The organism is Allosphingosinicella sp. (assembly GCF_036403745.1).
Taxonomy (GTDB): Bacteria; Pseudomonadota; Alphaproteobacteria; order Sphingomonadales; family Sphingomonadaceae; genus Allosphingosinicella.
In genome coordinates, this window is sequence record NZ_DASWQI010000050.1 from 1 (window position 1) to 55,904 (window position 55,904).

At 68.9% G+C, this 55,904-nt stretch carries 53 protein-coding genes (1 of these 53 running past the window's edge); 32 read left to right on the forward strand and 21 right to left on the reverse strand.

All coding sequences use genetic code 11. The features are described 5' to 3' along the window. Positions 1 to 753 (forward strand): PQQ-dependent sugar dehydrogenase (locus VGC56_RS09360; RefSeq protein ID WP_464124630.1); only part of this gene is annotated, 753 nt, incomplete at its 5' end. A gap of 109 nt (positions 754 to 862) precedes the next feature. Here the strand turns inward: VGC56_RS09360 and VGC56_RS09365 are convergent. Next, entirely contained in the window at positions 863 to 1,345 is a 483-nt protein-coding gene (locus VGC56_RS09365) for a hypothetical protein (protein ID WP_464124631.1), read from the reverse strand. A 388-nt stretch (positions 1,346 to 1,733) separates the two neighbouring features. Between VGC56_RS09365 and VGC56_RS09370 the strand changes: the two genes are divergently transcribed. Beyond that, a complete protein-coding gene (locus tag VGC56_RS09370) occupies positions 1,734 to 2,621 on the forward strand; it encodes a sensor histidine kinase (protein ID WP_464124632.1) in 888 nt (295 codons plus the stop codon). A 149-nt stretch (positions 2,622 to 2,770) separates the two neighbouring features. Here the strand turns inward: VGC56_RS09370 and VGC56_RS09375 are convergent, their stop codons facing one another. The 4 genes from VGC56_RS09375 to VGC56_RS09390 form a co-directional block, all read right to left on the reverse strand. Further along, the gene (locus VGC56_RS09375; protein WP_464124633.1) at positions 2,771 to 3,094 is read right to left on the reverse strand and encodes an EthD family reductase; all 324 of its coding nucleotides are present in this window, start codon (positions 3,092 to 3,094) and stop codon (positions 2,771 to 2,773) included. Between the two features lie 92 nt (positions 3,095 to 3,186). Then, positions 3,187 to 3,759, reverse strand: a complete 573-nt coding sequence (locus tag VGC56_RS09380) for a DUF1993 domain-containing protein (protein WP_464124634.1) — start codon at positions 3,757 to 3,759, stop codon at positions 3,187 to 3,189. A gap of 43 nt (positions 3,760 to 3,802) precedes the next feature. Next, complete coding sequence (locus tag VGC56_RS09385) at positions 3,803 to 4,141, reverse strand: hypothetical protein (RefSeq protein ID WP_464124635.1); 339 nt, start codon at positions 4,139 to 4,141, stop codon at positions 3,803 to 3,805. Between the two features lie 33 nt (positions 4,142 to 4,174). Further along, a complete protein-coding gene (locus tag VGC56_RS09390) occupies positions 4,175 to 4,576 on the reverse strand; it encodes a GFA family protein (protein ID WP_464124636.1) in 402 nt (133 codons plus the stop codon). Between the two features lie 137 nt (positions 4,577 to 4,713). Here VGC56_RS09390 and VGC56_RS09395 point away from each other — a divergent pair, with 137 nt between their 5' ends. Further along, complete coding sequence (locus tag VGC56_RS09395) at positions 4,714 to 5,223, forward strand: hypothetical protein (RefSeq protein ID WP_464124637.1); 510 nt, start codon at positions 4,714 to 4,716, stop codon at positions 5,221 to 5,223. 125 nt (positions 5,224 to 5,348) lie between these two features. On the opposite strand, the gene VGC56_RS09400 is transcribed toward VGC56_RS09395, so the two are convergent. Continuing rightward, a complete protein-coding gene (locus tag VGC56_RS09400) occupies positions 5,349 to 5,828 on the reverse strand; it encodes a GNAT family N-acetyltransferase (RefSeq protein WP_464124638.1) in 480 nt (159 codons plus the stop codon). A 166-nt stretch (positions 5,829 to 5,994) separates the two neighbouring features. Continuing rightward, positions 5,995 to 6,636 carry a hypothetical protein gene (locus VGC56_RS09405; protein WP_464124639.1) on the reverse strand — a complete coding sequence of 214 codons (642 nt, stop codon included), beginning with the start codon at positions 6,634 to 6,636 and terminating at the stop codon, positions 5,995 to 5,997. A gap of 312 nt (positions 6,637 to 6,948) precedes the next feature. Here VGC56_RS09405 and tkt point away from each other — a divergent pair, with 312 nt between their 5' ends. The 5 genes from tkt to VGC56_RS09430 all read left to right on the forward strand — a co-directional run bounded on the left by tkt (position 6,949) and on the right by VGC56_RS09430 (position 12,004). Next, positions 6,949 to 8,931: a transketolase gene (gene tkt, locus VGC56_RS09410; protein ID WP_464124640.1), complete on the forward strand. Its 1,983-nt coding sequence runs from the start codon at positions 6,949 to 6,951 to the stop codon at positions 8,929 to 8,931. Between the two features lies 1 nt (position 8,932). Beyond that, entirely contained in the window at positions 8,933 to 9,943 is a 1,011-nt protein-coding gene (gene gap, locus VGC56_RS09415; RefSeq protein ID WP_464124641.1) for a type I glyceraldehyde-3-phosphate dehydrogenase, read from the forward strand. A 97-nt stretch (positions 9,944 to 10,040) separates the two neighbouring features. After that, a complete protein-coding gene (locus VGC56_RS09420) occupies positions 10,041 to 11,231 on the forward strand; it encodes a phosphoglycerate kinase (protein ID WP_464124642.1) in 1,191 nt (396 codons plus the stop codon). Beyond that, positions 11,228 to 11,581, forward strand: a complete 354-nt coding sequence (locus VGC56_RS09425) for a hypothetical protein (protein WP_464124643.1) — start codon at positions 11,228 to 11,230, stop codon at positions 11,579 to 11,581. The genes VGC56_RS09420 and VGC56_RS09425 overlap by 4 nt, the downstream gene beginning before the upstream one ends. Positions 11,582 to 11,599: 18 nt before the next feature. Continuing rightward, positions 11,600 to 12,004, forward strand: coding sequence for a VOC family protein (locus VGC56_RS09430; RefSeq protein WP_464124644.1), 405 nt, complete (start codon positions 11,600 to 11,602; stop codon positions 12,002 to 12,004). A 174-nt stretch (positions 12,005 to 12,178) separates the two neighbouring features. Here the strand turns inward: VGC56_RS09430 and VGC56_RS09435 are convergent, their stop codons facing one another. Then, on the reverse strand, positions 12,179 to 13,852 hold the full coding sequence (locus VGC56_RS09435) for a S10 family peptidase (protein ID WP_464124645.1): 1,674 nt from the start codon (positions 13,850 to 13,852) through the stop codon (positions 12,179 to 12,181). Between the two features lie 171 nt (positions 13,853 to 14,023). Here VGC56_RS09435 and VGC56_RS09440 point away from each other — a divergent pair, with 171 nt between their 5' ends. Together VGC56_RS09440 and VGC56_RS09445 are read left to right on the forward strand one after the other, a co-directional pair. Next, complete coding sequence (locus VGC56_RS09440; protein WP_464124646.1) at positions 14,024 to 14,710, forward strand: ferritin-like domain-containing protein; 687 nt, start codon at positions 14,024 to 14,026, stop codon at positions 14,708 to 14,710. 4 nt (positions 14,711 to 14,714) lie between these two features. After that, positions 14,715 to 15,539, forward strand: coding sequence for a CDP-alcohol phosphatidyltransferase family protein (locus tag VGC56_RS09445; RefSeq protein WP_464124647.1), 825 nt, complete (start codon positions 14,715 to 14,717; stop codon positions 15,537 to 15,539). Between the two features lie 16 nt (positions 15,540 to 15,555). On the opposite strand, the gene VGC56_RS09450 is transcribed toward VGC56_RS09445, so the two are convergent. From VGC56_RS09450 to VGC56_RS09475, 6 genes are read right to left on the reverse strand one after another with little or no spacing between them, the layout of a single operon-like run. Continuing rightward, positions 15,556 to 16,422, reverse strand: a complete 867-nt coding sequence (locus VGC56_RS09450) for an RDD family protein (RefSeq protein ID WP_464124648.1) — start codon at positions 16,420 to 16,422, stop codon at positions 15,556 to 15,558. Continuing rightward, positions 16,422 to 17,447 carry a stage II sporulation protein M gene (locus VGC56_RS09455; protein WP_464124649.1) on the reverse strand — a complete coding sequence of 342 codons (1,026 nt, stop codon included), beginning with the start codon at positions 17,445 to 17,447 and terminating at the stop codon, positions 16,422 to 16,424. Before VGC56_RS09455 ends, VGC56_RS09450 begins: the two co-directional genes overlap by 1 nt. Further along, a complete protein-coding gene (locus VGC56_RS09460; protein ID WP_464124650.1) occupies positions 17,444 to 18,754 on the reverse strand; it encodes a DUF58 domain-containing protein in 1,311 nt (436 codons plus the stop codon). Before VGC56_RS09460 ends, VGC56_RS09455 begins: the two co-directional genes overlap by 4 nt. Continuing rightward, a complete protein-coding gene (locus VGC56_RS09465) occupies positions 18,751 to 19,707 on the reverse strand; it encodes an AAA family ATPase (protein ID WP_464124651.1) in 957 nt (318 codons plus the stop codon). The genes VGC56_RS09460 and VGC56_RS09465 overlap by 4 nt, the downstream gene beginning before the upstream one ends. Then, entirely contained in the window at positions 19,704 to 20,915 is a 1,212-nt protein-coding gene (locus VGC56_RS09470) for a DUF4350 domain-containing protein (protein ID WP_464124652.1), read from the reverse strand. Before VGC56_RS09470 ends, VGC56_RS09465 begins: the two co-directional genes overlap by 4 nt. After that, complete coding sequence (locus VGC56_RS09475; RefSeq protein ID WP_464124653.1) at positions 20,912 to 21,610, reverse strand: DUF4129 domain-containing protein; 699 nt, start codon at positions 21,608 to 21,610, stop codon at positions 20,912 to 20,914. The genes VGC56_RS09470 and VGC56_RS09475 overlap by 4 nt, the downstream gene beginning before the upstream one ends. Before the next feature lie 143 nt (positions 21,611 to 21,753). Here VGC56_RS09475 and VGC56_RS09480 point away from each other — a divergent pair, with 143 nt between their 5' ends. The 9 genes from VGC56_RS09480 to VGC56_RS09520 all read left to right on the forward strand — a co-directional run bounded on the left by VGC56_RS09480 (position 21,754) and on the right by VGC56_RS09520 (position 30,767). Continuing rightward, the gene (locus VGC56_RS09480) at positions 21,754 to 22,560 is read left to right on the forward strand and encodes a hypothetical protein (RefSeq protein WP_464124654.1); all 807 of its coding nucleotides are present in this window, start codon (positions 21,754 to 21,756) and stop codon (positions 22,558 to 22,560) included. Positions 22,561 to 22,585: 25 nt separating this feature from the next. Then, positions 22,586 to 23,035: a hypothetical protein gene (locus VGC56_RS09485; RefSeq protein ID WP_464124655.1), complete on the forward strand. Its 450-nt coding sequence runs from the start codon at positions 22,586 to 22,588 to the stop codon at positions 23,033 to 23,035. Positions 23,036 to 23,112: 77 nt separating this feature from the next. Further along, entirely contained in the window at positions 23,113 to 23,733 is a 621-nt protein-coding gene (locus tag VGC56_RS09490; RefSeq protein ID WP_464124656.1) for a CerR family C-terminal domain-containing protein, read from the forward strand. Beyond that, the gene (locus VGC56_RS09495; RefSeq protein WP_464124657.1) at positions 23,730 to 24,734 is read left to right on the forward strand and encodes an HlyD family secretion protein; all 1,005 of its coding nucleotides are present in this window, start codon (positions 23,730 to 23,732) and stop codon (positions 24,732 to 24,734) included. The genes VGC56_RS09490 and VGC56_RS09495 overlap by 4 nt, the downstream gene beginning before the upstream one ends. Next, positions 24,734 to 26,449, forward strand: coding sequence for an ATP-binding cassette domain-containing protein (locus VGC56_RS09500; RefSeq protein ID WP_464124658.1), 1,716 nt, complete (start codon positions 24,734 to 24,736; stop codon positions 26,447 to 26,449). The genes VGC56_RS09495 and VGC56_RS09500 overlap by 1 nt, the downstream gene beginning before the upstream one ends. Then, positions 26,446 to 27,588, forward strand: a complete 1,143-nt coding sequence (locus VGC56_RS09505) for an ABC transporter permease (protein ID WP_464124659.1) — start codon at positions 26,446 to 26,448, stop codon at positions 27,586 to 27,588. Before VGC56_RS09500 ends, VGC56_RS09505 begins: the two co-directional genes overlap by 4 nt. Continuing rightward, positions 27,589 to 28,689 carry an ABC transporter permease gene (locus VGC56_RS09510; RefSeq protein WP_464124660.1) on the forward strand — a complete coding sequence of 367 codons (1,101 nt, stop codon included), beginning with the start codon at positions 27,589 to 27,591 and terminating at the stop codon, positions 28,687 to 28,689. 2 nt (positions 28,690 to 28,691) lie between these two features. Further along, positions 28,692 to 30,128 carry an efflux transporter outer membrane subunit gene (locus VGC56_RS09515; RefSeq protein ID WP_464124661.1) on the forward strand — a complete coding sequence of 479 codons (1,437 nt, stop codon included), beginning with the start codon at positions 28,692 to 28,694 and terminating at the stop codon, positions 30,126 to 30,128. A gap of 9 nt (positions 30,129 to 30,137) precedes the next feature. Then, on the forward strand, positions 30,138 to 30,767 hold the full coding sequence (locus tag VGC56_RS09520) for a PAS domain-containing protein (RefSeq protein ID WP_464124662.1): 630 nt from the start codon (positions 30,138 to 30,140) through the stop codon (positions 30,765 to 30,767). 43 nt (positions 30,768 to 30,810) lie between these two features. Here the strand turns inward: VGC56_RS09520 and VGC56_RS09525 are convergent, their stop codons facing one another. Beyond that, on the reverse strand, positions 30,811 to 31,179 hold the full coding sequence (locus tag VGC56_RS09525; RefSeq protein ID WP_464124663.1) for a hypothetical protein: 369 nt from the start codon (positions 31,177 to 31,179) through the stop codon (positions 30,811 to 30,813). Between the two features lie 8 nt (positions 31,180 to 31,187). Then, complete coding sequence (locus VGC56_RS09530; RefSeq protein WP_464124664.1) at positions 31,188 to 31,847, reverse strand: queuosine precursor transporter; 660 nt, start codon at positions 31,845 to 31,847, stop codon at positions 31,188 to 31,190. A 77-nt stretch (positions 31,848 to 31,924) separates the two neighbouring features. Here VGC56_RS09530 and VGC56_RS09535 point away from each other — a divergent pair, with 77 nt between their 5' ends. The 5 genes from VGC56_RS09535 to VGC56_RS09555 all read left to right on the forward strand — a co-directional run bounded on the left by VGC56_RS09535 (position 31,925) and on the right by VGC56_RS09555 (position 36,713). Next, positions 31,925 to 32,908 (forward strand): adenosine kinase, encoded by a 984-nt coding sequence (locus tag VGC56_RS09535; protein WP_464124665.1) that lies wholly within the window; start codon positions 31,925 to 31,927, stop codon positions 32,906 to 32,908. After that, positions 32,905 to 33,474, forward strand: coding sequence for an LOG family protein (locus tag VGC56_RS09540; protein ID WP_464124666.1), 570 nt, complete (start codon positions 32,905 to 32,907; stop codon positions 33,472 to 33,474). Before VGC56_RS09535 ends, VGC56_RS09540 begins: the two co-directional genes overlap by 4 nt. A 10-nt stretch (positions 33,475 to 33,484) precedes the next feature. Next, the gene (locus tag VGC56_RS09545) at positions 33,485 to 34,756 is read left to right on the forward strand and encodes a NupC/NupG family nucleoside CNT transporter (protein ID WP_464124667.1); all 1,272 of its coding nucleotides are present in this window, start codon (positions 33,485 to 33,487) and stop codon (positions 34,754 to 34,756) included. 77 nt (positions 34,757 to 34,833) lie between these two features. Beyond that, positions 34,834 to 35,715, forward strand: coding sequence for an LOG family protein (locus VGC56_RS09550; protein ID WP_464124668.1), 882 nt, complete (start codon positions 34,834 to 34,836; stop codon positions 35,713 to 35,715). Positions 35,716 to 35,765: 50 nt separating this feature from the next. Beyond that, on the forward strand, positions 35,766 to 36,713 hold the full coding sequence (locus tag VGC56_RS09555; protein ID WP_464124669.1) for an isopenicillin N synthase family dioxygenase: 948 nt from the start codon (positions 35,766 to 35,768) through the stop codon (positions 36,711 to 36,713). A 165-nt stretch (positions 36,714 to 36,878) separates the two neighbouring features. On the opposite strand, the gene VGC56_RS09560 is transcribed toward VGC56_RS09555, so the two are convergent. Further along, a complete protein-coding gene (locus VGC56_RS09560; RefSeq protein WP_464124670.1) occupies positions 36,879 to 37,325 on the reverse strand; it encodes a cytidine deaminase in 447 nt (148 codons plus the stop codon). 158 nt (positions 37,326 to 37,483) lie between these two features. Here VGC56_RS09560 and VGC56_RS09565 point away from each other — a divergent pair, with 158 nt between their 5' ends. After that, complete coding sequence (locus VGC56_RS09565) at positions 37,484 to 38,314, forward strand: S1/P1 nuclease (protein ID WP_464124671.1); 831 nt, start codon at positions 37,484 to 37,486, stop codon at positions 38,312 to 38,314. 189 nt (positions 38,315 to 38,503) lie between these two features. On the opposite strand, the gene VGC56_RS09570 is transcribed toward VGC56_RS09565, so the two are convergent. Continuing rightward, a complete protein-coding gene (locus VGC56_RS09570) occupies positions 38,504 to 39,973 on the reverse strand; it encodes an AMP nucleosidase (RefSeq protein WP_464124672.1) in 1,470 nt (489 codons plus the stop codon). 358 nt (positions 39,974 to 40,331) lie between these two features. On the opposite strand from VGC56_RS09570, the gene VGC56_RS09575 reads away from it, so the two are divergent. The 6 genes from VGC56_RS09575 (at position 40,332) to VGC56_RS09600 (ending at position 51,069) form a co-directional block, all read left to right on the forward strand. Continuing rightward, entirely contained in the window at positions 40,332 to 42,989 is a 2,658-nt protein-coding gene (locus VGC56_RS09575) for a TonB-dependent receptor (protein WP_464124673.1), read from the forward strand. A gap of 156 nt (positions 42,990 to 43,145) precedes the next feature. After that, positions 43,146 to 44,516, forward strand: a complete 1,371-nt coding sequence (gene argH, locus VGC56_RS09580; protein ID WP_464124723.1) for an argininosuccinate lyase — start codon at positions 43,146 to 43,148, stop codon at positions 44,514 to 44,516. A gap of 73 nt (positions 44,517 to 44,589) precedes the next feature. Then, the gene (locus VGC56_RS09585; protein WP_464124674.1) at positions 44,590 to 45,546 is read left to right on the forward strand and encodes a lysozyme inhibitor LprI family protein; all 957 of its coding nucleotides are present in this window, start codon (positions 44,590 to 44,592) and stop codon (positions 45,544 to 45,546) included. Positions 45,547 to 45,606: 60 nt separating this feature from the next. Continuing rightward, a complete protein-coding gene (gene dnaE, locus VGC56_RS09590) occupies positions 45,607 to 49,086 on the forward strand; it encodes a DNA polymerase III subunit alpha (RefSeq protein ID WP_464124675.1) in 3,480 nt (1,159 codons plus the stop codon). 36 nt (positions 49,087 to 49,122) lie between these two features. Then, positions 49,123 to 50,727 (forward strand): long-chain fatty acid--CoA ligase, encoded by a 1,605-nt coding sequence (locus VGC56_RS09595; RefSeq protein WP_464124676.1) that lies wholly within the window; start codon positions 49,123 to 49,125, stop codon positions 50,725 to 50,727. Positions 50,728 to 50,784: 57 nt separating this feature from the next. Further along, positions 50,785 to 51,069, forward strand: coding sequence for a hypothetical protein (locus VGC56_RS09600; RefSeq protein WP_464124677.1), 285 nt, complete (start codon positions 50,785 to 50,787; stop codon positions 51,067 to 51,069). Between the two features lie 2 nt (positions 51,070 to 51,071). Here VGC56_RS09600 and VGC56_RS09605 read toward each other — a convergent pair whose 3' ends face one another. The 3 genes from VGC56_RS09605 to VGC56_RS09615 are packed head-to-tail and all read right to left on the reverse strand — an operon-like array spanning position 51,072 to position 54,710. Further along, positions 51,072 to 52,148: a PA0069 family radical SAM protein gene (locus tag VGC56_RS09605; protein ID WP_464124678.1), complete on the reverse strand. Its 1,077-nt coding sequence runs from the start codon at positions 52,146 to 52,148 to the stop codon at positions 51,072 to 51,074. A gap of 31 nt (positions 52,149 to 52,179) precedes the next feature. Then, on the reverse strand, positions 52,180 to 53,976 hold the full coding sequence (locus VGC56_RS09610; protein WP_464124679.1) for a lytic transglycosylase domain-containing protein: 1,797 nt from the start codon (positions 53,974 to 53,976) through the stop codon (positions 52,180 to 52,182). After that, positions 53,973 to 54,710, reverse strand: a complete 738-nt coding sequence (locus VGC56_RS09615; protein ID WP_464124680.1) for a uracil-DNA glycosylase — start codon at positions 54,708 to 54,710, stop codon at positions 53,973 to 53,975. Before VGC56_RS09615 ends, VGC56_RS09610 begins: the two co-directional genes overlap by 4 nt. A gap of 117 nt (positions 54,711 to 54,827) precedes the next feature. On the opposite strand from VGC56_RS09615, the gene VGC56_RS09620 reads away from it, so the two are divergent. Beyond that, a protein-coding gene (locus VGC56_RS09620) for an electron transfer flavoprotein-ubiquinone oxidoreductase (protein WP_464124681.1) crosses the window boundary here: on the forward strand, positions 54,828 to 55,904 show its 5' portion. Its footprint extends 570 nt past the window's final position; the window shows 1,077 of its 1,647 coding nt (coding positions 1-1,077); the start codon lies at positions 54,828 to 54,830; its stop codon lies off the right edge, out of view.

Sequence of the window (55,904 nt, forward strand, 5' to 3'; positions counted from 1 at the left end):
GGGCGCTTCCTTTATGTCGGCATCGGCTCCAACAGCAACATCACCGAGCGCGGCATGCCCGCCGAATTGGACCGCGCGCAAATCTGGCAGGTCGACGCCGCGACCGGCGCCCACCGCCCCTTCGCCACCGGCATCCGCAACCCCACGTCGCTGGCCATCCAGCCCGGCACCGGGGTCTTGTGGGCGGTGGTGAACGAGCGCGACGAGCTCGGCCCGAACCTGGTCCCGGACTACCTCACCTCCGTGCGCGACGGCGGCTTCTACGGCTGGCCGTACAGTTACTGGGGCCAGAACGTTGACATGCGCGCGCAGCCGCAGGATCCGAAGAAGGTCGCCTCGGCGATTCGGCCCGACTACGGGCTCGGCTCCCACGTCGCGGCGCTGGGCGTCGCTTTCTCCAGCCCCGCAATGGGCACGCGTTTTGCCGAAGGCGTGTTCGTCGGGGAACATGGCAGCTGGAACCGCAGCCATCCGTCCGGCTACAAGGTCGTGTTCGTGCCGTTCCGCGGCGGCCGCCCGGCCGGGCCGCCGATCGACGTCGTCACCGGCTTCCAGGGCGCCGACGGCAAGACCCGCGGCCGCCCCGTCGGCGTCACCGTCGATCCCCGCGGAGCCCTGATCGTCGCCGACGACCTTTCCAACACCATCTGGCGCGTCGTCCCGACCCAGAAAGCCCCGGCCGCCGAAGCGCCGACCCGCCCCGCCGGCCCCGTGCCCAAGGGAAATCACGGCGGGAACAAGGCGCCCTATTAGGGTCTCTCCGGTTGATGCAGAAATGCCGTTTGGGCTGACGCCGTTCTGGCTGAGATGGTGCCCCTGAAGCCTGCTCTGCGCAGGTCGCAGCCGAGGCCGCACCACCCGTTCAGGATGCCGTTCGGCTGGCGAGGTCCTGGCCGCAATTGGTGCAGATGCGCGACGGGAAGACGGCGTGGGCCTGGGTGTCGGGGGCGTAGCCGGACGGGGGCGTGTGATCGAATATGTTTTGGCCGCAGGCGGGGCATTGCTGCGAGGCCAGCAGGTTGCCGATCGTGTCGCCCATCGGGCTGGTCCTGTAGCGCCGACTGTCCCAGCGCTCACTCGCTCCGAGGACGAGCGTACCCAGCCACAGCCACATCGGCGGCGTGGACGGCCGGTGCCGCGGCTGTCCCATCGCGTGGAAGAGGGCGGACATGTACCAGATGCAGCATGCCGCGAACGCCAGCTGGGCCCCCCGCACCAGCAGCGTCACGCCCATCCAGGCCGGATACGGCGCAAAGCGGCCGGGCTCCGGCGGCGGGGTGGCGTCGCCGTCCGGCATGTCTTCAAGCGCGGCCCGCGCGCGGAGGAAGGGCGGGGGGTCGATCATCAGTTTCTCCTCGCCGTGCCCGGATTGAAACGTTCCAAGGGTCCAAAATTCCGGGAAACTGCATCCCCGGCCTTCGCCTCCTGGATGACGTCGAGTCCCTTCTGTGACCATACCCAGCAACGCGCTTGCGTACTCGCGTACTGCCACACTCTCCTGCCCAGTGCGCAGGCTCGCTCGGATTCGGCGCTCAGCGGTGTGCATCCGGCGTAGGATGAGCTAGGTCTCTCCAGCCCATGCTCCTCCGAGTGGATCGGGCGTCCGAAGGAACTGCGGCGTGTTTGCAGGAGACTCCCCGCTGCAGGTCTGGGGCCCTGCGCATTTGCGCCTCGCTGTCGACGCTGCCTGCGTGGCTCTCTGGTCGTGGAACCTGGCTGACGATCGTTTCGCCATGGACGAACGGGCATTCGATCTTTGGGGGCTGCCCTGGTCGGAGTCGGTGACCTTCGAAAACCTGTCGGCTCACATTCATCCCGCTGACCGCGACCGAGTCCACGCAGCTTTCACAGCCACGCGGTCGGTTCCTGGCCCCTACGAGATCGATTTCCGGATCATGGTGGGCGACGATATTCGCTGGGTCTCGGCACGCGGAAGGGCTGCCGACGCCGATGCCGAGGACAGTCCAATGTTCGGTATCTTCCTCGACGTGACAGGAAGGAAACAGGCGGAAGAAGGAAGCGAACTGCTGGCAGGCGAGATGAGCCACCGGGTGAAGAACCTGCTCGCCATCGCGGCCGGCCTCACCGAGATCACCTCTCGATCCGCCGCAACGGTGGAAGAGATGACGGGCCAGTTGACGCGAAGGCTAACCTCTCTTGGCCGTGCACACGATCTCGTTCGGCCGCTGCCTGGAGCCCAGGGGAAGGCCGCACTCCTCGGCGATCTCATGGCCATCCTGCTATCGCCGTACGAAGACACCGGAGCATTTTCGGGGCGCATCCGCGTTGCCGTCCCTCGAATGGGGGTAGGCGAGAAAACGGCAACGACCCTCGCTATGGTTGTTCACGAACTCGCGACCAATTCCGTAAAGCACGGAGCGCTCTCGGCGGACACCGGGACGTTGGACCTCTCGGGTCGGACGGAGGAGGATGAAGTGCACCTCGTCTGGTCGGAAACCGGCGGGCCGCACGTCGACCAAATACCGGAAATGGCAGGCTTCGGCAGCCGGATGATCCTCAGGAGCGTGGCGACGCAGCTGGGCGGCTCGCTCACTTACGACTGGCAAACGTCGGGCCTCGTCGCAACGCTGATCATGCGTAAGGACCGAATGGAGCGCTGATCCCGAAACGTTGCAGTCTCAACGGAGTTGCCCCTCCCCAACGATCGTCCGCACCTGGGGAGAGCACCCGCAGCCCTGAGTGTCTGCTGTGGATCGAAAGCAGGTATTCCCGGGCGCGGGCAGGGCCGAGTGCCTCGGGATCGCGGTGCCTAGGCCGGCGGTGCGGCGCGCTCGCTGATCTGGAGGATCGGCTCGACGTTGGTGAAGTTCGCGATGTCGGCGATCACCTCGGCCGCGTGTTCGCCGGTCAAGGCGGCGTTGAGCGATTCATCGGTGTCGAAGTGGAGGATGCCGACGGCGAGGAAGGGCGGCTCGCCTCCGTCCACGGCCCGCTGCCCGATCAGCGCCTCCCCGCCGACCATGCCCGCACCGGCCCAGCGCTCGCCGGCCAGCGGCAGATGCTTTTCCCGATAATAAGCGGCGTCGAAGGTCGCGCCCGCTGAGCGCGGATAAAAGACTGTGAGCGTCGCCATCGGCCGTCCCCCCTGCTTCCGTGAAGGATGGGAATAGCGGAGGACGGGGAGCAACTCCACATGCCGGTTATGCCGGGGCGGCGGATGGCGGCCTAGGCGGCCGGCGCGGTCCCCGGCCGGATGTAGCCGAACATGTGCGGCACGTAGTCGACCTTGCCGAGCGGGACGCCGGCTTGGCGGAGGAGCGCGTAGGCGGTCATCTGGTGGAAGGCGACCTGGGGCAGGGCCCAGTCGCGGACATAGGTCTCGCCGGTCATGTCGAAGATCATGCCGGTGGGCAGGTCGTGCGCGAGCGGTTTGCCGGCCGCCGCGTCGAGTTCGTCCGGGCCCACCGTCGCGAGGAAGGCGGCGGCCTCGGCGATCCGGGCGCGCGCTTCCGCCCATGTTCCCGGCTTCTCGCCGCCGTCGCGCCCCTCCTGCCGAACCGCGAGCAGTGCGTCCGGCACCGCTTCGCCGCGGAGCCGGTAGATCGGCTCCTGCGCCTGGAACGCGAGGAAGCGCAGTTGCGTCGTCAGGGGGAACATGTCGGGCGCTAGCCGCAGGGCGAGCAACCCCGAAGGGTCCTCGCCCCGCGCCGCGGCGAACGCCTCCGCCTTGTCCAGCCATCCCTGGACGGCCTGAAGCTGGTGGGACAGGCTGGGGACGAGGAGGGCGGTGAGCTGCATGACGCCACGCCTGCCGCAAGGCGCGCGGCCGATCAAGGGCCGCCTACCGTACGCACGCCTGTTCATCCAACGTCAGCGCGATGCCGCGGGAGGATGCATGGACGGTGTCGCCGACCCGGCACGTGAGGCGGTTCATCTCGACCGTCTTGGTGCCGACCGCTCCAGTCTCGCTCCGGGCCGTGACGACGACCTCGTCCGGGTGCCATTTCGGATTTGCGTGCGGCGCGATGCTGACGACGAGAGCCCAGGTCTCGCGCTTCGGCTGCTCGGTGCAGGACGCGGCGGCAATCGTCCCCGCCAGCAGAATCGTGGAAGCCCGCATCGTGCGGAACGTGCGCTCTTTCTGGCACGCACACAAATCGAGCTCGCGCGAGGCGGACATCGCTGCCCGCCGCAACGGCATCGTAACCCAAGATCAGTTCGTGCGGCCTTGCGGGAAGTGTTGCACGTCGTCTGGCATCGAGACCCAATCGTGCATCGAAACCTCCCACACCGAACGCACCGGCGGGTGGAACGAGGGATCGGCGATCGTCCCGACCGCAACACCGATCATCGCCGGGTGCTTCGACGCCTTCGCATAAACCGTCGAGCCGCAATGGCCGCAGAAGAAGGTTTCGAAGATCCCGCCGCTGTCGGTGGGGCGTTCGAAGCGCCGGGCCTCGCCGTGGATCGTGACGAGATCCGCCGGATAGTAAGCGAGCAGTCCGAACGGCGAACCGCTCCGGCGCTGGCAATACAGGCAGTGACAGGCGACGACCGCGGGTGTGGGGCCGGGGAGATCGACGGCGAGCCCGCCGCACTGACATTGCGCTCGCATTACCGCCTCGTCGTTGTTGCAGCAGCGTTATCGGCGCGAGCGTGAATGTCCGCAACGTGCGAAAGCGACACTGACCTTGACCAAGGGTCGGCATACGGGCCAGTCCGCTGGGACCGATGCCTCGTGGGAGCCAGGTCATGCCAATCCGCGCAAAGCTATTCAGCCTCTTCGCCATGCTTGCTGTGTCAACGCAGGCCCGAGCGGCTGACTGGCAGCTCCAGGCCGCAGAAGGAACCCACGGCGTCGTCCTCACCTACGGCTCCGACCAGCCCGCCTCCTATCGATTTGAGTGCGCACCCAGCGAGGTGATCGTAACGGAGATTGGGGTCACGAAGCTGCTCGATCTGAAATCCGGGAAGCCGATCGGGGATGACCAACACGCGGTGATGCCATCGGGTGCGGCAATGATGGCGCTGTACGGTGGGAAAGGCGACCCGCAATTCCTCCCGGCCGAGGCGGCGAAGAATCCTGCCGGGGGATGGAATCTGACCATCCGCCTCCCAAAGAACGACAGGCAGCTGAAGGCTGTCGACAAGAACGAAATGATGTCGCTTTTCACGACGGGCTATACGCAGGCCGTTGCCATGGACGGCGGCGCCCGCGCAAAGTGGAAAGACTTCATGCAGCGCTGCAACGCCGCCCGCTGAGCCTTCGACGGCTATCCTTTATGGGTCGAAAGCGGGAGCGGTGTCGGGCGCTCCGAGCACCGCCCGTCGTGCCAAGCGCCATCGATCAGAATGAAAGTCGCCGTCCCCGTTTTCAGTCCGCAACCTCAAGCCTGGTCCCTCACCCAACGCCACACCGGCCCGTCCTCGGGGTCGACCACCGCGCCGGCGAGGGCAAAGCCGCACCGCTTCAGCGCCGAGCTGGAACTGCCTTCCTCCGGGAGGGTGTGGGCGATGACGCGCTTCACGGCCCCCGCGGAATGCTCGACGAGGTGCCGGATCGCCGCGGTTGCGAAGCCGTGACCTTCCAGACGGGGAAATGTGAAATAGGCGATCTCGACTTCGTCGTCGCGCGGGGCGGACTTGAAGCCGACAAGGCCCACATACCGGCCGCGCGCGACGTCGTGCGACCAGAACTGACCCCATTGAGGCGGCCGGGCCACCTGCTCGAACTGGGCGAGGACGGCGCCGAGGTCCGCCAGGGCCTCCTCGGCGTCGTCGAACCCCGCCGCGATCCCGTCCTGCAACGGAGGCGGTATCGTCGCCAGATCCTCCTGCGTGGCGGGGACGAGAACGAAGGAGCTCACGGCACGCACTTTCGAGGTAGGTCGCTCCTGCTGTTTTCTATTGCGATCGGCTCGAAGCTCAATGCCGGCGCACCGTGGGGACCATAGTTTCCCGCTGAATCCGCGCAACGGGCCGAAAGCGGAGGACCCGGCGAGCGTGCGCCTTGGCGCGCGGGCGGACAGCGCCTCAGAATCTGGGTTCCGTCCCGTCGCCGAGGCGCAATCGTCCCTCCGAAACTGTATACCAATGCTCTGGGTCCCTGCGCCGGTCGAGAAGGTGCCATTGCGGCTGCCCGTCCGTCGTGGAGAAGGAGAGGAAGCGGATCGGTCCTTCCATGGCCAGCTCCACCTCGGGCAACTTGCCGAACAGCGTCAGGCTTTCGATCCGCCTGTCGCGCAGGCGCGCCAGGCTTTGGTCCCAAAGGGCCTCGTCGCTCCAGCTGCCGCACAGGATGCCGCTATCGTCCTCGACGCGCCAGCTCCACTCGACCCCGAGCGAGACCTGACCTTGACGATTCGCAGGTAAACCGTCCCGCCTCGGCCTTGGACTAAGCTCGCCAAACTCGAAGAAAATCGCCGATCCGTAGCCGCGCCAGAGGTGGCTGATGGGCTGGCCCGAGAGACTGGCAGCCAGGCTCTCAAATGCTGCCGTTGCTTCCATGGTCCTTGACTGCCCGACGGACGGAACGGCGGCAATGGGCGGAGCGGACATTGACGTCGTACCGGCCCCTTCCATAGGTTGGACTATGCCCGCGCCGGTCAAAGCTGCTATCCACTGCGGAGCCGCCTTTGCCGTCAGCCTTGCCCTGGCAGCCTGTTCGATCGTCAATATCTCCCTGGCGTCGGCTGTGCTGACGGAGCGCAGGTTTCGCGGAGGCATTTTCTTTGCGGGGCCTTTCCTATTTTTCGCGGACCTCCGCGAAAAATAGGAACTCGCCTATTTGGATTTTTCGCTTGACAGCGTCACGCTGCTATGGCACAAGTATGTCATCGTCAAGACGTGTAGGTGAGTGGCCTCGGCAAGTCTGACGGCCAACTCCGGCGCGTGCGCGGCGGCCCCGCCGGTTGACGCAAGCGCCTCCGCCGATAAAGGGGCTCCGGCAGGGAGCCCGCCGGCTCCCGTCTTTCCCAAGGGAGCCCGATGGCCGCGGAACCGAGACTGCTTGCCAATGCGATCCGGGCGCTGGCGATGGACGCGGTGCAGGCGGCGAACAGCGGCCACCCCGGCATGCCGATGGGGATGGCCGACGTCGCGACCATCCTGTTCACCGAATATCTGAAATACGATCCTGCGGACCCCGACTGGCACGACCGCGACCGCTTCGTTCTGTCGGCCGGCCACGGCTCGATGCTGCTCTACGCCTTGCTCTACTTGACCGGCTACAAGCAGCCGACGATCGAGGACATTGCCAATTTCCGCCAGCTGAGCTCGCCTTGCGCCGGACACCCGGAGAACTTCCTGCTGCCGGGAGTCGAGGCGACGACCGGGCCGCTGGGGCAGGGGCTGGCGATGGCCGTCGGCATGGCGATTGCGGAGCGGCATCTCAACGCGGTGTTCGGCGACGAGCTGGTCGATCACCGCACCTGGGTGATTGCGGGCGACGGCGACCTCATGGAGGGCGTCAACCACGAGGCGGCGGGGCTGGCGGGGCATCTCGGCCTGGGCCGGCTGAAGGTGTTCTGGGACGACAATAGGATCACCATCGACGGCGCCACCGACCTTTCGACCTCCGAGGATATCCCGGCGCGCTATGCGGCTTATGGCTGGCACGTGGTGCGTTGTGACGGACACGATGCGGCCGACATCCGCCGGGCGATCGACGAGGCGCTCGCCGATCCGCGGCCGTCGCTCATCGCCTGCCGGACGATCATCGGCTGGGGCGCGCCCAACAAGCAGGGCACCTCGGCCACCCACGGGGCCGCGCTCGGCGCCGAGGAAGTCGCCGCCGCGCGCAAGCAGCTGGTGTGGGATTCGGAGTCTTTCGTCGTCCCCGAGCCGATCCTTTCCGCCTGGCGCGCGGCGGGGACGCGGTCGAAGGGCGAGCATGCCGCCTGGCGCGGCCGGCTGGCCGGGTCGAAGCAGGAGGAGGAGTTCCTCCGGCGGATGGAGGGGCGGCTTCCCGCCGACACCGGCCTCGAAGGCTGGCTCGACGACCTCGCCGCCAACCCGCAGAAGATCGCCACCCGCAAGGCTTCCGAGCTCGCCCTCGACGCGATCAACCCGGCGGTCCCGGAGACGATCGGCGGCTCGGCGGATTTGACGGGCTCCAACAACACCAAGTCGAAGGGCCAGCAGCCCTTCACCCGCGACGACCCCTCCGGCCGCTACATCTATTACGGCATTCGCGAATTCGGCATGGCGGCGGCGATGAACGGCATGGCGCTGCATGGGGGCGTGATCCCCTATGGCGGCACCTTCCTGATCTTCTCCGATTATTGCCGCCCCGCCATCCGGCTCTCCGCGCTGCAGCAGGTCCGCGTCGTCTACGTGATGACCCACGATTCGATCGGTTTGGGCGAAGACGGGCCGACCCACCAGCCGGTCGAGCAGCTGACCAGCCTGAGGCTGATCCCGAACCTCGCCGTGCTGCGCCCTGCCGACGCCGTCGAGACGGCCGAATGCTGGGCGCTGTCGCTGGCGCGGTCGACGGGGCCTTCCTTGCTCGCGCTCAGTCGTCAGAATTTGCCGCAGGTGCGGACCGAGCGGTCGGCGGAGAATCTGTCCGCCCGCGGCGCCTACCGCCTCCGCTCCGCCTTCGCCTCGCGGCGCGTGGTGATGATCGCGACCGGCTCCGAGGTGCAGCTGGCGCTCGCCGTCGCCGACGCCCTTGAAGCTCAAGGCGTGGGCGCCGATGTGGTGTCGATGCCGTGCTGGTCGCTGTTCGACGGTCAGGAGGCGGCGTATCGCGAGGACGTGCTGCCGCCGCATGTGTTCAAGGTCTCGATCGAGGCCGGCGTGACGCTCGGCTGGGAGCGCTATGTCGGCCCGCGTGGCCTCAGCATTGGCCTCGACCGGTTCGGCGCCTCGGCGCCGGCGGAGGATCTGTTCAAGCGCTTCGGCTTCACCGCCGAGGCGATCGTGCCGCTCATCGAGGCGGCGCTCGCAGCACAAGGAGACGAATGACATGGCGACGCGGGTGGCAATCAACGGCTTCGGCCGGATCGGGCGCCTGGTGGCGCGGGCGCTGCTTCAGCGCCAGGACAGCGGGCTTGAGCTGGTCTCGATCAACGACCTCGCCGACGCCGAGTCGAACGCTTTGCTGTTCAAGCGGGACAGCGTCCACGGCGCCTGGCCGGGCGAGGTGCGCGCCGACGGCAACGATCTGATCATCGACGGCCGCCGCATCCTCGTCACCGCCGAGCGCGACCCGGCCAAGCTGCCCCACGCCGCCAACAAGATCGACATCGCGCTGGAATGCACCGGCTTCTTCGCCGAGCGCGACAAGGCCGCGGCGCACCTTACCGCCGGCGCGAAGCGGGTGCTGATCTCGGCGCCGGCCAAGGGCGCGGACCTCACCGTCGTCTACGGCGTCAACAACGACAAACTGACCGCCGAGCATAAGATCGTCTCCAACGCCTCGTGCACCACCAACTGCCTGGCGCCGATCGCCAAGGTGCTGAACGACGCGATCGGCATCGAGCGCGGGCTGATGACGACGATCCATTCCTATACCAACGACCAGCGCATCCTCGACCAGATCCATTCCGACAAGCGCCGCGCCCGCGCCGCCGCCATGTCGATGATTCCGACGACGACGGGCGCCGCGCGCGCCGTCGGCGAGGTGCTGCCGGAGCTCAAGGGCAAGCTCGACGGCTCGTCAATCCGCGTGCCGACGCCGAACGTCAGCGTCGTGGACTTGACCTTCACGCCGAGCCGCGACACCAGCCTCGACGAGGTGAACGGCGCGCTCAAGGCTGCGTCGGAGAGCGGGCCGCTGAAGGGGATCCTCGCTTATTCCGAGGAGCCGCTCGTCTCCATCGACTATAACGGCAATCCGGCGAGTTCGACGGTCGACAGCCTCGAAACAGCCGTGATCGAGGGCAAGCTGGTGCGCGTGCTCAGCTGGTACGACAACGAATGGGGCTTCTCCAACCGCATGGTCGACACCGCGGGCGCGATGGCGCGGCTGATCTGAGTCGTACCGTCATCCCGGCGGAAGCCGGGATCTCGTGGAGACGTGCCGTGACATCTTGTTGGGAGACCCCGGCTTTCGCCGGGGTGACGAGGACATCATGACAGGCTTCAAGACCCTCGACGACATTGGCGACGTGCGCGGCAAAAGGGTGCTGGTCCGTGAGGATCTAAACGTGCCCATGCAGGACGGGCACGTCTCCGACGACACCCGCTTGCGCGCCACCGTGCCGACGGTGAGCGAGCTTGCCGACAAGGGTGCGATCGTCCTCGTCCTCGCCCATTTCGGACGGCCGAAGGCGCCGGGGCCGGAATATTCCCTGGCCCGCATCACGAAGGCCTATGAGGAGGTGCTCGGCCGCCCGGTCCGCTACGTCGACTGGGAGGTGGCGGACGAGAATGTGGCGATGCTCCAGCCGGGAGACATCGCGCTCCTCGAGAACACGCGCTTCTTCGGCGGCGAGGAGAAGAACGACCCCGCCGTCGTCGACCGCTTCGCGCGGCTCGGCGACCTCTACGTCAACGACGCCTTCTCCGCCGCCCACCGCGCCCATGCGTCGACGGAAGGCCTCGCGCACCGCCTCCCCGCTTTTGCCGGGCGGGCGATGGAGGCGGAGCTGAAGGCGCTGGAAAAGGCGCTCGGGGCGCCCGAGCGGCCGGTGGCGGCAGTGGTCGGCGGCGCGAAGGTCTCGACCAAGCTCGAAGTGCTGCGCCACCTGGTGGCGAAGGTCGATCACCTCATCATCGGCGGCGGCATGGCCAACACCTTCCTCGCCGCGCGCGGCGTCGATGTCGGCAAGTCGCTGTGCGAGCATGATCTGAAGGACATTGCGCTCGAAATCCTCGACGCGGCGGAGCGGGCGAACTGCATTGTGCACCTGCCGTACGACGTGGTGGTGGCCAAGGAATTCGCGGCCAATCCGCCGTCCCTCAGGACCTGCAACGTCCACGAAGTTGGAGAGGACGAGATGATCCTGGATGTCGGCCCCGCCGCCGTCGAGGCGCTCTCGGACGTCCTCAAGACGTGCCGCACTTTGGTGTGGAACGGCCCGCTCGGCGCCTTCGAAACCCCGCCGTTCGACGCCGCGACGGTGGCGCTGGCCCGTACCGCGGCGGCGCTGACCCAGAGCGGGAGCCTCGTCTCGGTGGCGGGCGGGGGCGATACGGTCGCGGCGCTCAACCATGCTGGGGTGGCGGACGGCTTCACCTTCGTCTCGACCGCGGGCGGCGCCTTCCTCGAATGGATGGAGGGGAAGGAGCTTCCGGGGGTCAAGGCGCTGGAGCGTCAGTGAAAAACGCGCTCTACTTTGCGTGGTCCTATCCTGCGCAAAAGTTTGGCGGGGCCGTACACACGCTAGCAACCTGTTTCGCTCCCGGTTGGCAGCGAATGCTCTACGCTCTAATGGAGCGGACCGCGTTGCAGCCGGACCATTTTCCTGAGCGTGACCTTTATGATCGCTACTCCAACTTGCTGAAGCAAGCCAGGGAGTTTGGCCCGCTCTACATCGGGCAGCGTCCATATTGGGGAAGTTTAGAAAACACGCTGAGGCGACGTCGCCGAGTCACGCTCAGCCGGTACGCGCGTGAGATCGTCGCGATCTCTGAGGCAATCGAGAGTCGTCGCGGCTCCTATATCGATTAGGGGGGAAGAGGCAGCCCGATGATCCGCATCCGTGACATCGACCATGTGGTGTTCCGCGTCGTCGATCTCGAAACCGTCGCCGCCTTCTGGCGCGACATGCTCGGTGCTCGTTTCGAGAGGCACCAGGAGGAGATCGGGCTTTACCAGCTGCGCGTCGGCACCAGCCTCGTCGATCTGGTGCCGGTCGACGGCAAGCTCGGGCGGATGGGCGGGGCCGCGCCGGGGAAGGAGGGCCGCAACGTCGATCATGTCTGCTTCCGGGTCGAGCCGTGGGACGAGGCGGCCGTCCTCGGCCATCTCGCGAGCCACGGCATCGCGGCGGAGGTGACGCAGCGTTACGGCGCCGACGGCGAGGGGCCGTCCATCTACCTCCACGATCCGGAGGGGAATTTGATCGAGTTGAAGGGGCCGGCGGCAGGCTGAGGCTGTCTTGCCTCCCCGCGCGAAGCGCTGGGGAGGGGACCACCCGAAGGGTGGTTGAGGGGTAATCCTACCCGCTCCAGGTTCGAGAATGGGGACGTCTGCGCGTTTGCAATACCCCTCCACCACCTTCGGTGGTCCCCCTCCCCATCCTGACGTATGGGGAGGCACGAGAGCTCAGTTCGGCGGAGCGTTGCCGCCACCCCGCGCCCTGCCGACGCTGGCGGGTTGGGGCGGGACGTTGGAGGCTGCGTCGGCGGTGAGCTCCGCATAGAAGCGGTCGAGGTCGAGGCGCATGTGGTGGAGCTCGTCCGGGTTCAGATAGACCATGTGGCCGGCCTGGTAGTAATGGAACTGGAGGTTGCCGCGCTGCGACGGCTCCAGCATCATGTGCTTCAGGTCCCGCTCGGTCGAGAAGAACGGCGTCGCCATGTCGTAATAGCCGTTGAGCGAGAGCACCTTCAGATAGGGGTTGGTGCGCATCGCGGCGGCGAGGTCGACGGTGACGGCGGGCTGCTGCTGGGCGCCCTGGCCGCCGCCGGGCGCGCGATGCTCCCAGCTCCAGCGGAATTCGCCGCCGTCCCGGGCGCTCAGCCGGTAGTCCATGTCGGTGTCGTAGCCGATCTCGCGGCTGAGATAGTCATGGAGGTTGGCGATGAACGCGCCGGAAATGGCGGTGTCGGACGGGTCGTATTCGGGGCGCTCGCCGGCGGCATCGGGGTTGGTGCCGAGATAGCGGCTGTCGAAGCGGCCGATCGTCTGGCGCCGGTCGCGCAGCAGCTCGGTCTGGAAGCGGGAGAGATCGACGCGCAGGTTCGTGCGGCGGAGGAATTCGGGCGAGAGGCCGGTGAAGCGGCTCATCGCCTGGGCGACCTGGGCTTCCTCTTCGGGGGAGAGGTCCTGGCCCTTGGCGAGCGCGCTCGCATAAGGCCCGTTGGCGAACTGGCGCGCCTGCTCGACGAAGGCGGGGAGCTCGGTGCCCTGGCCGGCGCGGCGGTGATACCAGGCGGTGGCGGCGTAGCTCGGCAGATAGCCGATATAGAGCTGGTCGTAGCCCGGCTGGCGAATGCCGTAATTGAGGATCGAGGAGAGGAGGACGACGCCGTTCAGCGCCATGCCGCGGTCCTGCAGCGCGTAGGCCAGGGCAGCCGAGCGGGTGGTGCCGTAGCTCTCGCCGAAGATCACCTTCGGGTCGTTCCAGCGCGCATTCTTGGTGACGTAGCGCATGATCGCCTTGGCGAAGGCGTCGACGTCCTGGTCGACGCCGTAGAAATCGGCCGGCTTGGCGTCGCCCAATGGCCGCGAATAGCCGGTGCCGACCGCGTCGATGAACACCATGTCGGTGCGATCGATCAACGTGTCGGGGTTGGGGCCGAAGGCGTAGGGGGCGGGGCGGATATATTCGGGGTTGGCGGTCTGCACCCGCATCGGCGCGAACGAGCCCATGTGGAGCCACAGGGACGCCGAGCCGGGGCCGCCATTGTAGAAGAAGGTGAGCGGCTTGCGACGGCCCGAGGGCGGGCTGGTATAGGCGACGTAGAAGACGGACGCGGTCGGCTTGCCGTCCTTGTCGCGGATGGTGAGGGTGCCGGCGGTGGCGCGGTAGCGGACGACGCGGCCGCCGATCGCGACGCTGTGGTCGCTCGTCTTGGTCTGCTCGGCGACGGGGGCGACGGCCCAGTCCTTCTTGTCCTCGGCCGGACGCGGGGCCGCCGGGCCGTCGCGCCGTTCGCCGGGGGCCGCGGCGGTGGCGGCCGGGGCTTCGCCGCGCTGCGGGCGGGGTGGCTGGGCGGCGGCGGGCGCGGTTAGGAGGAAAGCGAGGGCGGAACCGGCGAGAAGGGCAAGGCGCATCGTTGGGGAACCCCGGGCGGAGGAAGAGACGCAGGCCCTCTACGGCCTTTGGAAGGAGTTTCTCAAGCGGTTAGCTGGCGCTTCGGAACGATGCGACGATAAGGCCTTTCGACCGTTTGTCGCATCGGACGGGTGCGGCTAGGAGCGGCGCCGGGGGAATGGAGTGTGCTTATGCCCGAACGCTGGTCCGCGCGATTGCGCCGACGTTATCTCGACATCCTCGCCTCCATCTACATCTACAACGAGCATCGCGGCTATTCGAGCCTCGACCGGGTGCTGGAGGCGGTGCGGGCGCGCTGTCCGGACGACCGCGGGTTCATCGCCGAGGTCGAAAAGCACCGCGCCGACGAGCGCAAGCATTACATCATGTTCCGCCGCTATTTCGAAGCGCGCGGCGAGATGCCCTATGCGGTCGACCGCACCTGCGGCCATATCGACCGGCTGATCCGGCTGACCTTCGGGTGCCAAATCGACGATCTCGACACCGCGGCGGTGGTCAAGGACGGTGCGCTGTTCAACAAATTGTGCCGGATCATCATGATCACCGAGATACGCGGGATGCGGATGGTCGACGTGCTGCTCGCCTCCTCGCTGATCGGCGAGGACCGGGCGCTGGTGAAGATCTTCAAGGTGGTGGAGCGGGACGAGCCGTCGCACTGGATGCCCTACGAAGCGTGGCTCCGCGCCCATGACGGTGGCCGGCCGCGGTTGCGCGAGCGGATCGCCGACACCTGGGTGCACCTCAGCCTGGTGCTCGCCAAGCTGCCCTTGCTCTACTTGAACCCGCGGCTGGCGCGGCGGCGGGACTGGTATGACAGCGGCGAGGCGGAGCAGGCGCCCGTGCTCGCCGCGGCCTGAGGCCGTGCGGTTCGAGGTCGCGCGGGACGACGGCTCCCGGGACCGGCGCATCGACGATCCGACCAATACCTGGGGCGTGCACCTGGCGGGGCGGGTGCTGCTGCCGTGGGCGCTGAGGCGGGGCGTCTCGGCGAACGCGGTGTCGGTCGTGGGGCTGGTGCTCGGGACGGCGGCGGCGGCGGCCTATTGGCGCTGGGCCGACCCGCGCTGGGCGACCTTGGGGTTCGGGCTGTGCGTCGGCTGGCTGGTGGCCGACGGGCTCGACGGGATGATCGCCCGCGCCACCGGCTCGGCGTCCGATCTCGGGCGGCTGCTCGACGGGCTGTGCGACCATGTTGTGTTCGTACTCCTCTACGTCAGCCTGGCCGCCTCCATCGGCACGGGCGGGGGGTGGCTGCTCGCGGTCGCGGCAGGCGCCGCGCATGCGGTGCAGGCCAGCCTGTTCGAAGGCGAGCGGATGCGGTTTCACCGTCGGGTTTCGGGGGCGGTTCAGCCGGAGAAGGTGAGCGATCCGGGGCGGCCTGTGCTGATCCGCCTGTACGACGCCGTGGCGGGGGCGTTCGACGCCGCCGCCGAGCCGTTCGAGCGGTCGATGCGCGCCTCGCCCGATCCGGCGGAGCTGGGGCGGGGCTACGGCGTGCGGGCGGTGCCGCCGATGCGGCTGATGGCGCTGCTCACCAACAACGTGCGGGTGATCGCCTTCTACCTTGCCTGCCTGGCCGGACGGCCGGCGCTGTACTGGTGGTTCGAGCTTGGGCCGCTGACGCTCGTCGCCGTCGCCGGCATCGCGTGGCACCGAAGGGTGGAGCGAGGCATGCGCCGCGCCTGACGCGGCCGCGGTGCGTTCAGGCCGCCTCGTACTTGTTTTCGCGGCGGCGGCCGACGAGGAGGCCGCGCTCGAGGCGGTCGCACAACGCCGCGTAATAATCTTCGAGGAAGCCTCGGTCGTCGCCGTCGTCCGGGAGACCGGCCTTGCGCTGGATGGTGGCGGCGACGGTGGCGATCGCCTCGGGCTGGCCGTTGCGCAGCACATCTTCCAGCGTCTGCAGCTCGTAGACGCCGTAGAGGCCGAGCGCGGCATCGCTGAAGCGGCGGCGCTGGCGGGTCGAGACGGACGCGGCGAGATCGACGCCGAGCTCGTCGGTGGCGGTGCGGACCACCCAGGTGCCGGCGACGAGATCGCCGACGCGCAGCCGGTCGCGGTTGAAGAGGGGGAAGAATAGGAAGATGCCGCTCCACAGCAGGGCGAAGAGGGTGAGGAAGGTGTCCGCCACCCCTTCCGCGGCCTGCGCGGCGAGGAAGGAGAGGGGGAGAAACACTTCGATCTCGCGCATCGCATTGCGCGCGAGGACGGCGCCGCCGGTGAGCCGCGCGCCGTCGCGGGCGACCACCCGGAGGCCGAGCAGGCGCTTGCCCGGCGTCGCGCCGCGGCCGCTCATCTCGAACAGGGTGAACCAGAAGTTCCTGAGAATGAAGAAGCCGACCAGCCAGAGGATGCCGAGGATCTCCGCCTTGGAGGCCATGGCGAGCACCACCACCACGATCGTGCCGGCGATGAGGACGACGACCATGGCGACGAGGTCGAGCAGGAAGGCCGCGGCGCGGGCGCCGGCGCCGCCGAGCTCGAGCTTCAGGTCGACGCCTTCGGGCGTGACGAAGCTGCGCCGCATCGTGCGCGGTGGCTTTTCCTCGCGGCGGCGGAACGGCCACATCAGCCGCGCGCCCTTCGCGGCAGATAGAAATAGAGGCACCAGCCGGCCAGCATGGCGAGGCCGATGGCGTAGCGACTGGTGTCGTCGGTGATGGTCTGGCGCCCGATCCCTTCGAGGAGGCCGGCGACGGACAGCATGACGATGGTCCCCGCCATGACGAGCGCGGCGCTGCGGCCGGCGCGGACGGCGGCGTCGGTGCGCGTCTCGCGGCCGGGAAAGGCGATGGCGAGGCCGATCCGCATGCCGGCGGCGGCGGAGAGGCAGATGGCGAACAGCTCGGTCGTGCCGTGGATGCACAGCCAGCCGACCGCATTCCAGCCGAGGCCCTTCGCCGCGAAGACTTCGACGAAGGCGCCGACGCTGAGGCCGTTATAGACGACCAGCAGCACGGTCGGCACGGCGAAGGCGAAGCCCAGGGCGAAGGAGAAGATCGCGATCTGCGAATTGTGGGTGAAGAGGAAGGCGGCGAAGGTGCCGAGGAAGTCGTCGTGGCGGGCGTACAGGGTCTCCCGGAGGGCGGCGGCGGTGGCGGTCGGGTCGCGGCCGCCGGCCATCGCCTGCGGGATGATGCCGTAGAACCAGCTCGGGTCGCTGGCGACGAGCAGGTAGCCGACGGTCGCGCTGGCGAGGGTGAGGAAGACGGTGACCAGGGTCTCCTTCCACAGGCTCTGCACCGCCTCGGCCCAGCCGCGGACGAAGAAATGGGCAAGCTGCCGCCAGGGGGAGGTGCGGACGCCGTAGATCTGGAAATAGGCGCGGGTCGACAGCTGCTCGAGATAGGCGACGAGGGCGCGGTCGAGCGAGGTATCGCGGGCGACGGAGAGCGAGGAGAGGGTGGTGCGATAGAGGCCGGGGAGGGCGAGGAGCTCCTCGTCCGAGAGCCGGCCGAGCGACCCTTTCTCGATCCGCTTCAATATGTCGTCGAGTCGCTCCCAGTCGCCGGCATGGGCGGCGCGGAAGCGGCTGGCGTTGACCAAAGGCGGACCAGGGGCGGCGTCGAGCAAAGCGGACGCGTTGGGGTTCACAGCAAATTCCTGCGCTTCAGGTCGAAATAGCCGGCGACGAGGCTTTCGCCGACCTTGTCATGCTCGGCCTCGATGACGTGGACGCCGAGATGCTGGAGCCGGAGGATGGCGAGACGGCGCTCGTGGAGCAGGGCGGCGGCGGTGACGGCGCGGGTGACGTCGTCGGCATCCTCGGGGCGGCGCGCGACGATCGCCTCGAGCTCCTCGTCGCGCAGCACGACGACGAGGAGGAGGTGGGTCTGGACTATCCGGCGCGCGGCGCGGACCATGAAATCGGCCGACGTGAGGTCGGTGAACTCAGTGAACAGGACGATCATCGAGCGGCGGGTGAGGCGGGCGGAGAGTGTGGTGAGGGCGAAGGTGTAATTGGTCTCGTCGCCGGAATAGTCGATGGCGGCGGCGAGGCGCTGGAGCTCGCCGAAGGCGGCGGCGCCCGAGACCAGGCCGCTGGCGATGCGCGGGCGGGAATCGAAGGCGTGGAGGGCGACGCGGTCGCCGAGCTTCAGCGCCACCCAGGCGGTGAGCAAGGCGGCGGAAACGGCGCGGTCGACGCGGGGAAGCCCGGCGACCGGCTCCGACATCTGCCGGCCGGCATCGACGGCGAAGACGATCTGGGCGTTGCGCTCGATCCGGTACTCCTTGGCATGCAGCTTCATGTGGCGGGCCGACTGCTTCCAGTCGATCGCGCGGCGGTCCATGCCCGCGCGGAACTCGACCAGGGCATCGAAATCGGCGCCCTCGCCGCGCTGCGCCTGGGTGAGCAGGCCGTCGAGCGCGTGGCGCTGGAGGAGCTGGGCGCCGCGCTCGTGCAGCGGGCGGAGGTCCGGGAGAATCGGGAAGCTGTGCTCGGCATCGATGCGGCGCTGGCGCCAGGCGAGGCCGAGCGGGCCGCGCCAGCGCAGCCAGGCCGTACCGATCCGCGCCATGCCGCGGCGGGCGGCGGTGACGGGGAGCAGAACCGCGCCGGCGCCGCCTTCGAGCGGGACGATGGCGCGGCCGTCATCCCCCACCGCCAGCAGCGCGTTGACGCCGAGCGCCACCACGGCGGAGCGGGGCGGGCGGGTGCCGTCGACATGGACGTCGAGCGTCACGTCGCGGGTCTCACCGACATAGGCGAAGGCGGGAAGGGCGATGGCGAGGCGCCCGCCGCGGGGGGCGAGGAGGGCGTCGAACAGGGTCAGGAGGAGGATGGCGACCGGCCAGGCGAGGCCGGCATACCAGCGCCCCGGCGCCGCCGCGGCGAGGACGAGCGTCAGCGGCACGCCCGCCGCCGCCGCCATCACCGCAAGGCGCGTCGGGTAGATCAACGCGGCGCCTCGATCGCCTCGATGATGTCGGTGACGACTTCCTCGACCGCGCGGCCGTTGATCTCGGCGGCGGGCGAGAGGATGAGGCGGTGGCGGAGCAAAGCGGGGGCGAGCGCCTTCACGTCGTCGGGAATGACGAAGTCGCGCCCGTCGAGGGCGGCCCGTGCCCGGGCGGCGCCGGCGAGGACGGCGCCCGCGCGCGGCGAGGCGCCGGTCTGGAGATCCGCGACCTCGCGGGTGCCCCGGACCAAATCGGTGATATAGTCGATCACCTCGTCGACCAGCCGCAGGCCGGCGACCGTATCGATTGCCGCCGCCACGGCCGCCGCGTCGGCGCAGCGCTCGACGCCCCATTCCGCCGGGTCCATCGAGGTCTTGCAGGCGCCGTGGCTGGCGATGATCCGCCGCTCCTCCTCCGCGGAGGGGTAGTCGACCTTCTGCTTGAACAGGAAGCGGTCGAGCTGGGCCTCGGGGAGGGGGTAGACGCCCTGCTGTTCGATGGGATTCTGCGTCGCGACGACCATGAAGCGGGGGGAGAGCGCCAGGCTCTCGCCGTCGATGGTGACGGTCCGCTCCTGCATCGCCTCCAGGAGCGCCGCCTGGGTCTTGGGCGGGGTGCGGTTGATCTCGTCGGCGAGCAGCAGCTCGGTGAAGATCGGGCCGCGGGTGAGGGTGAAGGTCGAGGTCTGGAAGTTGAATAGATTGGCGCCGATGATGTCGCCCGGCATCAGGTCCGGCGTGAACTGGATGCGGCCGAAATCGAGACCGACGGCGCGGGCGAAGCTGTGGGCGACCAGGGTCTTCGCCGTTCCCGGCGGGCCTTCCAAAAGGATGTGACCGCCCGAGAAGAGGGCGACGAGCATCAGCTGCACCGTCTCCTCCTGGCCGACGACGGCCTTGGCGACCTCGCTGCGTATCGCCTCGCCGAGCGAGCGGACCTCTTCTACCGTCACGCGTCTTTCTCCCTCTTCCAATCGTGGAGCGCCTGCGCGGCGCTCAGCAGATGATCCTGGTCCCGCGCCTCGGCGGCGGCGGCGGCGAGCTCCGAGAAGCGGCGCCCGCCGAGGCCGTCGAGATAGGCGTCGAGCGCGCTGCCCTGCAGTCGGGCCGGGGCCGCGAAGGCGGTGGCGGCGCGCTGGCGCATGAGATCGGCATAACGCGCGCCGAGCGCGGCCTGCCGCCGCGCCTTGCGCACCAGCGCCGCGACATTGTCGACCAGGGCGGCCTTGCCGAAGGCGAGCGCCCGCTGCGGCCGGCGCGGGGCCCCGAAGCGGAACAGGCCGTGCAGCCCGGCGAGGAGCATGGCGGCGGCCAGCGCCAGCGTAGCGGCGAGGAAGGGCGGCTCGAAGAGGAGCTTGAGCGGGCTTTTAGAGTGGCCGAGGCCGTTCAGCGTCACGTCGAAGAGGATGTTGGGATCCCGATTTCCCAGATAATCGAGCAAGGCGAGCGCCGCGGCGGCCTGGTGGATGTCGGCCATGCCGCGATTGTCGAGCAGATCGGGATCGGCGAGGATGTAGACGCGGCTGTCGGCGACCTGGGCGACGACGATGCGACCGTCCGGATCGGTGACGATCGGCTTCAGGCCCGCGCCCGACACCGTCTGCAGGCCGCCGGGCGCGGTGAAGTGCATCTCCGAGGGGGCGTCCGTGGGGACGGTGCGCAGCGGCGTGCCGGCGATCCGGCGGCGCTCGACGGTCAGCTTGCGCTGCGGGGCGAGCAGGCGCTCCGGGTCGAAGCTGGGCAGCAGCCCGGTCGTCGCGACCCAGCCGGGATGGGAAGGATCCTTGGCCGTCTGCCATTTGGGCATGACGAGGAGGGTCGGCTTGCCCCGGTGCCGGCGGAGGAGGTCGCTGAGATCGTCGGCCCCACTGTCGGGCGTGGCGACGACCAGGGCCTCTTCGTCGTCCAGCGCGGCGAGACTGCGCATGATCGCGGGGTCGCGCCCCGTGGCCTCGGCGAGGCGGACGATGCCGCTGAACCCGGTGGCGGCGTTCGAAAGGGCATGGCCGCCGCCATTCTGGCCGGAGCGCAGATCGGGCGCATAGGCGCCGAGGACGAGCATCGCCACGAAGGCGAGAATGCCGACGGCGGCGATCAGCCCGATCAGGACAGGATTGAACGCACCGTCGCCGCGGCCGTCCCGGATCGCGATTTCGCTCATGCCTTCCAGGCTCCGGGCAGCACGAAATCCGCGTAGGCGCTGCGCGCTACGGTCCAGTCCCCCGCCTCGACGCTCCGGCCGCCGAACAGGCTGCGCTCGACGAGGGCGGCGATGCGGGCGAAGATGTCCCGGGCGGCGGCGGGAAGGGCGCTCGCCCCCGCCAGCTCGCGGCTGGTGAGGGCGGGGCGGACCAGGCGGGGGCGGCGGCGGGCGATATCCTCGACCGAGCGCAGCAGAAGGTGGTGGATCGCCTCGGCATAATGCCCGCGGCCGGCAAGCGCGTCGGCCTCCTCGAGCCAGGCGCGGGCGGGGGCTTCGTCGGGGCACCATTCCTCCTCCGCTTCGGGCGTGCCGGAGACGAGCCGGCGGCGGCGGAACGGCCATTGCCAATTGCCGTCCCGGATCCCGCGCCAGAGCACCACGATCAGGGTTGCGGCGGCGGCGGCGAGGATCGTCCAGAGGATGATCTTCGCCCAGGGCGCATCGGGCATGAAGCTGGTAACCCAGCGCAAGAAGCGTCCGACGGGGCGCAGCCACTCGCCGAGCCAGCGGAAAGTGGAGACGAGCCATTCCGGCGGCTTTCGCGGCTCGAGCCGATGCATCTGGAACTGGATGTCGGGATTGGCGAGCAGGGCCCGGTGCGCGGCGTCGAGCCTGGCGGCGTCCGCCGCCTGCACCTGCGCTCCCCCCGCCACTTATATGCCCCTCAAGAACCCCGTCGCGGCAAAGGATTAGCCGAAGAGCGCTGCTGCGCAATCGCAAAAATTGGCGCTGGACAGGCTGCCGCCGCTGCGCCAGCTTTCCCCTACGGCAAGGGGCCGGCGACAGGGGGCGGAAAATGGCGACGGCAGCAGCAGGCGGCGGCGAGCGCGGAATCTCGATCGAGCGCATTTTCGGGCGTGCCTTCGGGACGATACGGGCCAATCCCCTCGCGACGCTCGGGATAGCCTTCCTGTTCAGCGCCGTGCCCTCGGTGGCGATCAATTATTTCGTGCAGGGCCAGCAAATGCAGCTAATGACGAGGATCGGGCCGCGGGGCGCAATCGCCTTCGGCCTCGTCATGATCGTCGTCAGCCTTGTCATTTCGGCGATCACCCAGGGCGCGCTGGTCCGCGCGACGGTGGCGCACAGCGCGGGCCGCGAGTCGACCCTCGCCGAATCGGCGTCCGCGGGTCTGGTGGTGATCGTTCCGCTGTTTCTGACCAGCCTGCTCGTTGCGCTCGGCGTCGGCTTCGCGATGATCCTGCTGATCGTTCCCGGGATCATGTTGTACTGCGCCTGGGCCGTCGCCAGCCCGGTCGTGGTGGCGGAGCGGCTCTGGCCGTTGGCGGCGGTGCAGCGGAGCGCCGACCTGACGCGGGGCGCCCGCTGGAAGGTGTTCGGGCTGCTGCTCATCATGCTCGTCGGCTACTGGATCATCTCGGCCGTCGTGGGTGTGATCACCCTCCAGATGACCGGCGGCATCCGGGGCGCTGCTGCGATGGCCGCGAGCGGCGGCTTCCCCATCGGATTTCTGGTCATGGGCGGCATCGTCCAGACGATCGTCGCCTGCGTCTGGGGCGTCGTTATCTCGTCGCTGTACGTCGATCTGCGCGAGTGGAAGGACGGTCCGGAATCCGCCAACCTCGCCGAGGTGTTCGCTTAAGCCACCGCCTGCTACGGGCGCCGGCATGACCGGATTCGCCCTGCTCCTCGCGCTCGCCGCGCCCGCCGCCGCGCCCACCCACGCTGCGGGCGCAGCGCCGACGCCCGACGCGCTGATGCACGCCGACGACGAGGCGGTGCGGCGCGGCTTTACCAGGACCCGCAAGACCGTCCCGCTCGCCTTCCAGGGGAGCTTCCGCCGCACCGCTGCCGAGTGCGGTACGGAGAGCGACACTGCCCTCGTCATCGGCCCGACCAGCATCCGCATTGCCGGGAAAGAGGGGGCGGGGAAGGAGGGCGACGTGCAGGAGGTGCGGGTCGAGGGGCCGCGCAAGATCCTCGTCACCTCGATCTACGAAGGCGGCGGCGAGGTGTGGGAGAAGACGGAGACGCTGCTCCTCGGACGCGAGGGCCGCAGCATCGCGTTCCAGCTCGACACGGGGCCGTACACGCGGGTGCGCTGCCCGGCGAATTGACCGGTTCTCGCTAAGCGGTTGAGCCTCCAGCATCTTATCTTCTCGACTTCGTTCGTTCGAACGAACTACACTGGCGCATGATCTCCGCGCGCCTTCTCGACGTCGCCATCGAGCAGTTCGGCAGCCTTGGTTTCGAGGGCGCCAGCACCCGTGCGATCGCCCGCGCCTCGGGAACGGCGATGTCCTCGATCACCTACCATTTTGGCGGCAAGGAAGGGCTGTACGTCGCCGCGGCCGAGCATATCGCCGCCGGCATCGGCGAGCGGCAGGCGGGGCCGCTTGCCGCCGCGCGCGCCGCCGCCGACGGGTCTCGGGAGGAGGCGGTGGCGGCGCTGCTCGCGGTGCTCGACAATTTCGCACAGATGATGCTGCGGCCGGAATCCGCGCCCTGGGCCCGCTTCATCATGCGCGAGCAGCAGGCGCCCACCGAGGCCTTCGAGCGCATCTGGGGCAAGGCGATGCAGCCCATTGCCGAGACCTGCGTCCGGCTCGTCGGCCGCGTCCGCGCCGATCTGGGCGAGCGGGAGGCGCGGGCGACGGCTTTGCTCCTGTTCGGTCAGGCGATGATCCTGCGCGGGGGCCGCGCCTCGGCCTGCAAGCTGCTCCAGGTCGAGACGCTCGACGAGGAGACCGGCGCGCTGCTCCGCGACCGCATCCGCGCCAACGCTCTCAGCATCCTTTCGGAGACGCCGCGATGACCCGACGCCGCCTGATCCTCCTCCTGCTCGTCGTGGCTCTGATTGTGGCGGCAGTGGTGACGCGCGGCTTCGGCCTGGTGGCGAAAAAGGCGGACGGGCCGCTCACCCTCCACGGCAATGTCGATATCCGCGAGGTCGATCTTGCCTTCCGCGTGCCCGGCCGCATCGCCCGCATCGCCGTCGAGGAGGGGCAGAAGGTGAGCGCCGGGCAGGAGCTCGCGGCGATCGACACGGCGAGTCTCGACGCCCGGATCGGCGAAGCGTCGGCGCAGGTCGAGCAGGCGCGGGCACAGCTTTTGAAGCTCAGGAACGGCAACCGGCCCCAGGACGTCGGCCAGGCGCGTGCCCGCGTCGCGGCGGCGGCGGCGGCGGCCAAGGCGGCGGAGGAGCAGTATCGCCGCCGCGCCCCGCTGGTGGCGCCGGGGGCGATCAGCCGCGCCGCCTGGGACCAGAGTGTCGCCGACCGCAGCCGCGCCCGCGCCCAGCTCGCGGAGGCGCAGCAGGCGCTATCGCTTGTGCGGACGGGCAGCCGGCCCGAGGACATCGCCGCCGCCGGCGCGCAGCTCCACGCCGCCGAAGCCGCGCGGACCAGCGCCGCCACCGACCTTCGCGATACCCGCCTCACGGCGCCGCTCGACGCGGTGGTGGAGACGCGGGCGCAGGAGCCCGGTGCGATCGTCCAGGCCGGGCAGACGGTATTGACCCTGGCGATCAACCGGCCGCTGCGGGTGCGCGCCTATGTGTCGGAGCCGGACCTGGCGCGGATCGGGCCGAACATGCCGGTGGAAGTGGTCGCGGACGGCAATCCGCGCACCTATCGCGGCACGATCGGCTGGATCTCCCCCAAGGCCGAGTTCACGCCGCGCTCGGTCGAGACGGAAAATCTGCGGACCGACCTCGTCTACCGGCTGCGGATCATCGTCACCGATCCGGACGACGCGCTGCGCCAGGGGCAGCCGGTGACCGTCCGCATTCCTTCGGCACGGCCGCGGAAGGGGTGATGGACGGCCCCGTCGCCCGCGCCGACGGTATCGTCAAACGCTTCGGCACCGGCGAGCCGGCGCTAGACGGGGTTGGCCTCGCCGTCGCGCCCGGGCAGGTCACCGGGCTCGTCGGCCCGGACGGGGCGGGGAAGACGACGCTCATTCGGTTGCTGGCGGGGCTGATGGCGCCGGACGCGGGGACAGTGGAGGTGCTCGGCCGCGCGCCGGGCGATGCGCGCGACGCGATCGGCTACATGCCGCAGCGCTTCGGCCTCTATGAGGATCTGACCGTCCTCGAGAACCTCACCCTTTATGCCCGCCTCCGTGCGCTTCCCAAGGCCGAATGGGGCGAGGTGTTCGCGCGCCTTCTCGACTTTACCGACCTCGCCCGCTTCCAGGCCCGGCTCGCGGGCAAGCTCTCCGGCGGCATGAAGCAGAAGCTCGGCCTCGCTTGCGCGCTGGTGAAGACGCCGCGGCTGCTCCTCCTCGACGAACCCGGCGTCGGCGTCGATCCGATCAGCCGGCGCGAGCTTTGGGCGATGGTCGGCGACCTGAAGGGGCAGGGGATCGGCGTGCTGTGGTCGACCGCCTATCTCGACGAGGCGGAGAAATGCGACAATGTCTACCTCCTCAACCAGGGCAAATTGCTGTTCGAAGGGCCGCCGGCGGAGCTGACCGGCCGGGTCGCGGACCGGGTGATCGCAGTCGCCGGGTTCGAGGAAAGGCGCCGGCGGTTTCTCGCCGAGGCGCTCGACCGGCCGGACGTGCTCGACGGCACGATCCAGGGCCGCAGCGTCCGGTTGCTGCTGAAACCCGGAGCGCGGTTCGCGCCGCCGGCCCACGCGACGGTGGAGCCCGCAACGCCGCGGTTCGAGGACGGCTTCGTCGAGATATTGGGCGGCGGGCCCAAGGGGACGAGCAAGCTTGCCGAGGTTTACCGGACGATCCCCGAAACCGACCGGCCGGTGATCGAGGCGAAAGGGCTCACGAAGCGCTTCGGCGACTTCACCGCGGCGGAGGATATGCATTTCGCCATCCCCCGCGGCCAGATTTTCGGGCTGCTCGGGCCCAACGGCGCCGGCAAGTCGACCACGTTCAAGATGCTGTGCGGGCTGCTGACCCCCACCAGCGGCACCGGCGCCGTTGCGGGGCACGACCTGCGCACCGCCGCAGCCGGCGCGCGGGCGTCGCTCGGCTACATGGCGCAGAAATTCTCGCTCTACGGCGACCTGTCGGTGCGCCAGAATCTCGATTTCTTCGCCGGCGCCTATGACCTCGACCGCGCCCGGGCCGCGCGCGCCATCGAGGCCGTCGTCGACGTGTTCGAGCTGAAGCGCCAGCTCGGCACCAATGCCGGTGCGTTGCCGCTCGGCTACAAGCAGCGGCTCGCTTTGGCCTGCGCCGTGCTGCACGAGCCGCCGGTCCTGTTCCTCGACGAGCCGACCTCCGGCGTCGATCCGGTGATGCGGCGGGAATTCTGGACCCACATAAACGGCCTGGTCGACAAGGGCGTGACCGTCCTCGTCACCACGCACTTCATGGACGAGGCGGAATATTGCGACGAGGTCACCCTCATCTACCGCGCCGCCCAGATCGCCACCGGCACGCCCGACGAACTGAAGGCGCAGGGGGCGGCGCGCGCGGGGCTCGACGATCCGACCATGGAGGACGCCTTCATCGCCCTCATCGAGGCGCATGACGAAGCGCACGGGCGCCGGGCGGAGGCGGCATGAAGCTGCGCGACGCCGCCCTCGATCCGCGCCGCCTCGCCGCCTTGATCGGCAAGGAGACGGCGCAGATCGCGCGCGACCCCTCGACCTTCCTCATCGCCTTCGTGCTGCCGCTGATCCTCCTCTTCCTGTTCGGCTATGCCGTCTCGCTCGACACGACGCGGACCCGAATCGCCGTGGTGGTCGAGGACAGCAGCGCGCCCGCGCTCGGCCTCGCCGAAGCGTATCGCAACTCGGCTTATTTCGACGTGACCTTGGCCCGCTCGCTGGCGCCGGTGCGGGAGATGATGGTCGACGGCCGCGCCCGCGGCATCGTCGTCATCCCGCAAGGCTTCGGCGAAGGGATGAAGCGCCGCGCGCCGCCGCCCATCCAGATCATCACCGACGGCTCCCAGCCCAACACGGCGAGCTTCGTCGGCAATTACGCCGAAGGGGTGCGGCAGGCGTGGGCGCTTTCGGAAGGGCTCGGCGCCGCGCAATCCGCCGCCGCGGGGCCGCCGGTCAGCGTCTCGCCGCGCTTCTGGTTCAATCCGGATCTGCGGAGCCGCTTCTTCCTCGTCCCCGGCTCGATCGCGATCGTCATGACGATGATCGGCACCCTCCTCACCGCCCTCGTCGTCGCGCGCGAATGGGAGCGCGGCACGATGGAGGCTATGATGGCGACGCCCATCTCGATGGCCGAGTTCATCGCCTCGAAGGTGATCCCCTATTTCCTCCTCGCCTTGATCTCGATGGGCCTGTGTACCCTTATCGCCGTGTTCGCGTTCGGCGTGCCGTTCCGCGGCTCGATCCTCGCCCTGCTCGCCGTCGCCTCCTCCTTTTTGATGCCGGCGCTCGGCCTTGGGCTGTTCATCTCGGCGGCGACCAAGAACCAGTTCGTGGCGAGCCAGATCGCCCTCCTCACCGCCTTCCTGCCGACGTTCCTCCTGTCGGGCTTCATATTCGAGATCAGCTCGATGCCCTGGCCGATCCGCCTCATCACCTACGCGGTGCCGGCGCGCTACCTGATCCCCTCGCTGCAGACGGTGTTCCTCGCCGGAGATTATTGGGGGCTGATCCTCCCGAATATCGGCATCATGCTCGGGTTCGGCCTGCTCTTCTTCGCCCTGTCGTTCCGCGTCACCCGCCGGAGCCTCGACTAGATGCGGCGGCTGCGCGCCATGATCGTCAAGGAAATCTGGGCGGTGCTTCGGGACCCGAAGACGCGGATCGTGCTGATTGTCCCGCCCTTCCTGCAGCTGTTCATCTTCGCGTTCGCGACGACGCTCGATGTGAAGAATGCCGAACTCGCCGTGCTCGACCGCAGCGGCGGCCGCACCGCCGTCGAACTGGTCCAGCGCATCGAGGGCAGCCCCAACATCCACCGCGTCCGCCGTCTCGCCTCGGAAGCCGACCTTGCCGACGCGATCGACGACCAGCACGTCATCGCCGCCCTCGTCATTCCGGAAGGGTTCGACCGCGACGTCGCCGCCGGCCGCCCGGCCGGTGTCGGCTTGGTCCTCGACGGCCGTCGCTCGAACGCCGCGCAGATTCTCGCCGGCTACGTCCAGCAGATCGCCGCCGACCTCGGCGGCGAGCTGAAGCCGCAGGTGACGAAGGTGGCGGGCAGCTCGGAGGTCACGGCGTGGTACAATCCGGCGCTCGACTATATCTGGTTCACCCTGCCGTCGCTGATCGCGATCATCGTCTCGGTCGCCGGCCTCGCCATCACCTCGCAGACCGTGGCGCGCGAGCGCGAGCTCGGCACGTTCGACCAGCTGATGGTCTCGCCGCTCAGGGTCCACGAGATCTTGATGGGCAAGATGGTGCCCCCGCTGCTCGTCGGCACCTTGAACGGCACCCTCTACATGGTTGCAGCGCGGGTGGTGTTCGGGGTGCCGTTCACCGGTTCGCTCCTGCTCTTCTACCTCTCGCTCCTCGTCTACATGCTGGCGCTGATCGGGGTGGGCATGCTCGTCTCCGCCGCCTCGCAAACCCAGCAGCAGGCTTTTTTGGGCTCGTTCCTGGCGACGACGCCGCTCATCCTCCTGTCGGGCTATGCGAGCCCGATCGACAACATGCCGGGCTGGCTCCAGATCGTGACCTACGCCGACCCCGCCCGCTATTTCCTCGTCATCGTCCAGGGCTTGTTCCTGAAGGCGATGCCAGCCTCCGCCGTGTTCGGCCAGCTCTGGCCGCTCGCGCTGATCGCCTGCCTCACCCTCACCGCCGCCGCCTGGCTGTTCCGCGCCCGGATGGAGTAGATATGCGCCGCTTCGTTCCCTTGCTTCTCGCCGCCGCCGCCCCTGCCGCCCTGGCCGGCTGCACCGTCGGCCCGAACTACCACCGGCCCGAGATCGCGGCCGCGCCCGAATGGCTGGAAAAGGGGACGCCGGGCCCCGTCGACCTCGCCTGGTGGGAGCGGTTCGGGGACCCGCAGCTCACCGCTCTCGTACAGCGGGCGGTGGCGGGCGGGCCCGATCTCGCCGAGGCGCGGGCGCGGCTCGCCGAGGCGCGCGCGAATCGGGACGCCGTGGCGGGCGGACGGCTCCCCAGCCTCAGTGCGCGAGGCGGTGCGACGGAGAATGTGGTCAGCGAGAACGGCCAGATCCCGGTCGCGAAGATCCCGGCCTTTCCGCGCAGCTTCAGTCTGTTCGACATCGGCTTCGACGCCAGCTGGGAGCTCGACTTCTGGGGCCGCCGCACCCGCCAGGTGGAGGGCGCCGAGGCGCGGGCGGAAGGCGCCCTCTACGCCCAGCGCGACGTGATGCTCACCCTGATCTCGGAAGTGGCGCGCAACTATATGGATCTGCGCGGCGCCCAGGCCGACGCGGCGGGTCTGCAGGCCACGGCCGAAGCGGACGCCGAGCTGGCGCGCCTCGGACGCCTGCGCCTGCGCGGCGGGGAGATTTCGCAGCTCGACCAGGACAAGGCGGACGCCGCCGCCCGCGCGAGCGCCGCCGCGATTCCCGAGGCGAAGGCGCGCGCCGCGGCGGCCGCCTATCGGATCGCCACCCTCGTCGGCGCGCCGCCGGAGCAGATCGTGCCGCCGCTCCTCGCTCCCGCCGCGCTGCCGCCGGCGCCGGACACGATTCTCGTCGGCATCCGCTCCGATCTCCTCGCCCGCCGTCCCGACGTCGGCCGCGCCGAGCGCGAGCTTGCCGCCGCCAGTGCCGACATCGGCGTCGCGAAGGCGGACTTGTTCCCGCGCTTCAGCCTCTTGGGCGGCCTCGGCCAGCAGGCGCAGAACCCGTTGGACCTCGTCTCGACCCGCTCGACCCGGCTGCAGATCGGCCCGAGCTTTTCCTGGCCGATCTTCTCCGGCGGCACGATCCGCGCGCAGATCCGCGCCGCCGACGCCCGCGCCCAGGCCGCCGCGGCGCGCTACGAGAAGGCCGTGATCGGCGCACTCTCCGACAGCGAGGCGGCGATCAACCGCTTCCTCGCCACCCGCGACGCCCTCGCCGAGGCGGAAGCCTCGCTGGCGAACGAGCACGCCGCCTTCGCATTGGCGGAGCGGCGCACCTGGGCCGGCGAGGACGACCGCCTTGCGCTGACCCGCGCCCGCGCGGCCCTGACGGGAGCGCAGCGGCGTCGGGACCAGGCGGCGGCGGCGAAGGCGCAGGCGGCGGTGGCGCTCTACAAGGCGCTCGGCGGCGGCTGGTCCGATGCGGGGCTCGCCAGTGCGGAAAAGATACGCTAGAGCAACGACATGGCCGATGCGCAGACTTCAAGAGGCGACGCTTTAGAGCGGGACCTGTTCGCCTCGATCGCCGCGACGCCGCTGGCGATGCTGATCACCAACCCGCGCCTCCGCGACAATCCGATCGTTGCCGCCAACCAAGCCTTCGCCGCTCTTACCGGCTACGCGATCGACGAAGTTCTCGGCCGCAACTGCCGTTTCCTGGTGGGCGACGGCACCGATCCCGGCTGCAGCCGCATCCTTCGCGACGCCGTCGCGGCGGCGCGCCCTGCGCTCACCGAGATCGTCAACTATCGCAAGGACGGCTCCGCCTTCCGCAACGCAGTGATGATCGCGCCGATCTTCGGGGCCGACGGCCGCGCGGCCTATTTCATCGGCTCCCAGATCGAGGTGCCGGGCGAGGCGGAGCTGGACGGCGGGGTGCGGCGGGAGCGGGCGCGGGCGCTGCTGCGCAAGCTCACCCCGCGCCAGGGCCAGGTGCTGCGCGAAATGACGCTCGGCTACCGCAACAAGCAGATCGCCGCCCGCCTCGGCATCGACGAGAAGACGGTGAAGATGCACCGCGCGGCGATGCTGGGCCGCCTCGACGCGCCCACCTCGGCCGACGCGATCCGCATAGCAGTCGAAGCGGGCCTTTAACGTTCCCCAGGGGACAGTCTATTGACTGTCCCCTTGTGCATCCTCACCGCGCCATCCGGTAGGGCGTGAAATTGCTGAGAACGCACACCGGCCCGGGAATGCTCATGCCCGGGGAGAGCGACCGCACATGGTCGCCGCGGCAATAGCGGCCGCCCCAGGTTTCGGTGACGAGGGTGCTGGTCGGCTCCAGTCCGGGGCAGGGGGCTTCGAGCCGGTTTATCCACGTCGTGCGGCCGACCTCGATCGCGAGGGTGCGGCTGTCGACGACGCGCAGGGCCTGCTGGCTCTCGACCGGGACGCAGTCCTGCGCGGGACCGGCGGTGCGGCCGGCGGTCGCAGCGGCGAATTCGTCGCGGCCGGGCTGGGGCGCCGCGCAGGCGGCGAGGGTGAGGAGGAAGGGAAAAGCGCGCATCGCGGCCATCAACGCACGGGCGCCGCTGGGGATGCGCCGTCGAGGCGCCGCCCGATCGCGACGAAGACGTAGATGAGCGGCGAGACCAGCACGGCCGACAGGACCACCTTGGCGATCAGCTGGCCGAGCAGCAGGCCGCCGATCGGGAAGAGGCCGTAAAAGGCGATGGTGATGAACAGAAAGGTGTCGACCACCTGCGAGGTCATGCTGGCGACGCCGGCGCGCAGCCACAAGAGGCTGCCGGTCTCCTTCTTGAGCTTCGAGAAGATCAGCACGTTCAGCATTTGGGAGATGCCGTAGGCGACGATGCCCGCGGCCCAGATGCGCGGGGTCGATCCCATCATCGTGTTGAAGGCGGCGATGCGGTCGGCGGGCATGCCCGGCGACGGCGGCAGCATGAGCACGATCTCGGCCAGCACGATCGACAGGATCAAGGGCACGAAGCCGATCAGCACCAGCCGGTTCGCCGTCGCCCGCCCGAACAGTTCGGCGACCGCGCTCGACGTCACCACCAGCAGCAGGAAGGCGAAGATTCCGGCCTCGACGGCAAGGGGGCCGAGCGCGACCTGCTTGTTGCCGAGCACCCCGGCGATGCAGACCATGCCGCCGTAGAAGATCGAGAAGGCGAAGAGCGAAAGGGGGACGGCGCGGGGGGTGGTGGTTTCCATGGGGTGCGGGCGTAACGGGTTTGGCGCCGCTCAAAAAGGGCTTTCCGTCGCGGCGCTTTTTCCCCATCAGTCCGCCAGTGACCCAGCCCCGCCTCAACGTCCTCGCGATCGGCGATGCCATCGTGGACGTGATCTCCTCGACCGAAGACGACTTCCTCACCGCCGAAGGGCTGATGAAGGGCTCGATGCGGCTGATCGACGCCGAGGAGGCGACACGGCTCTATTCCCACATGGGCCAGGCGCGCGAGACCAGCGGCGGCTCGGCGGCGAATACGACGGCGGGAATCGCCGCGATGGGCGGCCGGGCCGGCTTCGTCGGGCAGGTTGCCACGGACCAGCTGGGCGAGATCTTCGCGCACGATATCCGCGCCTTGGGGGTCGAGTATGAGACCCGGCCCATCGACGTGGAGGATCCCACCGGACGCTGTCTCATCCTCGTGACGCCGGACGGACAGCGGACGATGAACACCTTCGCCGGCGCTTCCCACTGCCTCACCGTCGAGGCGCTCGACGAGGCGCAGATCGCCGACGCCGCGATCCTCTATCTCGAGGCGTATCTCTGGGTCCCTGACCGGCCGCGCGCGGCGATGCTGCGGGCGATCGAGGTCGCGAAGGCGGCGGGGCGCAAGGTCGCGCTCACCCTCTCGGACATCGCCTGCATCGACAAGCGGCGCGACAGCTTCCTCGACCTGATCCGGGGGGACGGGCTCGACCTCCTTTTCGCCAACGAAGCGGAGATCAAGGCGCTGAGCGGGGAGGGCGATTTCGACGCGGCGCTGGCGGCCTTCGCCGAAAAGGTGCCCTTGGTCGTCGTCACCTGCAGCGAAAAAGGCGCCGTCGCCGTCGAGCGCGGGAGGCGGGTGAGCGTGCCGGCGCAACGGGTCGACAAGGTCGTCGACACCACCGGCGCGGGCGACCTGTTTGCGGCGGGCTTCCTCTGCGGCCAGGCGGAGGGGCGGCCGCTCGAGGACAGCCTGCGCATCGGCTCGCTCTGCGCGGCGGAAATCATCGCGCATTTCGGCGCCCGGCCCGAAGCGGATCTGAAGGCGCTGGTGGCATGAAGAATCTCGCTGTCTATTGCGGCTCCTCGATGGGCACCGATCCGGCCTTCGCGGCCCTTGCGCGCGAGTTCGGCGAGGAGATGGCGCGGCGTGGTATCGCCCTCGTTTACGGCGGGGGCCATCGCGGGCTCATGGGCGTGGTGGCCGACGCCGTGCTCGGCGCTGGCGGCAAGGCCTATGGTGTCATTCCGCAGGCCCTGGTCGACGCCGAAGTGGCGCATACCGGCCTCACCGAGCTTCACACCGTTTCCAACATGCACGAGCGCAAGGCGAAGATGACGGAGTTGTGCGACGCCTTCGTCGCGCTCCCCGGGGGCATCGGCACGTTCGACGAATTGTTCGAGGCCTGGACCTGGAACGCGCTGGGCTACCACGCCAAGCCGTTCGCATTGCTCAACGTCTCGAATTTCTGGGACGGCCTCGTCGACTTCCTTGACCACACGACGCGGAGCGGGTTCATGTCCCGGGCACGGCGCGATCAGCTGATCGTCGCCGACAGGATCGGGGATGCGCTCGATCGGCTGGCGGAGGCAGCGGGGCGCCGTGAAGCCAGCATGGTCTGGTAGGGGGACGGGAATGAACCATCTGATCGGGATCGCCGGAATCGGCGCGATCCTTCTTCTCGCCTTTCTGCTTTCGTCGAACCGCGGCGCGATCCGGCTACGGGTCGTCGCCGCCGCCTTTGCGCTGCAGGTCGCGCTCGCCGCCTTCGTGCTGCGGACGGAGTGGGGCGTGGCGGGTATCAAGTGGCTGTCGCTCGGCGTCGCCAACCTCTTGGGCTATGCCAACCAGGGGACCGAATTCCTGTTCGGCCCGTCGGCGACCAACCCGCTGGCGCACACGTTCGCGCTCGGCGCCTTGCCGGTGATCATCTTCTTCGCCTCGATCGTCGCGATCCTCTATTATCTCGGCATCATGCAGCGGATCGTGCGCTGGGTCGGCGGGGCGATCGGCTGGATCACCGGCATCGGCCGCGTCGAATCGCTCTCCGCCGCCGCCAACATCTTCGTCGGCCAGAGCGAATCGCCCCTGGTGGTGCGCCCTTATCTCGCCGCGCTGACCCCCTCGCAGCTGTTCACGGTGATGACCGTCGGCATGGCCGGCGTCGCCGGCACCATCCTCCTCGCCTACGCGCAGCTGCTTGGCGAAGCGGCGCTCCCGAGCCTGCTCGCCGCCGCCTTCATGTCGGCGCCCGGCGGCATCCTCATGGCCAAGATCATGCAGCCCGACGAGCCGCCCGCCGCGGACGAGTTGCCCCTGGAAGGCGCCATCGCCGCGCCCAGTCAACAGGTCGACGTCTCCGAGACGTTCGAAGAGGGCGAGCGGCCGGCCAACATCATCATGGCCGCCGCGCAGGGCGCCCAGACCGGCGTCCGCCTGGCAGTCGCGGTCGGCGCCATGGTGCTCGCCTTCGTCGCGCTCGTTGCATTGGCCAACGGGCTGCTCGGCGGCATCGGCGGCTGGTTCGGCCATCCGGAATTGAGCTTCCAGGCGATCGTCGGGACGATCTTCAAGCCGATCATGTTCCTGATCGGCATCCCCTGGAACGAGGCGGGTCACGCCGGCGGCCTGTTCGGCACCAAGGTGGTGCTGAACGAGTTCGTCGCCTTCATCGATCTCGGCAAGATGGGCCCCGAAGCGTTGAGCGCCCGCAGCCGCGCCATCGTCACCTTTGCGTTGTGCGGTTTCGCCAATTTCAGCTCGATCGCCATCCAGATGGCGGTGACCGGCGGGCTTGCGCCCAACCAGCGGCCGATGATCGCCAAGCTCGGTATCAAGGCGCTGATCGCCGGCTCGCTCGCCAACCTGATGAGCGCGGCGCTGGCGGGATTGCTCCTCCCCGGCTGAGGCCCTAAGCCGCCGCGCTTTCGACTCGCGGCCGCAGCGATTGGCGGCCCGCACCCCTTTTGCAGTAGAAGCAGCCCATGAACGACATCGTCACCCCGAAGCGCGTCTTCCATCCCGCCCGCGAGGATGCGGCGGTCGCCAACCATCCGACCGAGGCGCCGCAGACGCAGCACCCCGCCTACCGCCTCGCCTTCCAGGACATGGACTTCCTGCTGCGCGAGGATCTGCGGCCGGTGCGCTTCCAGCTCGAGCTCTTGAAGCCGGAGCTGATGCTGGACGAGGCGAACATCGAATCGACCTTCGTCTTCTACGGCTCGGCCCGCATTCCCGAGCCGGACAAGGCCGATGCCCTGATCGAGAACGCTTCGACCGATTACCAGCGCGTCGTCGCAGGGCGGCTGAAGGAAAAGGCGAAATATTATGAGGAGGCGCGGCGCCTCGCCCGCATGGTCAGCCGCGTCGCGCCCAAGGACGACGGCAAGCGCCAGTTCGTGGTCTGCTCGGGCGGCGGCCCGTCGATCATGGAAGCCGCCAACCGCGGCGCCGCCGACGAGGGCCAGGAATCGGTGGGTCTGAACATCGTGCTCCAGCACGAGCAGATGCCGAACCCCTACGTGACGCCGTCGCTGAGCTTCCAGTTCCACTATTTCGCGCTCCGGAAGATGCACTTCCTGCTCCGCGCCCGCGCCGTCGCGGTGTTCCCGGGCGGGTTCGGGACCTTCGACGAGATGTTCGAGCTTCTGACCCTCATCCAGACCGGCAAGGTCAAGCCGATGCCGATCGTCCTGTTCGGCCGCGAATTCTGGGAGCGGGTCGTCGACTGGGAGGCGCTGGCCGAGGAGGGCGTGATCAACATCGACGATCTCGACCTTTTCAAGTTCGTCGAGAGCGCGGAGGAAGCCTGGGACCATGTCCGCGCTTATTGGTCGGAGAAGGGCGAGACCCTCGTCGCCGCCTGAGAAATTTCCCCCAATTGGCTTCGCGCCAGCAGAGGTTTAGGTTCGCCGCCATGGACATGCCCACCACCCGCTCCGTTGCTTCCGTCTCCCTCGCCGCCTCCGCCGCCGATCCTGAAGGGTTCGCGCAGGAGCTCGGCGAATCGTTCGAGCGCTACGGCTTCGCGATCATCTCCGATCACGGCATCCCGCCGGATCTCATCGCTCGCGCCGAGGATAAGGCGAAGGCCTTCTTTGCGCTGCCGGAAGAGGTGAAGCGCCGCTACAAGATCGAAGGCGGCGGCGGCGCGCGCGGCTACACGCCGTTCGGCATCGAGACCGCCAAGGGCGCGACCGCCTACGATTTGAAGGAATTCTGGCACGTCGGGCGGGAGCTACCGGAGGGGCATCGCTATGCCGAAGTGATGGCGGCGAACGTCTGGCCGGACGAGGTCCAGTCCTTCCACGACACCTTCCTCGAGCTGTTCGCCGCCTTCGACACGGCCGGACTCAGGATCCTCGAGGCGATCGCACGCCACCTCGGCCTCGCGCCCGAACATTTCGTCGACACGGTGCAGGACGGCAATTCGGTCCTCCGCCTCCTCCACTACCCGCCGACGCCGGGCGACGGGCCGAACGTCCGCGCCGGGGCGCATGAGGACATCAACACCATCACCTTGCTGCTCGGCGCCGAGGAAGCGGGGCTGCAGCTTCTCGACCGGGAGGGCAATTGGCTGCCGGTCAGCCCGAAGCCGGGCGAGCTCGCCGTCAATATCGGCGACATGCTCCAGCGCCTCACCAACAATGTGCTCCGGTCAACCACCCACCGGGTGGTGAACCCGCCGCCCGAGCGGCGCGGCATGTCGCGCTATTCGATGCCGTTCTTCCTCCACTTCCGCCCCGATTTCCTGATCGAGACGCTGCCCGACTGCATCACGCCCGAGCGGCCCAATCTCTATCCGGAGCCGATCACGGCGCACGATTATCTCCTGGAGCGGCTCAGGGAGATCAAGCTGGTCTAGCTTGCCTCCCCATGCGGAGCATGGGGAGGGGGACCACCCGCAGGGTGGTGGAGGGGTATTGCGAAGGGCTCCAAGTTGTCGCTCTGGTGGCGACGCGGATGAGAATACCCCTCCACCAGCTTCGCTGGTCCCCCTCCCCATCGCGATGCGATGGGGAGGCATAATTCAGCCCGCGTCCTTCAGGTTGGCCGGGCCGAAGCCGTGGGGAATCAGGGCTGAAATCCGGTCCACCCGCGTTTCCGTGCCGTCGCCGTTCGAGGAGATCACCTCGACGTCGATGCCCGCCAGCTGCGCCGCCTCGAGGATCGATTGCCGGCAGCCGCCGCACGATGTCACCACCGCTGCGCCGGCCAGCGCGCCGTCCGCCACGTGGCCGCCAGCGACCGCGATCCGCGCAACCTTGTTGAGGCCGAACGCCGCCTGCGCCGCGGTCAGCGCGGCGATCTCGCCGCAGACGCCGAGGCGGTAGCAGGCGTTTTCCATGTTGGCGCCGGTGACGATCCCGCCGTCGACGGATTCGATCGCGCAGCCGACCGAGAAGCGGGAATAGGGGGCGTAGGCCTTCAGCGCGGCCTCGCGGGCGCGCTGGACGAGGGGGAGGGTGTCGCTCATGCCCACCGCCATAGCGGGGCCGCGGCCAAAGCGTAACTGGCGCAGCGCTTCGTTGCCGCTAGGGTGCGCGCCGTCCGGGCCGCGATTCGGGGCCGAGCGCGTGTTCGGAAAGCCGCCAAAGTGGCCAAATATGTTTCGGTAATCGAGGAGCTTGCCCCATGTCCCGCCGCCTCCGCATCGTCCTCGCCGCCGCGGCGGCCGTCGCGAGTTTCGCCGTCGCCGAAGCGCCGGCCCTCGCCTGGGGGCGCACCGGCCACCGCGTCATTGCCGCGATCGCCGACCAGAATCTGAGCGGCCTCGCCCGCGCCCATATCCGCGCCATACTCGGCACCGAAAGCCTCGACGAGGCCGCGACCTGGCCGGACGAGATGCGGTCGGACCCCGACCCGTTCTGGCAGAAGACCGCCTCGCCCTGGCATTACGTCACCCTCGCCGGCCACGAATATGACATAGCGCCGCCGGAAGGGGACGCGATCACGGCGCTGCGCCATTTCACCGCCGTGCTGCGCGATCCCTCGGCGTCGCTGAAGGACCGCCAGATGGCGCTGCGCTTCGTCGTTCACCTGGTTGGCGACCTTCATCAGCCGCTCCACGCCGGCAGCGGCACCGACAAGGGCGGCAACGACGTCAAGGTCACCTTCGACGGACGGCAGACCAACCTCCATTCGGTGTGGGATTCGGGGCTGGTCGACGAGGAGCAGCTGTCGTTCAGCGAATATGCCGCGCGGCTCGATCGGCGGACGACGCCCGCGGACGTCGTCGCCTGGTGGGACGCGAACCCGGTCGATTGGGTGCGCGAGAGCGCCACCATCCGCGACACCATCTACCCCAAGGACCCGAAGCTCGGCTGGGATTATTCCTACCGCATGCAGCCGATTGTCCGCCGCCGGCTGCAGCAGGGTGGCGTGCGGCTCGCGGCCTATCTGGATTGGGTGTTCGCGGCGCCCGACGCGGTGGGAGCCCCGGCCCGCACCAGGCGGCACGGCTAACTCATGCCTACCCATCCGCAAGGATGGGGAGGGGGACCAGCGTAGCTGGTGGAGGGGTAGCTGCACCAACGTTGGAGGTTCTCGCGTGAACCGCTGAATCCTGCGCCAGTCACCCCTCCACCACCTTCGGTGGTCCCCCTCCCCATCTGGCGATGGGGAGGCAGAAAGAGCGCCTCCTCCTCCTCCTCCTTACCGGAACGGGGGCTCGTCGAAACTTCTCAGTTTCCGGGAGTGGAGGTTGGCGCCGTCTTCCTTGAGGAGCCGCAGGGCCTCGATGCCGATGCGCAGGTGCTGGCTGATCGCGCGCTCGTAAAAGGCGTTGGCCTGGCCGGGCAGCTTGATCTCGCCATGGAGCGGCTTGTCGGAGACGCAGAGCAGGGTGCCGTAGGGGACGCGGAAGCGGTAGCCCTGGGCGGCGACGGTCGCCGATTCCATGTCGATGGCGACGGCGCGGGACTGGTTGAAGCGCACCGCGGACTGGCTGTAGCGCAGCTCCCAGTTGCGGTCGTCGGTGGTGACGACGGTGCCGGTGCGAAGCCGCCGTTTCAGCGACTGCGGCTCCTCGCCGGTGACCTGCGCCGCGGCGTCGTACAAGGCCTGCTGGACCTCGGCGATGGCGGGGAGGGGGATTTCCGTCGGAAGCACGTCGTCCAGGACATGGTCGTCGCGCAGATAGGCGTGGGCGAGGACGTAGTCGCCGATCGTCTGGCTGGGGCGAAGGCCGCCGCAATGGCCGATCATCAGCCACGCCTCCGGGCGCATCACCGCGAGGTGGTCGCACACCGTCTTGGCGTTCGACGGCCCGACGCCGATGTTCACCAAAGTGATGCCGCCGCCATTGGGGGCGATGAGGTGGTAGGCTGGCATCTGGTGCCGGCGCCAGCCGCCTTCGGTGACCTGCGCGACGGCGTCGGGCGTGTCGGCGGTGACGTAGACGCCGCCGGCGGCCGAGAGGGCTTCGTACGGGCTGCCCTCGCGCTGCAGTTCCTCGACCGACCAGCGCACGAACTCGTCGACGTAGCGGACATAGTTGGTGAACAGCAGGTAGCGCTGGGTGTGTTCGGACGGTGTGCCGGTATAATGCCTGAGGCGCGCGAGGCTGAAATCGACGCGCGGACCGTCGAACAGCGACAAGGGGCGGCTCGGGCGCAGCGCATGGTCCCAGGTGCCGTCGGCGATCTCGTCGCCGATATGGGCGAGCTCCGTCGTCGGGAACCAGCGGCCGAGATCGGCGGCCAGCGCGCCGTCGAGGCGTAGATCGTCGGTCCCGTCGAGCACGTAGGGGTACGGGATCTCGCTCGCCGAGCGGCCGACCGACAGCTCGACGTCGTAATCGGAGGTCAGGAGCTCGAGCTGCTCCGTCAGATATTTGCGGAACAGCCGCGGCTTGGCGATGCTGGTCGCATAGCGGCCGGGACGGTTGAGGCGCCCATAGGCGCGGCTTGGGAAGGCCGTCGGCGAGAGGTTGCGATAATCGACTCGAAGCTCCGGATAGGCGAAGAGGCCCTTGGCCCGGGCCTGCGGATCCGGCCGCTCGCCCTGGGCGAGATAGCGGGCGAGGGCTGAGCGGAGCGCCGCAGTCGATTCGTCGGCGATGACCGCGAGCGACTCGATGAGGGCGGGGATGTCGTGCTGCCCTTTGGTGGAGGAGGCGGTCATCGTGCGGCCTCCGTGGCCGCGGCGCCGGCCCGGTGCCGGCGTGTCGTGTCTGTCGTTTTCATCCCAGCCCCTTAAGCCAAGAGCGGCGGCGCCGAAAGACCGTGGCGGATCGGCAACATCGTAGGCGGAAACCGCAGGTTCATCTTCCCTTCGGCGGCTCGCTCCTCAGCCGCACTTGGTGCAGACGCGTGGCTCGGCTATCGGGGTTTCGAGGCGATTCTTGCGGGGGAAACGCTTCCAGAACAGCAGCATCGGGAGGCCGGATCGCGCAGGCGCGGACGCCCTTCGGGACGACACATTTTTGCAACACGGCTGGTGCACGGCGTCCCGCGACGCCATCGCAAGGGGTTGAGGGAACATGAAAAAGTTTACACTGCTGTGCGCGACGACCGCGCTTGTCATGCCGGCTGCCGCCTTTGCGCAGTCGACCGGTACGAGCGACATGGAGAAGGACGCCATCGTCGTCACCGGCACGCGCGCCAAGTCGGTCGGCGGCGTCGAGGTTCCGGCGACCACCAAGACCCGCGAGGTCCTGAACTCCGACTTCATCCAGCGCCAGGTCCCCGGCCAGTCGATCAACGAAGTGATCAACCAGCTGCCGGGCGTCAGCTTCACCAACAACGATCCGTTCGGCTCGGCCGGCGGCACCCTCATCATCCGCGGCTTCGACCAGAGCCGCATTGCCGAGACGTTCGACGGCATGCCACTGAACGACACCGGCAACTACGCCATCTTCTCGAACCAGATGCTCGACTCGGAGCTGATCGAGCAGGTCAACGTCAGCCTCGGCTCGACCGACGTCGACAGCCCGACGGCGGCGGCCACGGGCAGCACCGTGAACTACCGTTCGCGGCGCCCCTATGAAACATTTACCGCCCGCCTCGAAGGCTCCTACGGCTGGTTCGACGGCGGCAATTACTTCCGCACGTTCGGCGTGGTCGACACCGGCGCCTTCGGTCCGTTCGGCACCCGCGCGTGGGGCTCGGCCAGCATGGCGACCAACGACAACGTCTACGGTCACCGCGGCAAGATCTACAAGCAGCAGTATAATGCGGTGGTCTACCAGCCGCTGCGCTCCAACGGCGACTTCATCATGGTCGGCGTGCACTACAACCAGAACCGCAACAATTTCTTCGGTTCGCTGCCGCTCCGCACCGACCTCGACCAGTCGCCGACCAATACGGCGCCGCGCGTGGTCGGTTCCGATACGACCAACCGCTTTCCGCTGACCGCAGCGGAGCGCAACTATACGGTCGCCCGCTGCCAGATCAACACGGTCGCCCGCCCCGGCGTCGCCGACGCCGCCAACGCCTGCGGCAGCGCCTTCGAGGAGCGTCTGAACCCCTCCGACACCGGCAACGTGCGCATGCAGTCGCGCTTCACGCTGGCGGATCATCTCGTCCTCACCGTCGATCCTAGCTTCCAGTGGGTGAAGGCGAACGGCGGCGGCACGGTCGTCGGCCAGGAGGGCTTCCGCGACGTCAATCCGGCCGGTGCGACCCCGACAGCGGCGCTGAACACGGCGACTCCGAACCAGTGCGTCCAGAGCCCCACCACGGCCGGACGGAGCTGTCAGATCGGCTATCTCGGCGGCACGCCCTATTTCGGCCGCGATCTGAACGGCGACGGCGATCTGCTCGACACCGTCCGCGTGTTCGCGCCGAGCCAGACTCGCACAAACCGCTGGGGCGTCAACGCCTCGCTCCGTTACGACTTTACGGACACGCAGACGGTGCGCGTCATCGCCTCGTACGACCGCGGCCTCCATCGCCAGACGGGTGAGACCGGCCTCCTCGAGATCAACGGCGAGCCGTTCCAGGCTTTCCCGGTCAACGATCCGGTCGTCGCCGGCAATGGCGACATCCTGCAGAAGCGCGACCGCCGGTCGATCGCACTCCTCGAGCAGGTCGGCGCGGAATATCGCGGCGAGTTCTTCGACCGCCGCCTGACCGTCAACATCGGCGTTCGCGCGCCGCACTTCGTGCGCGATCTCCAGAACAACTGCCTGACCTCGAGCGCCAGCGGCTTCGTCGAGTGCTTCGGCACGAACTCGGCCGGCCTTGCCGCTTACCAGCAGTTCCAGCCGACCGTCACGGTCGGTGGGGTGGCGCAGGCCGTCCAGGGCCCGCAGCACCGCCGCCTGACGTACAATGCCGTCCTGCCGAACATCGGCATGCTGTTCGACGTCGGCGGCAACGCCTCGATCTTCGCGAACTATTCGCGGGGCCTGCAGGTGCCGAGCACCGACAACCTCTACAACAACTTCTTCTTCGCGGTGGACAACCCCAATGCGAAGCCGAAGCCGGAGACGACGGACAATTTCGACATCGGCGCGCGTTACCGGTCGAGCAAGCTGATCGCGCAGGCGTCCTTCTGGTACACGATCTTCCAGAACCGCCTCGCCTCGGCCTTCGATCCGGAGCTTCAGCTGACGGTGTTCCGCAACCTCGGACAGGTGAACAAGCACGGCATCGACGCCAGCGTGTCGTACCAGGTCATCCCGCAGCTGCAATTCTACGTCTACGGCTCGTATCTGTGGTCGAAGATCCAGGGCAACGTGCAGCTTTCCGGCACCGTGGCGGCAGTCGATTGCTCGGCGGCCAATCCGAGCACGACCGCCTGCGCCCTCACCGCCGGCCGCCGCGAATCCGGCGCGCCGAAGTGGACGTTCGGCGGTGCGGTTCAGGCGAACCTCGGGCCGCTCGAGCTGCGTGCCCAGGCGAAGCGCACCGGTCCGCGCTATGTGAACGACGTGAACCTGCCGCTGATCATCGCCAACCGCCAGGTCTACGGCGCGACGGTGCCAGCCTACACGCTCGTCGACCTCGGCGCGCGGCTGCCGCTCAAGTTCGCCGGCTTCAACGAGGGGACCTACGCGCAGTTCAACGTCACCAACGTGTTCGACAAGCTCTACGTCGGCAATTTCGGCGGGCAGCTCACCAACACCACGGTGCCGTTCGTGCAGATCGGCGCGCCCCGCGCGTTCGTCTTCACGCTCAACATCGCGACGCGCTAAGCTTCGCACTCGTAAGGCTGGAAGGGCGTCGCGGTCTGCCGCGGCGCCCTTCCTCGCGTTCCGGCCGGCGCGCTTGAGGTGGCGGCGGCATTTGCCTATCGCCGATCGCATCGCGGGAGACGCACCATCGCCATGGCCGACGACAGCTCGAACCTGATGTGGGGCGGCCGCTTTGCGGGCGGCCCGTCGGCGCTGATGCGCGAGATCAACGCCTCGATCGGCTTCGACAAGAGGCTGTGGCGGCAGGACATCGCCGCCAGCCTCGCCCATGTCGCGATGCTGGAGACGCAGGGCATCGTCTCGCAGGAAGACGAAAGCGCGATCGCCGAGGGGCTGGAGCGGATCGAGGACGAATATGGCCTGAAGGGCGTCAAGGAGGACCCGGCGCTCGAGGACATCCACATGCATGTCGAGGCGCGGCTCGCCGAGCTGATCGGCCCCGCCGCCGGCCGCCTCCACACCGCCCGCTCCCGCAATGACCAGGTCGCGACCGACTTCAAGCTTTGGGTGCGCGACGCTGTCGACGAGGCCGATGCCGCGCTCGCCGCCTTCCAGCACGTGCTGGTCGCCCGCGCCGAGGAGCATGCCGAGGCGGTGATGCCGGGCTTCACCCATCTCCAGGCGGCGCAGCCGGTGACGCTCGGCCACCATCTCATAGCCTATTACGAGATGCTGCGGCGCGACCGCTCGCGCTTCGCCGACGGCCGTGCGCGCTTGAATGAGAGCCCGCTGGGCGCCGCCGCGCTGGCCGGCACGGGCTTTCCGATCGACCGCGAGGCGACCGCCGCCGCGCTCGGCTTCGACCGGCCGACGGCGAATTCCCTCGACAGCGTCTCCGACCGCGACTTCGCGCTCGATTATCTGATGGCGGCAACCCAGTGCAGCCTTCATCTGTCGCGGCTGGCCGAGGAGCTGATCATCTGGGCGAGCCAGCCCTTCGGCTTCGTGCGGCTGCCCGACGCCTTTTCGACCGGCTCGTCGATCATGCCGCAGAAGCGCAATCCCGACGCGGCCGAACTGGTCCGCGGCCATTCGGGTCGCATCGCGGGGGCGATGGTGTCGCTGGTCATGACGATGAAGGGCCTGCCGCTCGCTTATTCGAAGGACATGCAGGACGACAAGCCGCCGGTGTTTGAGGCGCACGACCTCCTGATGCTGTCGCTCCAGGCGCTCGCCGGCATGATCGAAGCGACTGAGTTCGACACCGCCCGCATGCGCGCCGCCGCCGAGGCTGGTTTCTCGACCGCCACCGATCTTGCCGACTGGCTGGTCCGCGAGGCGGATGTGCCGTTTCGCGAAGCCCATCACATCACCGGCCGCGCCGTCGCCGCCGCCGAGGAGCGCGGCTGCACCCTCGCCGAACTGCCGCTGGAGGCACTTCGGGAGGTCGACGCACGCATCGACGCGCGCGTCTTCTCCGTGCTCACCGTCGACGCCTCGGTGCGCAGCCGCACCAGCTACGGCGGCACCGCGCCCGAGCGGGTGCGCGAGCAGATCAGGCGGGCAAGGAGGACGCTGGCCGACTGACCGCAAAGGCGCCTGAATAGAACCGCCGCCTCGTGCGTTCAGGGGCATTCACGAACCAACAGGCGGGCTGGCGATGCGTATCTTTCCGACGGCGGCGGCCATTCTGGCGCTTGGCTTCGCGCTCGGCGGCTGCGACTGGACCCGGCCGAAGGAAGCGCCGGGGCAGAAGAGCCCGAAGGAGCTCGCGGCCGAGCAGGCGGACCGGATCCGCAAGACCTGCGCGTCGGAGGCGACCTACGACCGGCTGAAGGAGGTCGTGTTCGACGAGGCGGCGCGGATACGCAACGGCGATCCCAGCAACCTCGATCCGATCGCGGCGGGGTCCGTGGTCCGCATGGAGAGGCCGCTCGTCAAAAGCCGTGACGACAAGCTCAACGTCACCGTCTGCACCGGCCACTTCATCCTGGAGCTGCCGCCGGGTGCGGAGAATGCGTTCGACGGAAAGCGCCGGGTCGAGGCGGACATCGAATATTCCGCCCAGGCGGCGGCGGACGGGAGCGGCCTCGTCTACCAGATGGATGGCGCCGAGCCGATCATCTACCGCCTCGCCGCCTTCGGCCTCGCGCCCGGTGCGGTCGCGGCGGCGCCCCGCCCGGCGCCGGTGGCCCAGGCCGCGCCTGCCGCTTCCACGCAGGTCGCATCGGCCGCGCCGCCTCCGGCGCCCAAGGCGACTGCGGCACCGCCGCCGGCCAGGCCTGCTCCGCCCCCGGTTCGGCAGGAGCGGCCGGCCCCGTCGCCGCCTGTGGACACTAGCCGCGTCGCGGCGCGCCCCGCCTTCAACTGCCGCTACGCCCACACCCGGACGGAGCGCCTGGTGTGCAGCTCGCCGGCTCTGGCGGCGAGCGACCGCGCCATGTCCTCCACGTATTACGGCGCCATCGCCGCCGCGGATCCGGGCACCAAGGCTCGCATCCGCGCCAGCCGCGACGCCTTCCTCCGGCGCCGCGAGCAATGCGGGGGCGACGAAGGCTGCGTTGACCGCGCCTACCGCCAGCGCATCGGCGAGATCCGGCGGATGACCGGCGAATAGGTGTGGAAAACTGCCTGCGAGCCGCTTCCGCCGCGGTCCGCAAGCTCCCATAACGGACGGATGGCCGCGCCCTACGTCCCGCTTCGCATCTTCTCCTGCTATTCGATGCTCGACGGCGCGATCGAGCCCAAGGCGATCGCCAAGCAGGCGAAGCGGCTGGATTTCCCCGCCGCGGCGCTCACCGACCGCAACGGCCTCTACGCGGCGATGGCGTTCACCGACGCGTGCAAGGCGGAAGGGGTTCAGCCGATCGTGGGAACGATGCTGGCGGTGGCGCGGCCCGGCGCTCGGGGCGGCCAGCCGGCGCTCGATTGGCTCGGCCTCTATGCGCAGAACGACAAAGGCTATGACAATCTCTGCGCTTTGGTGTCCGAGGCCCATCTGGGCCGGCCGGTCGAAGAGCCGCCGCACGTCACGTTCAAGGCGCTGGGGGGCCGCACCGACGGACTGATTGCGCTGACCGCGGGCGCTGAGGGCGCTCTCGCCAAAGGAATTGCAGAAGAGCAGGGGGACGTGGTCGACGAAGTGCTCGACCTGCTCAAGCAGCTCTTTCCCAGCCGCCTCTACATCGAGCTCAGCCGCCGCGGGAACGAGGTCGAGGAGCGGGCGGAAGCGGGGCTGATCGATCTCGCCTATGCCCACGATCTCCCGCTGGTCGCCACCAACCCGGCGCAATATGGCGACGCGCATTTCCACCCGGCGCACGACGCCATGCTGTGCATTGCCCAGTCGAGCCAGATCGACCGCGACGACCGCCAGCGCTCCTCGCCCGAAGCCTGGATCAAACCCGCGGAGGAGATGCGGCGTCTGTTCGCGGATCTTCCCGAAGCGATCGACAACACGTCCGTCGTCGCCCGCCGCTGCGCCTTCGGCGCGCCCAAGCGCAAGCCGATCCTGCCCAGCATCGCCGGCGATCTCGAAGGCGAGGCGGAGCAGCTCCGCATCGATGCGCGGGCGGGGCTGGAGGCGCGGCTGGCGAAGTATGACAGCCTCTCGGGCGATGATCGCAAGGCCTATTTCGACCGGCTCGATTATGAGGTCGAGATCATCGTCGGCATGGGTTTCCCGGCCTATTTCCTGATCGTCGCCGACTTCATCAAATGGGCCAAGGAGAACGACATCCCGGTCGGCCCGGGCCGCGGGTCGGGCGCCGGCTCGGTGGTCGCCTGGGCGCTCACGATCACCGATCTCGATCCGATGCGGCTGGGCCTCCTCTTCGAGCGCTTCCTCAACCCCGAGCGCGTGTCGATGCCGGACTTCGACATCGACTTCTGCGAAACCCGTCGCGGCGAGGTGATCCGCTACGTCCAGCAGCGCTACGGCGCCGACAAGGTCGCGCAGATCATCACCTTCGGAAAGCTGAAGGCCCGGGCCGTGCTCAAGGACACGGGCCGTGTCCTCCAGATGCCCTACGGCCAGGTCGACCGGCTGGCAAAGCTCGTCCCCAACCACCCAACCGAGCCATGGGACCTGCAGCGGGCGCTGAACGGCATCAGCGAGCTTGCCGAGGAATATAAGAACGACGCGCAGGTCCGCCGGCTGTTCGATCTCGCCATGAAGCTCGAAGGACTGCCGCGGCACAGTTCGACACACGCCGCCGGCGTGGTGATCGGCGACCGGCCGCTCGACAAATTGGTGCCGCTCTACCGCGATCCGCGCTCCGACATGCCGGTCACCCAGTTCGACATGAAATATGTCGAGGCGGCGGGGCTGGTGAAGTTCGACTTCCTGGGCTTGAAGACGCTCTCCGTCCTCCAGAAGGCCGTGCAGATGCTGGCGAAGCGCGGCATTGCCGTCGATCTCGACCGCGTCGCGTGGGACGATCCCGCCGTCTACGAATTGCTCAAGCGCGGCGACACGGTCGGCGTCTTCCAGCTCGAATCCGAAGGCATGCGGCGCACCCTTGCGGCGGTGAAGCCGACCTGCTTCGAAGACATCATCGCCCTCGTCTCGCTCTACCGGCCCGGGCCGATGGACAACATCCCGACGTTCGGCGCGCGCAAGAACGGCCGCGAGGACATTTCCTACCCGCACCCGATGCTCGAGAACGTGCTCAGGGAGACGTACGGCATCTTCGTATACCAGGAGCAGGTGATGGAGGCGGCGAAGGTGCTCGCCGGCTACAGCCTCGGCGAGGCCGATCTGCTCCGCCGCGCCATGGGCAAGAAGATCAAGGCGGAGATGGATGCGCAGCGCGCCGGCTTCGTCGCGGGGTGCGAGCGGGTCAACGCCATCCCGAAGCCGAAGGCGAACGAGCTGTTCGACTTGATCGACAAGTTCGCCGGCTACGGCTTCAACAAGAGCCACGCCGCCGCCTACGCCCTGGTCGCCTACCAGACGGCGTGGCTGAAGGCGCACCATCCGGTCGAATTCTTCGCCGCTTCGATGTGCTTCGACATGCACCAGACCGACAAGCTCGCCATCTTTGTCGACGACATGCGGCGGCTCGAAGTGCCGTGCCTGCCGCCGTCGGTGAATGAGAGCGAGGCCGAATTCGCGGTGGAGGATGGAGGGGAGGCGGGCCTCGCCGTCCGCTACGCCCTGGGCGCGCTCAAGAACGTCGGCGAGAAGGCGATGGAGCAGCTGGTCGAGGAGCGGCGCGGGAAGGGTCGCTTCAAGTCGCTCGAGGACTTCTCCGAGCGCGTCGATCCGCGGCTCCTCAACCGGCGGCAGATCGAGAGCCTTGCCGGCGGCGGCGCCTTCGACGCGCTGAACCCCAACCGCTCCTCGGTCTTCGCCGCCGCCGAGACGATCCTCGCCCATGCCGCCAGCGCCGCCGACGCACGAGAGAGCGGGCAGGGGGGGCTGTTCGGCGGCGATTCGAATGTGGTGCCGATCCGTGTCCCGGTCGCGGCGACCTGGACGCTGGCGCAGCGCATGGCGGCCGAGAAAGAGGCGTTCGGCTTCTATTTCTCTGCCCACCCGGTCGACCGCTACCGCCACCTCGCCGATGCCCATGGCGCCCGCACCTACGCCGCCCTCGCCGCCTTGCCGGCCTCAGCCGACGGCGGCCGCACCAATGCGGTGATGGCCGGGCTGGTCGAGGACGCACGGTGGCGGACTTCGGCGAAGGGGCGCCGCTACATGATGGCGACGATGTCGGATTCCTCCGGCCAGTTCGTCGCGACGGTGTTCGACGACATGGCCTCGAACGAGGTCGAGAATGCCGCGAAGTCCGGCGCCTGCGCGCTGCTCCACGTCGAGCTCGACCGGCGCCCCGGGGAAGAGGCGCCGCGCGTGACGGTCCGCTCGCTGCAATTGTTCGAGGCGCTGTCGAAGCGCACCCGGCTCCAGCTCGAGGTCGAAGTCGAGGATGCCGGCGCCCTGGCAGCCCTTGCGGCGCTCGTCGGCGGCGACCGCGGCGGCAATGGCGAACTGCGCCTGCGCGCCCGGCTCGACGGCGGGGGCGAGGCCGAGGTGGTGCTGGGCCGCGACTTCGCGCTGGACGCCGAACTCGCCGCCCGTATCGAGCGCGTCCCCGGCGTCACCGCGGTGCGCCTTTCCGCCGCCGCGCCGCCGCGGCTTGCGCTCGTCGGCTGAAGGCATAGACTGTCCCTCCTCGTCGGGGAGGCGCGGATGCTGGGGGGAATGCAGGACTGGCCGCTGAGGATCATGCGGATCCTCGACCATGCCGAGCGCGAGCACGGCGGGCGGGAGATCGTCTCGCTCTGGGCGGATCACAGCCAGACGCGCACCGATTATGCCGGCATCGCCCGCGATGCGCGGCGGCTGGCGAATGCGCTCACCCGCCTCGGCATCGGCAAGGGCGATCGTGTGGCGACGCTGGCGATGAACCACAGCCGCCACATGGTCGCCTGGTACGGCGCGATCGGCGTCGGTGGCGTGATCCACACGATCAACCCGCGGCTGTTCGACGACCAACTCGCTTATATCGCCAACCACGCCGGCGACCGCGTGCTGTTCTACGACCGCGCCTTCGCCGCCACCGTTGAGCGGATGAAGCCGCACTGGACGACGATCGAGCATTACATCTGCTTCGACCCAGCGCCCGGCGAGGGCGGCTTCGAGGCGCTGATCGCGGGCGAGGCGGACGAGTTCACCTGGATCGAGGGCGACGAGCGCGAGCCGGCGATGCTCTGCTATACGAGCGGCACCACGGGCAACCCCAAGGGCGTGCTCTACGAGCACCGCTCCACCATGCTGCACGCGCTGACCGAGATCACGCCGGACGTGTTCGGCCTGTCCGCCCGCGCGGTCACGCTGCCGATCGTTCCGATGTTCCACGCGGGCGCCTGGGGCCTGCCTTTTTCGGCGCCGATGGCGGGCGCGAAGCTGATCTTCTCCGCCGATTACGCGCCCGAACTGATGTGCCGGCTGTTCCGCGAGGAGAAGGTGACGCACAGCGCCGGCGTGCCGACGGTCTGGCTGGCGATGATCGGCCATGTCGAGGCGACCGGCGCCGAGCTCGGCCCGCTGCGGCAGGTGACGATCGGCGGCTCGGCGGCGCCGCGGGCGATGATCGAGTGGTTCCACGCCCGCGGCATCGACGTCGGCCACGCCTGGGGGATGACCGAGATGTCGCCGATCGGCACCGTCGGTGCGCCGCCCTCCGGGTGGGACGATTATTCGCAAGAGGAGCGGCTCGCTTACGTGTGCCGGCAGGGGCGGGTGCCGTTCGGGGTGGAGCTGCGCATCGTCGGCGAGGAGGGGAATGTGCTTCCCCGCGACGGCGTGGCGTCTGGCCGCCTGCAGGCGCGCGGACCGTGGGTGGTGAAGCAATATTTCGAGGACGCGCGCGGCCCGGCTTGCGATTCGGACGGCTGGTTCGACACGGGCGACGTCGCCATCCTCCACCCCGACGGCGTGATGCAGATCACCGATCGGTCCAAGGATGTCATCAAGTCGGGCGGCGAATGGATCAGCTCGATAGATCTCGAGAATGCCGCGGTCGGCTGCCCCGGCGTTGCCGAGGCGGCTGCGGTGGGGGTGTTCCATCCGAAATGGGACGAACGGCCGCTGCTGCTCGTCGTCCGGCGCGAAGGGGCGGAGGTCACGGCCGAGGCGATCCTCGGCCACCTCGCCGGGCATGTCGCCAGATGGTGGCTTCCGGACGAGATCCTGTTCGTCGACAGCCTGCCGCATACCGCGACGGGCAAGCTGCTCAAGACCGCGCTGCGGGACGAATATCGCGACTATCGATTCGCAAGCCTCGTCGCATAGGGGCTATCGCCGCGTCGAGAACGATGCTATCTCGCGGCCACGTTTTGGGAGGGATTAATGAAGACTTTCAGCATGTTGCTCGTTCTTGCCGCCGGCTCGCTGGCCGCGCCCGCCTTCGCGCACGCCGACAAGGCCACGCCGGACGGCGCCGACAAGCCGAAGAAGGAGCGCAAGATCTGCCGCTCCGACACGAAGCCGGGCTCCCACATGGCGCGCACGGTGTGCAAGACGGCCAAGGAATGGAATGCCGCGGGCGAGGAGACCTTCGAGATCCCCGGCAATCGCGAGGCGAGCGGCAATGCGGTGAACATCGGCACGCCGAGGGGTTCCGGCCCGAAATAATCTCAGAAGAGGCTTAACTGCGGCCCCTGTGGCGGTCTGAAGAGGTCCGTCCGCAGAGGTTTCCTGCTGCCGTTGAGCCCGTGCTTTCGGACGGCGGCGTCGAAGCGGACGCGCATCAGCTGCGCCCAGGGGCCGAAGCCCTGCAGGCGGGTGAAGAAATTCGGATCGTTGTCCTTGCCGGCGCGCATCGACTGGATGATGTGCATCACCTTGCCGGCGCGGTCCGGGAAGTGTTCGTCGAGCCAGGCGCGGAACAGCGGCGCCACCTCGTGCGGCAGCCGCACCGGCAGGAAGAAGGTCTCCGTCGCCCCGGCCTCGGCGGCGGCCTCGACGATGTGCTCGAGCTCGTGGTCGGTGACGGCGGGAATGACCGGGGCGATGGCGACGCTCACCGGTACTCCCGCCGCGGCCAGAGCCTTCACCGCCGCCAGCCGCTTACGCGCCGCCGGCGCGCGCGGCTCCAGGGTACGGGAAACTTCCGGCGTCAGCGAGGTGATCGAGATCGCCACCGACGCCAGCCCCTCCGCCGCCATCGGCGCGATGATGTCGATGTCGCGCACCACGCGGTCCGACTTGGTGGTGATGGTGAACGGATGCTTCGTCTCCCGCAGCACTTCGAGCAGCGAGCGGGTGATCCGCCAGGTCGCCTCGATCGGCTGGTAAGGATCGGTGTTGGTCCCCATCGCGATCGGCCGCGGCGAATAGCCCGGCTTGGCCAGCTCGGCGCGCAGCAGCTTCGCCGCCTCGGGCTTGGCGAACAGCTTCGTCTCGAAGTCGAGACCCGGCGAGAGGTCGTGATAGGCGTGGGTGGGGCGCGCGAAGCAATAGATGCAGCCATGCTCGCAGCCGCGATAGGCGTTGATCGAGCGATCGAAGCCGATGTCGGGCGAGTTGTTGCGGGTGATGACGGTGCGCGGCGTCTCCACCGTGACGGTCGTGCGGAGCGGCGGCAACTCCCCGTCGACGTCGCCGCGCGCGTCCAGCCAATCCCCGTCCGCCTCGCGCACGGGCAGGTTGAAGCGCGTGGGCGTCCGGTTCTCGGGCGCGCCGCGGCCGGGGCGGACATCGGGGCGACTCACTCGGGCACCATGCCCGCACACTCAGAACAGATCAAGAACCTTGTGGCGTGCCCGTTTGCGCAACGGCTGGTGTCACCGCGGGAGGCGGGGCCGGCGGCACGTAGAGCTTCAGCACCGGCTCACCCTTCATCCGCACCGTCCGCGCCCCCGCCAGGCCCGGGAAGCGCGGCCACAGCCCCTGGACGAGCGCATCGCGGCTGCCGCCGTTGCGGCCCACTTCCTGTTCGTAGATCCAGTAATTGCGCAGCACGCTCGGCACGTAGCCGCGGGTTTCCCAATAAGGCAGCGACTCGATGTAGAGGAGCGGATCGCCCTTGTCGAAGCGGCGGGCGTTCCACTCCGCCACAGGTACCGGCCCTGCGTTGAAGGCGGCAATCACCTTCGGCAGCAGGCCGCCGGTGGCGCCGTTATCGCGCAAGGTCTCGATGAAGGTCTGGCCATATTCTAGGTTGGCGGTCGGATCGGAAAGCTGGGTGACCGAAAAGACTTCGCCGCGGCTGCGCGCGATGTCGCCGGCCGTGCCGGGGCGGACCTGCAGCAGCCCCTGCGCGCCGGCGGGGCTGATCGCGCGGCGGCGGAAGTTCGATTCCTGGAGGGCATGGGCGAAGAGCAAGGCGCTGTCGACGCGGAAGCCCCGGCTCGGCCGCCAGTCGGGCCGCGGATAGCGCGCGGCGATGTTGACGCTCGCCCCCTTGGGCGCGTTGTGCGCCAGCCAGAATTGCGTCGAAGGCAGGTTCAGGTCGGCGGCGAGGTGGAGGAGGGCGCTATGCTCTCCGGCGCCGCCGATCCGGCATTCGTGGCGGATGAAGAGGTCGGCAAGCTCGTCCTCCCCGAGCTGCGCGAAACCGATCGCGGCGCGCACGTTGGGGCGCGACCCGATCGCCCGCCACTCCGCGTCGCCATAATCGTGCAGGCCCTCGTAATTCGCGGTTCGGATGCCGAGGGCGGACGCGGCGAGGAGGCCGTAAAAGGTCTCCTTGTAGGCGGCGGCGCTCCGCAGATGCGGCTCGACCCGCTCCGGCCGCTGGCAGGCGGTCTCGGCGCGCGCCGCCCAATAATGCCCGGCGGCCGCAAGGTCGCTGTCGGACGTGCGCGCGGCGACCGTGTTGAACGCCTCCGCCGCCTCGCTACAGCGGCCCATGCGCCAGGCGGCGAGCGCCGACACCCAGGCCGACTGCACCGCCCATTCCCCGCTGCCGGCGCGGCCTTCCTCGGCAACCCGCCGTGCCGCCTCGTCATCCCCGACGATGTACCAGGACCAGGCGATGCGCTGGCGGAACTCGGTCTGCGCCTCCAGCGGGATCTCGGTCTGGCGCGCCCGGAAGGCAGCTTCGGCCTCGGCGGGGCGATTGGCGACGATCAGCGGCTGGACCTGGGCGTCGAGCGCGAACGCCGGCGCGTCGCGCAGCACGCTGCGTACCTTGTCGCGGCGCGGCTGGGCGCCCTGCCAGACGAGGTCCATCTGCTGCGGCAGCGGCGGCAGCCCGGTGGCGCCGCGCGTCATGGCGAGGCGGGCGAGTTGGTCCGCCTTCGGCATCTCCGGCGCCCGTCCGACCAAAGCCGTCAGCGGTTCGAGCTCGACCTTCGGCGAGCCCTTGGCGAGGTAGAGCTCGGCCCGCAGCGCGTTCGTGAGCGGCCCGTCGGGGAGTGCGTCGAGCTTCGCAGAGGCGCCGACCCAGTCACTCGCCCGGATGCCGTCGAGGATGGCGCGATAATCGGCCCGCTGCGTCTCGGTGAGGACCGTCGAAACAGTCGACCGAGGCGCGCCGGCCGCGGGTACCCCATCCAGAGCCAGCGCCGCCGCAGCGAGGAAATACCGAAGCTTCACGCATTCACCTCTTGCATGAGCAGCTGGAGATCGGCCCAGGCGTGCGCCTTCGCCGCCGGCTGGCCGAGGAGGAAGCCGGGGGGCAGGGTGACCAGCGCCTTGACCGGCCCGGCATGCGTATCGAGCTGGTGCCAGCGCCCCCGCGCCTGGACGAGCGGAAGGCCGAGCAGCGCCTTCGACGCCGCGTCGCCGAGGATGAGCAGCGCCTTCGGCATCACCAGCCCGGCATGGTGGCGGGCCAGCGCCGCGCATTGTTTCGCGCCCTCGCTGTTGAGGCGCCCGTCCGGCGAGCGCAGGCAGGACAAGGCGGCAAGGTAGATGCTCGCCCGGTCCCGGCCTAGGGCGGCGAGCATCCGGTCGAACAGCCGCCCCGCCTCGCCGGAGATGAGCACGCCCGCATTGCAATCCTCGCCGGTCGGCATGTCGGTGACGATCATCAGCCCGGCGGCGGGATCGCCCGCCGGGCAGACCCGCGCGGCGGACGGCGCGGCGAAGGGAAGCGTGTCGCTGCTCGCCAGCCACGCCTGGAACAGGTCGAGCTGCGGGGGCGGGCCGTCCTCCGACGCAACGGGCGCAACCGGCGCCGAGGCCGGGACGGCGGCCGGCGCCGCCTTCGCCGCCGGTTTCAGCCAGTTGCGCGGCGCTTCGTCGAGCGCGACGTCGACGCCGGCGTCGCTCCACCAGCCGATGAGGCTCGCCGCAGCCGCCCCGAAATCCTGTCCGTCCCGCTCCATCCCACCCCCTTTAGGAAGGGGAGCGGGCGGGCTGGTCAACCGCAAAATTGGCTTCTATCTGCCAAGGCGTTGGCCTGCTGCGACGGTGGGAGCGGGCCGGACGGCAGGAGCGAGTGAATGGCTGAGCGCGAGTCGATGCCCTACGACGTCGTGATCGTCGGCGCCGGCCCGGCCGGCCTCGCCGCCGCGATCCGCCTGAAGCAGCTCGCCGCCGAAGCGGGCCGCGAGCTCTCCGTCTGCATCCTCGAAAAGGGCTCCGAAGTCGGCGCCCACATCCTCTCCGGCGCCGTCATTGACCCGCGCGCGATGGACGAGCTCATCCCCAATTGGCGCGATCTCGACAGCCCGCTCACCGTGCCGGTCACCGAGAATCACCATTGGGTGCTTACCGCGAAGAAGAAATATTCGCTGCCGCACCTGCTGACACCGCCCTTCATGCACAACAAGGGCACCTACACCGTCAGCCTCGGCAACCTGTGCCGCTGGCTCGCCGGGCAGGCCGAGGCGCTCAGCGTCGAGATCTTCCCCGGCTTCGCCGCGGCGGAGGTCCTCTTCAACGAGGACGGCTCGGTGAAGGGCGTCGCGACCGGCGATATGGGCGTCGCCCGCGACGGCACCCACAAGCCCGATTACCAGCCCGGCATGGAACTGCACGGCCGCTACACCTTCTTCGCCGAAGGGGCCCGCGGGCACCTCACCAAGGAGCTGAAGCGGATCTTCGAACTCGACAAGGGAAGCGAGCCGCAGGTCTACGGCATCGGCCTCAAGGAGCTGTGGGACATACCGGCCGACAAGCACGAGCCCGGCCGCGTCATCCACACTCAGGGCTGGCCGCTGGACGATGCGTGGGGCGGCGGCTTCCTCTACCACCAGGCGAGCAACCAGGTCGCTTTGGGGTTCGTCGTCGCGCTCAACTACAAGAACCCGCATCTGTCGCCGTTCGAGGAATTTCAGCGCTGGAAGCAGCATCCGGCGATCCGCGCGATCTTGGAGGGCGGCCGCCGCGTCTCCTACGGCGCCCGCGCCATCAACGAGGGCGGCTACCAGGCCATCCCGACCCTCGCCTTTCCCGGCGGGGCGCTGATCGGCTGCTCGGCGGGCTTCGTAAACGTGCCGCGGATCAAGGGCAGCCACACGGCGATGAAGTCCGGCATGCTCGCCGCCGAAGCCGCCTTCGCCGCCATCGGCGCCGAG

Excerpts from the sequence above, each read along its gene's own strand:
- VGC56_RS09570 (WP_464124672.1), bottom strand. The coding sequence starts at position 39,973 with ATGACCGCCTCCTCCACCAAAGGGCAGCACGACATCCCCGCCCTCATC.
- VGC56_RS09390 (WP_464124636.1), bottom strand. The coding sequence starts at position 4,576 with ATGCGAGCGCAATGTCAGTGCGGCGGGCTCGCCGTCGATCTCCCCGGC.
- VGC56_RS09490 (WP_464124656.1), top strand. The coding sequence starts at position 23,113 with ATGATCTCCGCGCGCCTTCTCGACGTCGCCATCGAGCAGTTCGGCAGC.
- VGC56_RS09480 (WP_464124654.1), top strand. The coding sequence starts at position 21,754 with ATGGCGACGGCAGCAGCAGGCGGCGGCGAGCGCGGAATCTCGATCGAG.
- VGC56_RS09470 (WP_464124652.1), bottom strand. The coding sequence starts at position 20,915 with ATGAGCGAAATCGCGATCCGGGACGGCCGCGGCGACGGTGCGTTCAAT.
- VGC56_RS09560 (WP_464124670.1), bottom strand. The coding sequence starts at position 37,325 with ATGAGCGACACCCTCCCCCTCGTCCAGCGCGCCCGCGAGGCCGCGCTG.
- gap (WP_464124641.1), top strand. The coding sequence starts at position 8,933 with ATGGCGACGCGGGTGGCAATCAACGGCTTCGGCCGGATCGGGCGCCTG.
- VGC56_RS09540 (WP_464124666.1), top strand. The coding sequence starts at position 32,905 with ATGAAGAATCTCGCTGTCTATTGCGGCTCCTCGATGGGCACCGATCCG.
- VGC56_RS09565 (WP_464124671.1), top strand. The coding sequence starts at position 37,484 with ATGTCCCGCCGCCTCCGCATCGTCCTCGCCGCCGCGGCGGCCGTCGCG.
- VGC56_RS09420 (WP_464124642.1), top strand. The coding sequence starts at position 10,041 with ATGACAGGCTTCAAGACCCTCGACGACATTGGCGACGTGCGCGGCAAA.
- VGC56_RS09550 (WP_464124668.1), top strand. The coding sequence starts at position 34,834 with ATGAACGACATCGTCACCCCGAAGCGCGTCTTCCATCCCGCCCGCGAG.
- VGC56_RS09555 (WP_464124669.1), top strand. The coding sequence starts at position 35,766 with ATGGACATGCCCACCACCCGCTCCGTTGCTTCCGTCTCCCTCGCCGCC.
- VGC56_RS09545 (WP_464124667.1), top strand. The coding sequence starts at position 33,485 with ATGAACCATCTGATCGGGATCGCCGGAATCGGCGCGATCCTTCTTCTC.
- VGC56_RS09485 (WP_464124655.1), top strand. The coding sequence starts at position 22,586 with ATGACCGGATTCGCCCTGCTCCTCGCGCTCGCCGCGCCCGCCGCCGCG.
- VGC56_RS09430 (WP_464124644.1), top strand. The coding sequence starts at position 11,600 with ATGATCCGCATCCGTGACATCGACCATGTGGTGTTCCGCGTCGTCGAT.
- VGC56_RS09575 (WP_464124673.1), top strand. The coding sequence starts at position 40,332 with ATGAAAAAGTTTACACTGCTGTGCGCGACGACCGCGCTTGTCATGCCG.
- VGC56_RS09440 (WP_464124646.1), top strand. The coding sequence starts at position 14,024 with ATGCCCGAACGCTGGTCCGCGCGATTGCGCCGACGTTATCTCGACATC.
- VGC56_RS09395 (WP_464124637.1), top strand. The coding sequence starts at position 4,714 with ATGCCAATCCGCGCAAAGCTATTCAGCCTCTTCGCCATGCTTGCTGTG.
- VGC56_RS09525 (WP_464124663.1), bottom strand. The coding sequence starts at position 31,179 with ATGCGCGCTTTTCCCTTCCTCCTCACCCTCGCCGCCTGCGCGGCGCCC.
- VGC56_RS09505 (WP_464124659.1), top strand. The coding sequence starts at position 26,446 with ATGAAGCTGCGCGACGCCGCCCTCGATCCGCGCCGCCTCGCCGCCTTG.
- dnaE (WP_464124675.1), top strand. The coding sequence starts at position 45,607 with ATGGCCGCGCCCTACGTCCCGCTTCGCATCTTCTCCTGCTATTCGATG.
- VGC56_RS09435 (WP_464124645.1), bottom strand. The coding sequence starts at position 13,852 with ATGCGCCTTGCCCTTCTCGCCGGTTCCGCCCTCGCTTTCCTCCTAACC.
- VGC56_RS09370 (WP_464124632.1), top strand. The coding sequence starts at position 1,734 with ATGGACGAACGGGCATTCGATCTTTGGGGGCTGCCCTGGTCGGAGTCG.
- VGC56_RS09585 (WP_464124674.1), top strand. The coding sequence starts at position 44,590 with ATGCGTATCTTTCCGACGGCGGCGGCCATTCTGGCGCTTGGCTTCGCG.
- VGC56_RS09600 (WP_464124677.1), top strand. The coding sequence starts at position 50,785 with ATGAAGACTTTCAGCATGTTGCTCGTTCTTGCCGCCGGCTCGCTGGCC.
- VGC56_RS09530 (WP_464124664.1), bottom strand. The coding sequence starts at position 31,847 with ATGGAAACCACCACCCCCCGCGCCGTCCCCCTTTCGCTCTTCGCCTTC.
- VGC56_RS09595 (WP_464124676.1), top strand. The coding sequence starts at position 49,123 with ATGCTGGGGGGAATGCAGGACTGGCCGCTGAGGATCATGCGGATCCTC.
- VGC56_RS09500 (WP_464124658.1), top strand. The coding sequence starts at position 24,734 with ATGGACGGCCCCGTCGCCCGCGCCGACGGTATCGTCAAACGCTTCGGC.
- VGC56_RS09450 (WP_464124648.1), bottom strand. The coding sequence starts at position 16,422 with ATGTGGCCGTTCCGCCGCCGCGAGGAAAAGCCACCGCGCACGATGCGG.
- tkt (WP_464124640.1), top strand. The coding sequence starts at position 6,949 with ATGGCCGCGGAACCGAGACTGCTTGCCAATGCGATCCGGGCGCTGGCG.
- VGC56_RS09515 (WP_464124661.1), top strand. The coding sequence starts at position 28,692 with ATGCGCCGCTTCGTTCCCTTGCTTCTCGCCGCCGCCGCCCCTGCCGCC.
- argH (WP_464124723.1), top strand. The coding sequence starts at position 43,146 with ATGTGGGGCGGCCGCTTTGCGGGCGGCCCGTCGGCGCTGATGCGCGAG.
- VGC56_RS09615 (WP_464124680.1), bottom strand. The coding sequence starts at position 54,710 with ATGGAGCGGGACGGACAGGATTTCGGGGCGGCTGCGGCGAGCCTCATC.
- VGC56_RS09375 (WP_464124633.1), bottom strand. The coding sequence starts at position 3,094 with ATGGCGACGCTCACAGTCTTTTATCCGCGCTCAGCGGGCGCGACCTTC.
- VGC56_RS09385 (WP_464124635.1), bottom strand. The coding sequence starts at position 4,141 with ATGTCCGCCTCGCGCGAGCTCGATTTGTGTGCGTGCCAGAAAGAGCGC.
- VGC56_RS09520 (WP_464124662.1), top strand. The coding sequence starts at position 30,138 with ATGGCCGATGCGCAGACTTCAAGAGGCGACGCTTTAGAGCGGGACCTG.
- VGC56_RS09365 (WP_464124631.1), bottom strand. The coding sequence starts at position 1,345 with ATGATCGACCCCCCGCCCTTCCTCCGCGCGCGGGCCGCGCTTGAAGAC.
- VGC56_RS09380 (WP_464124634.1), bottom strand. The coding sequence starts at position 3,759 with ATGCAGCTCACCGCCCTCCTCGTCCCCAGCCTGTCCCACCAGCTTCAG.
- VGC56_RS09495 (WP_464124657.1), top strand. The coding sequence starts at position 23,730 with ATGACCCGACGCCGCCTGATCCTCCTCCTGCTCGTCGTGGCTCTGATT.
- VGC56_RS09510 (WP_464124660.1), top strand. The coding sequence starts at position 27,589 with ATGCGGCGGCTGCGCGCCATGATCGTCAAGGAAATCTGGGCGGTGCTT.